A 57,671-nucleotide genomic window follows, 5' to 3' on the forward strand; every position below is an offset into this window, starting at 1 on the left:
GCTGAAGGCCTACACCGACACCGACGAGGAGTAGGCCCCGGCCGAAGAGAAAGGGCAGGACAAACGGTTCCGGCCGACGTGCAGGACAAGCTGCTGAAGGCCTACACCGACACCGACGAGGAGTAGGCCCCGGCCGAAGAGAAAGGGCAGGACAAACGGTTCCGGCCGAAAAGAGCGGGCAGGACCGAGGGGTCCTGCCCTTTTTTCATGGAACGACGCGCCGGGACGGCATTTTCTCCGGCTGTTATCCGAATGCAACGCAGAAACACGGCAGAAAAATCCGGCATGAGGAAAGCACGGCGCCCGCTCATTCATCCGGTTCTGCGTTGGAGCGTCAATTCTACCGCCGCATCCGCGAAACTCCATGTTAAATTAATGTTAATATTCGGCGGCAAAACCGTTTCATCGGGAAAAATGGCGTAAATTTGTTCACAATTTGCACTAAACCCTAACATGAGTGAGATCTACACTGTCATTGTAGGCATTCTGGGCATTCTCGCCATATCCGGTCTTTTTGTCGGCGTCACCAACGACGCAGTCAATTTCCTCAACTCCGCCATCGGCTCCAAAGCCGCACCCATGCGCACCATCCTGCTCGTCGCTTCGATCGGCATCATCATCGGCGTAGTAACGTCGAGCGGCATGATGGAGGTGGCCCGCAGCGGCATGTTCAACCCCGGACTCTTCACCTTTCACGAAGTGATGATGCTCTATCTGGGCGTGATGTTCGCCAACATCATCCTGCTGGACCTCTACAATTCGTGGGGACTGCCTACCTCGACCACCGTATCGCTGATCTTCTGCCTGCTCGGATCGGCCATCGCCGTGTCGATCTACAAAATCTCGAACACCCCCGATCTCGGCGTCGGCGCGCTGGGACAGTTCATCAACACCTCCCGCGCCATGGGCATCGTCTCGGCGATCCTCCTGTCGGTGGTCATCGCCTTCACCTGCGGAACCTTCGTCATGTACGTCTCGCGCACGATCTTCTCGTTCCGCTACACGCTTCCGTTCCGCCGCTTCGGGTCGATGTGGTGCGGCGCCTCGCTGACGGCGATCGTCTACTTTGCCGTCTTCAAAGGGCTTAAATCCATTCTGGCGGGACACGATTTCGTCACGATGGTGGACAATCACCTGCTGCTGTCGCTCCTGATCTGCTGGGTCGTCTGCTCACTGCTGCTCTTCTTCATACAGCGGTTCAAGATCAACATCCTGCGCATCACGATCCTTTCGGGCACCTTCGCCTTGGCGCTGGCCTTCGCGGGCAACGACTTGGTGAACTTCATCGGCGTACCCGTCGCCGGATTCGACGCCTACTCGATCGCCCGGCACAGCGGCGATTCCCAAATGCTGATGGGCGTGCTGAACGACAACGTTCCGGCCAACTTCCTGATCCTGCTGGCCGCGGGCGCCATCATGATACTCACGCTCTGGACCTCGAAAAAGGCCATGCACGTCACCGAAACCGAGCTGTCGCTCTCGGCGCAGGGCGACGAAGGCACCGAGCAGTACGGTTCGTCGGTCCTCTCGCGCACGATCGTCCGCGCGGCGCTCAACATCAACGCCGGCATCGAACGGGTCATCCCGCCGCGCGTGCGGGCCGCCATTTCGCGCCGCTTCGAATACGAGGACATCGAACACAGCGGCGCGCCGTACGACATGATCCGCGCCACGGTAAACCTCACGACCTCGGCCATGCTGATCGCCATCGCCACGTCGCTCAAACTGCCCCTCTCGACGACTTACGTCTGCTTCATGGTGGCCATGGGTTCGTCGCTGGCCGACCGCGCATGGGGCCGCGAAAGCGCCGTATACCGCATTTCGGGTGTCATGACCGTCGTCGCCGGCTGGTTCATCACGGCACTGGGCGGATTCCTGATCGCATTCGTCGTGGGGCTGGCCCTGATCTACGGCGGAACCGTCGCATTCGTCATCGTCACCCTCTTGTGCGGCTACATGCTCATCCACAGCAACTTCCTGAAAAAAGGCAAATCCGCCTCTCCCACGGCGGCCAACGCCGACACGCGCACCAACGAGGACATCATCGCTAACCTGCGCGAAGAGGTCTGCCACACGATGGAGTGCGCCACGAAGATTTACGACCGCACGCTGATCGCCGTCTTCAAGGAGAACCGCAAGGTGCTGCGCGACATGGTCAAGGAGTCGAACGACCTCTTCTACCAGTCGCGCGAACGCAAATACACGCTGCTGCCCACGCTCAAGAAGTTGCAGAGCGGCGACGTGAACACGGCCCACTACTACGTGCAGGTGGTGGATTACCTCAACGAAATGACCAAGGCGCTGATGCACATCACGCGCCCTGCGTTCGAACATATCGACAACAACCACGAAGGACTGTCGAAGGAGCAGGCCAAGGACCTGATGTCGATCAACGACGACGTGGAGTCGATCTACCGTCACATCAACCAGATGCTGCGCGACGGCGACTTCACGGAGATCGAGATGGTGCTGGCGCTGCGCGACCAGCTGTTCGAGTCGATCGCCGAGGCCATCAAATCGGAGCTTGGGCGCATCAACGAAGCCCGGTCCAACACCAAGGCGTCGATGCTCTACCTGACGATCCTGACCGAGACCAAGAACATGGTGCTGCAGTCGCGCAACCTCCTGAAATCGCAGCAGTACTTTCTCAAACACCGTGCGGGCGCGCCGCAGCGGTGGATCAAACCGACCAAATAAGCGCGGATCAGCATGGACATAGCACAAGCCAAACGCCGGGAAAACATCGCCGAATACATCCTCTACCTCTGGCAGCTGGAGGACCTGCTGCGGGCGCTGCAATTCAGCCCCGAAGCGATCTTCTCGACGCTCATAGCCCCCCGCAAGGACATCGCCGACGAGCAGAAGCACGTATTCCTGCTCTGGTACATGGACATCGCCAACCTGCTGCATCAGGAGGGCAAAGACGAAAAAGGGCATCTGGAACATACGCTCCACCTGATCGGCGACCTGCACGATTTGCACCTGCAGCTGATGAAGCTCCCCGTCGGCGAGCACTACCGCAGGACATACGCCCGTCTCGAACCCGAACTGCCGCGCCTGCGCGCCGTGCTGGGCAATCCGGGCATGAACGACACGGAGTTGTGCTTCAGGGCCTTGTACGCCGCCATGCTCTATCGCATCAAGGGCGAGGGCGAAAAGTCGGCCGTCGCCGACACGCTCGAATTCATCTCTCCGGTAATCGCCGAGCTGGCCGACATGCACGGCAAGGTCGAGCGCGGCGAAGTCGATCTGTTCAAGACGGCCGAGGGCAAATAACGGCCGACTTTCCCGCGGCTGCCGTATGTCGCCATGGCGACATACGGCGACCGGGAAACAAGCACCGGCACCGATCTTAAAAAAGGATGTCTTTTCAGACATCCTTTTATATCATCCGGCGAAAAGCCCCCCTCTCCGACACATACGGAGCGGCTATTCGATCTCCAGCCCCATGATGTAATCGTTCATGTAATAGCCGTCGCCGATCGGGAAATCGCCTTCGCGGAGCTTGCGCATGCCCATCTTCTCGTAAAAACGCACTGCACGGTTGCTGCGGTTTACGTTCAGCTCCATCCTGCAGGGCGCGGGATGCACCGAACGAACATATTCCACAGCATGGCGGAACAGGAATTCCCCGACGCCGAGACCCTGAAAACGGGGCAGCACGTAGATTTTCTGCAAATGGAACAACTCTTCGGCCTCCTGCTGCACCGAAAGGTACCCGCACGGTTCGCCGTCGGACGAGGCGATGAACCACGCAACCCCGGTGCGCATCTCACGCCGCAAGACTTCGGGCGCATACATCCACTTCATCATGTAATCCATTTGCGACGAGGTGATAATTTCGCGGTAAGTCGCCGGAAACACCTCGTCGGCCAGACTGCGGATCAGTCCGCAGTCGGTCTCCACAGCTCGTCTGATAGTAAGCATCTTCAACGGTTTTACGGTTTGCGCCGCCCGCAGTTTCCCGCGGAGAGACCCCGCAACGAGTTTCCGGCATCAGGCCGGCGGCCGGCGGTAAAGATAAACAAAAAAAGCCGACTTTGCGTCGGCTTTCACTCTTTCCTAACGGGGAACTAAGCGTACTTGAACGTCGATTCGTCCGATACGGTCAGCTTCTTGCGACCTTTCGCGCGACGTGCAGCCAGCACCTTACGGCCGTTCGCCGTCTCCATACGACTGCGGAAACCGTGCTTGTTGATTCTTTTCCGGCGCGAGGGCTGGTAAGTTCTCTTCATTGCCATAGCTATATACTTTTTATTGTTTCAGACATTTTTACGGATTGCAAAAGTACAACAAAAAAGTTATCCGCAAAAATTTTTCACGAAAATAATTCAAAAAAGCCGGGCAAAAAGCACGAAATCTTTTTAACTTTGTCAAGAAGAGGAGGGACGAAAGCCCGCCGACGGCACATCCTGCGGCTGCGCCGCCGGGAGCGGAATCCGGCGGGAAACACGGTCCCGCAGTTAATTATCACGCATATGGCAATTTTCAAAGTCGAAGGAGGCCACCGCCTTCACGGTAGCATTACGCCCCAAGGCGCCAAAAACGAGGCGTTGCAGATACTCTGCGCCACGCTGCTGACTCCCGAACGGGTCACGGTGCACAATATCCCCCGGATTCTGGACGTCATGCAGCTCATCGAGCTGCTGCGCCGCATGGGCGTCGAGGTCGAACAGCTCGCCGAAGACACCTACAGCTTCTGCGCCAAGGAGATCGACTTCGAATATCTGCGCACGGAGGACTACCGCCGGCGCTGCACGCGCCTGCGGGGTTCGGTGATGCTCATCGGCCCGATGCTGGCCCGCTTCGGCGTGGGCTACATCCCCAAGCCGGGCGGCGACAAGATCGGCCGCCGCAGGCTCGACACCCACTTCATCGGATTCCAGAAGCTCGGCGCGAAATTCAACTTCGACATCGCCGACGAGTTCTTCATGGTCGAAGGCAAAGAGCTGAAGGGCACCTACATGCTGCTGGACGAGGCTTCGGTGACGGGTACCGCCAACATCGTTATGGCCGCAGTCTTGGCCAAAGGCTCGACGACGATCTACAACGCCGCCTGCGAACCCTACCTGCAGCAGTTGTGCAAGATGCTCAACCGCATGGGAGCGCGCATTTCGGGCATAGCGTCGAACCTGCTGACCATCGAGGGCGTCGATTCGCTCGGAGGCACGGAGCACACGCTGCTGCCCGACATGATCGAGGTGGGCAGTTTCATCGGCATGGCCGCCATGAACCAGTCGGAGCTGACCGTCAAGAACGTCTCGTTCGAGAACCTCGGCATCATCCCGGCGCAGTTCGCCCGCATGGGCATCCGCTTCGAACAGCAGGGCGACGACATCCATATTCCCCGGCAGGACCACTACTCGATCGAGACCTTCCTCGACGGCTCGATCATGAACATCGCCGACGCCCCGTGGCCGGGACTCACGCCCGACCTGCTGTCGATCTTCCTCGTGGTGGCGACGCAGGCCAAGGGCGCCGTGCTGATTCACCAGAAGATGTTCGAAAGCCGTCTGTTCTTCGTCGACAAACTGATCGACATGGGGGCGCAGATCATCCTCTGCGACCCGCACCGCGCCACGGTCATCGGCCACGACCACCGCATACGCCTGCGCGCGACGCGCATGACTTCGCCCGACATCCGCGCGGGCGTGGCGCTGCTGATCGCCGCCATGTCGGCCGAGGGGGTCTCGACGATCCAGAACATCGACCAGATCGACCGCGGCTACCGCGACATCGACGGCCGCCTGAACGCCCTCGGCGCCCGCATCACCCGCCTCGACGAGTGCGAATAACAAACCGAAACAAACGATACTCTGATTTATGTTCTTGGAAAACGCCAGCCGCAAAGGCTGGATCGAAGTAATCTGCGGCTCGATGTTCTCAGGCAAGACCGAAGAGCTGATACGCCGTCTCAAACGCGCCAAATTCGCCAACCAGAAGGTTGAAATCTTCAAACCCCGCATCGACGTGCGCTATTCGGAAGAGGAGGTCGTCTCGCACGACGCCAACGCCATCCGCTCCACGCCGGTCGACTCGGCCCGGAACATCCTGCTGATGACCTCCGACGTCGATATCGTGGGCATCGACGAGGCGCAATTCTTCGACGACGGCATCATCGAGGTCTGCCGCGAGCTGGCCGACAGCGGCGTGCGGGTCATCGTCGCGGGACTCGACATGGACTACACCGGCAAGCCCTTCGGCCCGATGCCGGCGCTGATGGCCACGGCCGAATACGTCACCAAGGTCCACGCCATCTGCGTCCGCTGCGGCAACCTCGCGCACCATTCGCACCGCCTTACGCAAGACGAAAAGCTGGTCATGCTGGGCGAAACCGACTCCTACGAGGCGATCTGCCGCCACTGCTTCAAGGAGCTGGTCCGAAACCGGAAAGAGACCGAATAGCCGCACAAGCCCCGCCGGCAAAGAGACACCCGCGCATGGAAGAACTGAAGTTAGCCAACCACAACACCACGCTCGTAGACAGCGTCGAGGAGAGTCTGATCTCCTACTTCAAGGAACAGGGTCTGCGCCCCGGATGCAGCATTCCGAACGAGATGGAACTCGCGGCGTCGCTGGGCGTCGGCCGGGCCGTACTGCGCGAAGCGCTGAGCCGCTTCAAGATGACCGGCATGATCGTCTCGCGCACCAAGAAAGGCATGGTGCTGGGCGAGCCGTCGCTGCTCGGCGGCATGAAGCGGTGCATCAATCCGCTGCTGATGAACGAATCGACGCTCTGCGACATCCTCGAATTCCGCGTGGCGCTCGAAATCGGCATCAGCGACAACATCTTCCGCAACCTCACCGACGCCGACGTCGCCGAACTGAAGGAGATCGTCGAGATGAGTCAGGTCATCGGCAACAATAAATACGCCCCGGTCAGCGAACACCGTTTCCACACCAAACTCTATGAAATCACGGGAAACAAGATCATCACCGAATTTCAGGACATCATCTATCCCGTGCTGGATTTCGTCAAGGAGAAGTACCGCGACTTTCTGGAACCGATCGAAAAGGAGCTGGAGCGGGCCGGTGCGCTGGTGACGCACCGCGACCTGCTGAAATACATCGAAAACCGCGACCTGAAAGGGTACAAAAAGGCGATCGAAGAGCATTTCAGGCTCTATTCGATCTATCTGGAACGCCACAAGAAATAGCGCCGGAGATCATGCGGCCGGAGGGGCGGAGCCTGCGACGTCTCCGTCCCTGCAATGCCGTCACCCGCCGTCACCCCCTGCGACGCCTCAGCTCCTGCCGTTCGTCATCGGGCCGCGCGCAGCGCCCCGATGAATCCGGGCCAGAGACACCATAGGTTTTCGGTCTGCAACCACAATTCGCGGGCCTGCGCCCGAAGCGAAGGGCGTTCGCTCTCGATATCGCGCAGGTAAGTCTCGTCGGCGGGATGCTCCTCGGCCGTAAATTCGGCGAAATAGGGCGCAAAGCGGGTTTTGAAGCGCTGCAACTCCCCTTCGGGCAGCTTCCCGCCGCGGCGGAACGCCGACCATAGCAGCAGGATTTCGCGGCTGGCATACTTGTCCGACACGTCGTTGATCACCTCGTCGAACAACTCCTGCTCGTCCATGGCCAGATAATCGAAAGCCAGCAGTTCACTCCCCTCCAGATGGTCTTCGGGGTCCAGTTCGAGCAGCAATTCGAGCAGTGCCGCCGACATTTCGAAGTCGTTGATCAGAAAATGGTCGATGGCCGACGCCCGAATCAGTTCGAGGGCCGCGCGCGAATTGCGGTGGTTCCATTCGAGATTCACCTCCTCGTCCTCCGGCACCAGCTCGGCAAAACGCTGAAAGGCCTGAAACCGCTCGTTGCAGGCTTCCTCGACATTTCCGGCACGCTCCATTTCGCGGGTACGGGCCAGTACTTTGGCAAAATTATAGGGTCCCTCGCCGATTACCTCGTAGGTCTGGTCGGCAGTCGGGTTAAGGCAGGGATTTTGCATCGCGCCGCATTTTAAAAATTAGAATTATCAACAATACGAGTGTCACCGCCCCGCCCAGCAGGTAGGCCGCCGCACGGTCGCGCATGCCGCACATGAGCGGAGAGACGAAGACATAGGACGAGCATACGTAGGTCATGACCGTCGCCGGAATCAGCCCCACCCAGCGGTTGCGGCCGTGCCGGTTCAGGAAAGCCGTAATCATCCACAGCGTGACCATCGCCAGCGTCTGGTTCATCCACGCGAAATAGCTCCACATTGTCTGAAAAGGCAGACAGAATATGATTACGAGACCTGCAGCGAAGAGCGGAACGCTGATGCAGATGCGTTTGCGCAGGCTCCGCTGCTCGACGCCCATAAAGTCGGCGACGATCAGCCGCGCCGAGCGGAAGGCCGTGTCGCCCGAAGTGATCGCGCAGGCCACGACTCCGAAAATCACGAACCCGGCCAGCACCTCGCCCAGCGTGTCGCGGGCGATCGCGTCGACCATCACGGCCGCCTGTCCGCCGTATTCGGCGATCGCGGCGTTCAGCCCTCCGACGCCGTTCCAGAACGCCATGGCGACAGCCGCCCAGATCAGGGCGATGATGCTCTCGGAGATCATGGCGCCGTAAAACACGGGCCGGGCCTGACGCTCGGAGCCAAGACAGCGGGCCATCAGCGGCGACTGCGTGGCGTGAAATCCCGAAATCGCGCCGCAGGCGATGGTCGTAAAGAGCATCGGCACGATCGGAAACCGCGCCGCATCGGCGATCTGGTTCCGGAAAGAGGTGAATTCGGGAATCGTATATTTCCCGCTGAAAAGCAGTACCGCAAGGATTCCCAGCGCCATGAAAAGCAGCGCACAGCCGAAAACCGGATAGATGCGTCCGATAATCTTATCGACGGGCAGCAGGGTCGCCACGATATAATAAACGAGAATGACGCCCAGAACGATCAGCAGCAGCCACGAGAAATCGCCGAAGACGATTCCCGAAAGCGCCGGAGCGTCGATGCGGTTGGCGATCAGCGAAGCGGGCTGCGAGAGGAACACCGCGCCCACGAGCACCATCAATCCGACAGAAAAGACGCGCATCAGCTGTTTGACGCCGTTGCCCAGATAGGTGCCGACCGTCTCCGGAAGGCTCGCGCCGTTATTGCGCAGGGAGATCATGCCGGCGATAAAGTCATGGGCCGCGCCCATGAAAATCCCGCCGAACGTAATCCAGAGAAACGCCACGGGACCGTAGGCCGCGCCCAGCACGGCGCCGAAAATCGGCCCCAGACCGGCGATATTGAGCAGTTGGACGAGGAAAGTCTTCCACATCGGCATCGGAATATAGTCCACGCCGTCGAACGACACGGCCGAAGGCACGGGACGCCCTGCATCGGCCCCGCAAAGACGCTCCAGATAACGTCCGTATGTAAAATACGCCGCCACCAGCAGCGCAAGGCACACCAGAAAAGTGATCATTATCGGGTTAGTTTTGCACGAATATAGTAAGAAATGTGAGAATTTTTGAAAAATTGTTGTTTGAAAAAAATATTTTTCAGATATTTGCAGTCCCAAAGGGAACTTAATGTTCCCGGCAAGCCGAAATAGCTCAGTTGGTAGAGCGTTTCACTCGTAATGAAGAGGTCCCGGGTTCAAGTCCCGGTTTCGGCTCAAGCCACCGCAAAAGCGGTGGCTTTTTTTTATCGGAGAAGTCCCGCCCAAAGCGCCGAAATGCACCGGCAGCGAAATATCTGCAAATAAATGCAGATATTCCGATTATAATGCCTATCTTTGGCAACCCGGACAATCGAGTTCATATTGTAACTTTCTTGGCAATACACTGTCCCGCTTATCTTTAGCAGGTCTTCTCCATCGCTGATTCAGCCTTCAAAACCGACTTTTTTTGTTCGAATACCGACTCGCTCCAGCAACAGCGCGGCACGGAGCATATCCGGCGGCGTGCGGCAACGGCGGCGAAAGCCTGGAACAAACACATTTTAATCATATAATTAATGGCGATTTCATTCAGCAAAAGAGAATTAGAGAAGAAAAAACAAGGCAAGAAGTTAGAGAAGCAACAGCGCAAAGAGGAACGCAAAGCCAACAGGGGCGGCAGCTCGCTCGACGACATGATCGCGTATGTCGATGCGAACGGCATGATTACCGACACGCCGCCCGACATGAGCAGCAAACCGAAGGTCGATGCGGAGACCATCGCGGTATTCGTCCCCAAAAAGGAGGAGCAGGAGCCGGTCGCACTGCGGGGACGCGTGGAACATTTCAACACAGACAAAGGCTACGGTTTCATCAAGGACCTCGACAGTACGGAGAAATATTTCTTCCACATCAGCAACGCACCGGCCGACATCGCCGAAGGCGCGCTGGTGACCTTCGAGACGGAACGCGGTCAACGGGGACTCAATGCGGTCAACATAGCATACGCAAAATAAACAAGCATCATTTCACATAATCAAAAGACAGATGAACATTTACGTTTCAAAACTGAACTTCCGCACGACAGGCGAGAGTTTGCAGGCACTTTTCGCACAATACGGAGAGGTATCTTCGGCTAACATCATCACAGACCGGGAGACCGGACGTTCGCGCGGTTTCGGCTTTGTCGAGATGCCCGACGAGGGCCAAGGTCAGAGCGCCATCGACGCCCTGAACGGCACCGATTTCGAGGGTATGACGATCATCGTAAACGTAGCCCGCCCCAAGACCGAACACGGCAACGGCGGCGGTTACGGAGGCAACCGCGGCGGCGGTGGCTACAACCGCGACGGTTACGGCAAAAGACGGTTCTAAACCGGGAATATAATTCCACAATCCGGCCGCAGGAGTCTGTTTCGACAGGTTCCTGCGGCTTTTTCGATGCCCAAGGCCGGCGAATCCCGGAGCGTACGGCCAATCGCAGAGTGCATGACCGGCTATGGAGCACATGGCCGATCGCGGGACACGACCGGCTGCAGACCGGGAAACACCGGAGATACGACAGAAAACAGACGAAGGGGCGCAGGTCTATGACTACGCCCCTCGTCCATATCTGTAACGCCAAGTCATTCGGTCCAGCCGCCGCCCAACGCCTTGTAGAGCTGCACCAGCGCCAGATGCTCGTCGCGCACGGAGTTGCTCAGGCCGATCTGGGCGTCGAAATAGCGCCGCTGGGCGTCCAGCACGTCGATGTAATTGGTGCTTCCGGCACGGTATTGCAGGTGCGCCAGCTCGACGTATTTGCTCGCCGCATCGCGCAGATTCAGCTTCAAGGCCGCCGTTTTGCGGGCGCTGCGATAGGTGATCACAGCGTCGTCGGCCTCCTTGAAGACCGTCAGGACTTTCTGCTCGTAGGCCAGACGCGCTTCGTCGTAAGCCGCCAGCGCGGCACGGTAGCGGGCCTGCTTGCGGCCGAAACCGAAGATCGGCGAAGCGAGCGTCCCGGCGACATACGAGAAAGGCGAACGGAAAAATCCGCTCAAGGCGTCGTTTTCGAGACCGCCTGTCAGATTGAACGTCAGGCGCGGAAACCGGTCGGCGTAGGCCATGCCCGCTGCAGCCATCGCCGCACGGAGCCGCTGCTCGGAAGACCGGACGTCGGGACGGCGCTGCAACAGCCCGGAGGGCAGTCCGACGGGCAGGCTGTCAGCGAATTCGGCATCGGTATTCATCTTGCCGCGCACCACCCGCCGGTCGGGATTTTCACCCATGAGCAGCAGGATGCCGTTCTCCATGATCTTGATTTTGCGTTCGAGGTCCGGAATCAGCGCGGCCGTCGAGGCGTACTCCACCTTCGCCTGCTGATAGACCATTTCGGAGGTGAGACCGCCCTCGAACCGCAGCTGCACCTGATAGAGTCCCTCGCTGCGCGTAATGAGCGTACGCCGCACGATCGACAGCTCGTTATCCAGCGCGATGAGGTTGAAGTAGGCCGCGGCGACGGACGCCACCAGCGTCATGCGCATCGCCCGCCGGTCCTCGACCGAAGCGAGGTATTCGGCGCCCCCTTTGCGTTTGGCCCAGCGCAGGTTGCCCCACAAATCCAGCTCCCAGCTGAGCGTGACTTTGGCCCCGAATCCGGGGTCGCGGCTCGATTTTTCACCGGCGTAGTCGTTGGTCTCGTAGTCGCCGTAAGCGGTTCCCGTGACCGACGGCAGGCGTTCGGCCCGGCTCACCCGGTACAGCTCCCGCAGGCGCTCCACGCGCGCGGCGGCGGCGAGCATGTCCCGGTTGTTGTCCAGCGTGCGTTCGATGATTTGGCAGAGGGTCGAATCGCCGTAGAACCGCCACCACTGCACGTCGGCAACGGTCAGGGAGTCGGAATCCTCCCCGGCGATGCGCTCCGGCAGATCGACGTCGGGCGCCTTGCAGTGCCGCACGGCCGAGCAGGAGACCATTCCGGCCGCTGCGGCCAGCAGAATGATTATCGTAAGTCGTTTCATCGTTTCAGTTTTGCTTTGATCCTGTAAATCCACACGAAGAAGAAGGGCACGAAGACAATGCCGACGGTAATGGCGACCAGCATGCCGAAGAAGACGCCCGTGCCGATGCCCTGACGGCTGGCCGAACCCGGTCCCGAAGCGAAGACCAGCGGCAGCAGGCCGAGGATGAAGGCCAGCGAGGTCATCACGATCGGGCGGAAGCGCAGGTGCGCCGCGGTAAGGGCCGCAGAGACGGCGTCGCGTCCCTTCTCGATCTCCTCCTTGGCGAACTCCACGATCAGGATGGCGTTCTTGGCCACCAGCCCCACGAGCATCACCAGTCCGATCTGGAAATAGATGTTGTTCTCCAGCCCGCAGATCCAGATGCCCAGATAGGCGCCGATGCCGGCCACGGGAAGCGACAGGATGACCGCCACGGGCACCGACCAGCTTTCGTACTGTGCGGCGAGGAACAGGAAGACGAAGAGGAAGGCCAGCGCCAGCACCAGCCCGGTCTGTCCGCCCACGTGCTTCTCCTGATAGGAGAGTCCGCTCCACTCGACGCCGACCGATGCCGGGAGGTGCTTGCGGACAATGCTCTCCAGCACGTCCATCGCCTGCCCCGAACTGTAGCCGTGGGCCGCTTCGCCCGAAATGGTCGCCGAGTTGAACATGTTGAAGCGCTTGATGTTGCCCGCACCCGTGGTATAATGCGTCGTGCCGAGCGCCGTGATGGGAATCATCACCCCGCCCGCCCCGCGCACGAAGAAGAGGTTCAGGTTGTCGCGCTGGGCGCGGTAGGGAGCCTCGGCCTGAATGTAAACGCGGTAGATGCGGTTGAACATGTTGAAGTCATTGACGTAGATCGACCCCGTAAAGGCCTTCATCGTCGAGAAAATGTCCGACATCGAGACGCCCAGCAGCTGCGCCTTGTCGCGGTCCACGTCGAAATAGAGCTGCGGGATATCGCCCTGCATCGACGACGAGAGCCCCGTGAGTTCGGGCCGCTGCGCGGCATAGCGCATCAGCGTATCGACGGCGCGCTGCAGCTCGGCGTAGGTCGTATTGCCGCGCGCTTCGAGCACCATCTCGAAACCGCCCGAATTGCCCAGACCGGGAATCACGGCCGGACGCGACAGGTAGACCCGGCTTTCGGGATAGCGCGACATCTCGGCGCGCACGCGCTGCATCACCTCGCTCAGGCCGTCCGAATCGCGGTCGCCCCACGGTTTGAGGATCACGGTCAGCTGGCTGCGCGCCTGATTGGTGCCCACGCGGGGACTCGAACCCGTCACGTTGAGCACGTACTCCACGTCGGGATCGTTCATCAGAAACTCGACGGCCCGGTCGGTCACCTCGCGCGTACGCTCGATAGTCGCCCCTTCGGGGAGCTCCAACTCCACGGTGAAATAGCCCTGATCCTCCTGCGGCATGAAGCTCTGGGGCACCAGACGGTTCATCAGCCAGATGCCGACCAGCACGATGCCGAAGGCGGCCAGCATGCGCCGCGAGTGCTTCAGCGCCCCCCGAATCATCCGGCCGTAGAACCTGTTGCCCGTCGCCAGTCCGAGATTGATGCGGCGGAAAAACCGGTTTTTCTTCTCCCCGCTTTCGGGTTTGAGGAAAAGCGAACACATCACGGGGCTGAGCGTCAGCGCCACGACCGTCGAAATGATCACCGAAACGGCGATCGTAATGGTGAACTGGCGGTAAAGCTGTCCCGTGATTCCCGCAAGGAAGCTCACCGGGACGAACACGGCGCACAACACGAGCGACATGGCGATCAGTGCGCCGCTCAGGCTGCCCATCGCCTTCTTCGTCGCTTCGTAAGGCGAAAGATGCTCCTCGTTCATGATGCGGTCCACGTTCTCGACCACCACGATGGCGTCGTCCACCACGATGCCGATAGCGAGAATCAGTCCCAGCAGCGTCAGCATGTTGAGCGAGAAGCCGAAGACGAGCATCACGCCGAAGGTGCCGATCAGCGAAATGGGGACCGCCACGATCGGGATGAGCGTCGCGCGCCAGCTCTGCAGCGAGAGGAAGACCACCAGAATCACCAGCAGCAGCGCTTCGAAAAGCGTCCGGTAGACGTGGTGGATCGACTCGGAAATATAGGTGGTCATGTCGAACGGAATCTCGTAGCTGATTCCCTCCGGGAAATTCGCACGGATCTCCTCCATGACCTTCTTGACCGAACCGGCGACCTCCATGGCGTTGGCACCGGGAAGCATGTTGATATTCAAGACGGCGGCGTTCCCGCCGTTGATACCGCTCTCGGTGCTGTAGGAGGAGGCTTCGAGCGAAATGCGCGCCACGTCCTTCAGACGGATGATCGAACCGTCGGGATTGGCCCGCACGACGATATCCTCGAATTCGCTGACCGATGACAGGCGGCCCTGCGCCGTGATCGGAATCGTCACGTCGATGCCGTTCATGGGGGCCTGCCCCAGCACGCCGGCCGCCGATTCGCGGTTCTGGTCCTTGAGCGCGTTCTGCAAATCCTTGACCGTCAGGCCGAGGTCGGCCAGCTTGTCGGGCATGACCCATATCTGCATGGCGTAATAGCGGCTGCCGACGTTCGAGACGCTGCCCACGCCGGGCACGCGGCGCAGCATGTCCAGCACGTTGAGCGTGGCGTAGTTGCTCAGGTAGATTTCGTCGAACTTGGGGTCGGATGACAGCAGCGTGATGGTCATCAGCTTGCTGGCCGCCTGCTTCTCGACCGAGATGCCGTTCTGCACCACCTCGGCCGGAAGACGCGCTTCGGCCTTCTTCAGGCGGTTCTGGATGTCCACGGCCGCCAGATCGGGATCGGTCGAGATATCGAAGGTCACCGTGGCGGAAAAACCGCCCGAATTGGAGCTTGACGACTCCATGTAGATCATGCCGGGCGTGCCGTTCAGCTCCTGCTCGATGGGCGTGGCCACGGCCTGCGTCACGGTCTGTGCGTCGGCGCCCGGATAGGAGGCCGAGATGCGGACCACGGGCGGCACGATCTGGGGGTACTGATCGACGGGCAGCAGGGCGAGGCCGATGCCGCCGACGATCACGATGATGATGGACAGCACCGTCGAAAAGACGGGCCTGTCGATAAAAAAGTCCGCTTTCATAGGTTACTGCTGATTTTCGGTCTCCTCCTCGCGCCGCGTAACGACCGGTTCGACTTTCATGCCGTGCTGGAGCTTGTGGTATCCCTCCACGACGATGTCTTCGCCCGACACCAGTCCGCGCTCGACGACGATGTTCTGTCCGATTTCGGGTCCCGTTTCGATAAAACGCTTCTCGACGATGCTGTCGGGACGCACCACGAAGATGTAGGCCCCGCCCTTCTCGATCACCACGGCCTTCGACGGCACGACCACGGCGTCCTCACGCACGTCGAGCAGCAGCCGCACCTTGGTGAACTGGCCCGGCAACAGGATATGGTCGGGATTGGACATCTCGGCACGGACGGAGAAGGTACCCGTCTGGGGATCGACCTGCGGATCGGCGAAATCGACCAGTCCCCGGTAGGGGTATTCGGAGCCGTCGGCCAGCGTCACGGTGATGTAGGGGTCCCATTTACGGGCCGTATCGCGGTGTCCGAGATTGACGTTGCGGGCTTTACTGCGCAGGTAGTCCAGCGCCGTCATGCTGAAATCGACGCGCACCGTATCGCTCTTCACCACCGTCGCCAACAGCGATTTGCCGTTCGGTCCCACGAGCGTCCCGATGTCGGCGTTGCGCTCGGAGATATACCCCGCGATGGGCGACTTGACGTTGGTATAGCCCAGCGTCATTTCGGCCTGCGTGAGGTCGGCCTCGCCCACCACCACGTCGGCCGCGGCGCTCTCGTACGAAGCGATGGCGTTGTCCAGTTCGAGCTGGCTGGCCGCGCTCTGCTGGTAGAGCGGACGGATACGGTCGAGGTCGCGCTTGGCTTTGAGGGCCTGTGCGCGCGCCTTGTTGAGCTGCGCCTTGGCCTTATCGACACGCGCCCGGTAGACGAGCGGGTCGATCACGAAAAGCGTCTGACCTTTTTTAATATAGGTGCCTTCGGCGAAGAGCATCTTTTCGAGGTAGCCCTCGACGCGGGCGCGGATTTCGACGAACTGCTGGGCGCGGATGCGGCCCACGTAATCGCCGTAAATATTGACGTCTTCCGTCGCAACGGGTTCTACGGCCACGACCGGAAGCGTGACCGACGCAGGCCGCGGCCGGAGCAGCACCACAAGCAGTACGCCCGCGACGATCGCGGCGCAGGCTATCGCAATCCACTGCCTGCGGCTCAGCTTCACGCGGACACGGGCCGCACGCGAAGCTGCCTTCTTCACGCCGGCCAGATTCAGATTCTGCAAATCGGGTTTCAACTTATCAAATTTCATAGAGTGTTTATAAAATGAGGGTACAGAGCAATCGTCCAATCCTTGCGCCAAGATGCACCCGTATGTTTAAGACATTTATTAACAGCAAAATACCGTCCAAATGCGGCTCAAAGATATGCAAAATTGTGTAGAATTATTCCACAGCCGTGTGGAATAATTCTACAACGCCCGGCCCGGAGAACGGCCCGAAAAACCCTGCGCAGAAGCCCTGCAGGGCACATTCCGGCCGCGGCGGAACTTCGGCCGCATCTCCGACGACAAAAAAAAGGACCCGCCGGGGGTCCTTTCAGATTACATTTCGGGAGGAAGAGACTGCCGCAGCAGCCCTTTTCACGGCTTACCGACGGGTTCGAACCAGACTGCCGTCATCGGCTACACGGAGGGTTTTGACGCCTCCCGAAGGCTCAAATCCCCCCCCCTCACGGTGCTCCCGATCCTCTGGGAGCCGGAGTCCGATGGGATGGGCGAAGATAAAACGGGCGCCGCCCGTATAAGTCGGATCGACCCAGATGCGGCCGCCGAAGATCATGGCGATCTGACGGCAGATGGCCAGTCCCAGTCCGGTACCCTTCTTCTTGTTGCCGTCGAGTTTCTCGAAGCGGTTGAAGATCATCTCCTGCTTGTCGAGCGGAATGCCGGGACCGGTGTCGGTCACCGAGAAGAGCACCTCGTTCTGTTCGGGACAGATCTCCACGCCGAGTACGATGCTGCCTTCGGAGGTGAACTTGGCCGCATTGGTCAGCAGGTTGATAAGTATCTGCGACAGGCGGTGGACGTCGGTGGTGAGCATGTACGAATCGACGGCGCATTCGAGACGGCCTTCGACCCCCTGCTGACGGGTATGGGCCGTGGTCATGAGGATATGCTGGCATATCTGCACGATCTCCTCCGCAGAGTAGTTGAACCTGATCTTGCCGCATTCGAGCGACGAGATATCGAGGATGTCGTTCAGCAGCGTCAACAGCATTTCGGAATTGTTGACCACGATGGCGCAGTATTCGGCGCGCTCCTCCTGCGAGAGTTCCTCGCCCTGCATGAGCGACGAGAAGCCGACGATGGCGTTCAGCGGAGTACGTATCTCATGGCTCATATTGGCCAGAAAGGCCGATTTGAGCATATCGGACTCCTCGGCTTTCTCGCGGGCGATCACCAGCTGGCCTTCGCGCTCTTCGAGCGTGCGCTTGAGACGCCGCGTACGCAGGAACAGGAACGCCACGAAGATCAGCAGCAGCACCAACAGTACGATTCCGCCCACGAGCAACTCGATATAGTGCGAATATTTCGAGAGTTTGGCAGCCACCGTATCCTCGATAACGCTGCCCTTCGGCAAGGCGTATTCGGCGATCTTCAGCTCCTTGAGCTTGCGCGAGTCGAAGACATATTCGCCGTCCGAGAGGTGGAAGTGCACACCGCCCAAGCTGCCGGTCTTATAGTACTCCTTGATCTGGGCGGCGATGACGTTGGCCCCGTTCTCGTAGTTGGGCACGAAGCCGCCCACAGCCACGTCGCCGATGCCCGTGCGGGTGATCGAGAAGACCGGAAGACGGGGGTTGAGCTGCACCAGATCGTTGAGCGAACGCTGCATGAGGTATTCGCCGTCGCTGCCCACGCGCCACGTGCCCAGCATCACGGCCGACCGGGGAGAAAGCGACGCATAGGCCGCATGCGAAGCCTCGTCGCCGTCGCGGCTGTCCACCAGCACAAGATTCAGGTCGGGATAATTCTCCATCTCCTCACGCACGAGCGCCTGCAGCGAGATGCCGCCGTAGGTGTTGTCCGAGATAAACGCGAGGTTCTCCACCTCAGGATAGAGCGTGCGGATCAGCTCGATGTTGCGGCGCACGTCGTATTTGTTGAGCAGGCCGCCCACGTTGTGCAGGCTGTCCACCATATTCATATAGTTGATCGACGGGGGCATCCAGACGCCGGTGCTGTCGGCCGGCGGCGGCAGCACGATGCCGTTCGAGCTGACAAAGCAGCTGAAGCACATCACCTCCTTGGGAATGCGTCCCAGCGAGACGAACGACGCCCACGCCTCCTGCCCCAGCAGCACGATGGCCCGCAGGCCCCCTTTGGATTCGTAACGGGTTATCAGGTTGTCGGTCTGCGAAATCCAGAGGGGCGCGTCGTTGATGCTCTTGCATTCGAGCGTCTCGACGTAAATATCGCACGGCACGCCCGACGCCACGACCTGACGCTCGAATTCCGTGATGAAACTCGACATGCGGCGCGTGTCGGGATTGTAGGACGAAATGATCAGAATGCTCTCCCGTCCGCGGGCCTCCTCGGCCCGAAGCAGCGAGGGCAGCAGAATGCAGCAACTCAGGAGCAGCAGCGTCCAGTGTTTTATCGCTCGATTACCGGTCATAGTTTTTTCTTTTACCGCGAAAGCAGCGAAGCGATACGGCTGCGAAGCTCGTCCGCGCGCAGCGGCTTAGCAAGGCATTCGTTGAATCCGGCCTGAAACATACGCTGACGATCGGTTTCGAAAGCATAGGCCGTAAGTGCGATGACGGGAATGTCGGGAGCACGCTCGCGGATAAGCCGCAGCGCGTCGTAACCGTCCATAACGGGCATGTTGATATCCATCAATACCAGATCGGGGTGTACTTCGGCGAACATATCGACGGCCTGCCGGCCGTCCCATGCATGCACCAGTTCGTAATCACGACGCAGCAGCACTTCTACCAGTTTGAAATTACTCGGATTATCCTCAGCAACGAGTAACCGGGGACGGCCGTCGTCGGAATTTACGCATTCGTTACACTCCATCGCTTCATCGGTTTAACAAAACCGTCCGGATGCGGAAAGTCCGGACAATTGCACAAAACTACCATTTTTTTTGATTAACACCATAGTATTTCCGAAAAAAATTAATATCATCGCAGTCCGGGAGCATGGAAATCCGGGCGTTTTTGCGTTATAAATTACCTCAAAAGTTCATAATGACAAATATTTTTCCGATATTTGCAACGGGAAAAAGTGACTCATAGCGAATATTTACTACATTTACGTTGAAATTCAGGCCAAAACCTCCGGAACCGGCCTGCATGCCGCCTGCGGTACGCTTCGAAAGCGGTCATAGCTGCGACACACCCACGGTAACGAACCAATTAACATGGACAAGAAAAAAATACTGATCGTAGACGACAAGGAGCAGATCGCCAAAATTCTTTACGCATACCTCCAAGCGGATTACGCCAGCTATTAGGTGCAGAATCCGCTGCACACCATCAAATGGCTGCACGACGGCAACATGCCGGACCTGATCATCTCGGACATCCGCATGCCCGAAATGCGCGGCGACGAATTTCTGGAATACCTCAAACACAACGAATTGTTCAAGCAGATCCCGGTCGTGATGCTTTCGAGCGAGGACAGCACCTCGGAACGCATCCGCCTGCTGGAAGAGGGCGCGGAGGACTACATCGTCAAACCGTTCAACCCGCAGGAGCTCAAAATACGCATTAAAAAGATTCTCGATTGAAATACCCCGTCATCTACATCAAAGGCAAAGGCAGCCACACGGCCCGCTTCTCGGAAATGGTCGAAGGCAGGATGTACGTCGTGGGGGACATCGGCTCGGCGATGCGCACGCTGACGTCGCTCAGGACGGATCATGCGTTCATCCTCTACGAACAGCGCGACCCGGCCGCCGACCTCTCCGATATCCGGCTCCTCAATTCGTGGCCGGGCGGGGGCATCGTGCTCATCACCTCGCGGGAACTGACCGAAAGGGAACGCCGCGAATACCTGCGCGCAGGGGTGAACAGCGCCATTGCGGGAGACATGCCGCGGAAGGATTTCCTGCGCACGCTGCAATTCATGGGCGACTACGCCTTCACGCACAAACCCGCAGCGCAAAACAGCCCCGAAGTGCAGATTTTCCGCATGCCGCTCTGGAAACGGGCCTTCGACATCGCGGCATCGCTCTCGGCGATCCTCCTGCTCTCGCCGCTGCTGATCGTCGTGGCGGCAGCCATCAAACTCGATAGCCCCGGACCGGTGGTCTACAAATCGAAGCGCGTCGGCAGCAACTACCGGATTTTCGACTTCCTGAAATTCCGCTCGATGCGCACCGACGCCGACCGGCGGCTCAAAGAGCTGGAAGAGCTGAACCAGTACGCCGCCCAGCCGCAGGAGGCCGATTCGGGAAAAATGGTCCTCGACGAGGAGGAGATGCGCAGACTGCTGGAAGACACCCAAAACGGGATGCTGTATGCGGACGACTTCGTGATCGCCGAAGAGCCCCACCACCAGGTCGAGACCGAGCAGGAAACGCCTTCGTGAAGATCGAGAACGATCCCCGCATCACCCGTCTGGGCCGTTTCCTGCGCAAATACAGCACCGACGAGCTGCCTCAGCTCTTCAACATCCTGCGGGGCGACATGTCGGTGGTGGGCAACCGCCCACTGCCGCTCTACGAAGCCGAACGCCTCACGAGCGACGAATATATCGAACGTTTCATGTGCCCCTCTGGCCTCACGGGCCTGTGGCAGGTCGAGAAACGCGGACAGGCGGGCAAGCTCTCGCCCGAACAGCGCAAGCAGCTCGACATCGAGTACGCCCGCAAAATGTCGCCGTGGTTCGACCTGAAGATAATTCTGCGCACACTCACGGCGTTCATACAGAAAGAAAACGTATAAAAACAGCAACTATGAAAAGAGCGGTCTTCACACTATGGCTGCTGCTGGCTGCCGTCGCCGCGACGGCACAGGGCAACTCCCCCGACTTCGAATTCGAATACAGCGACCTGCAGCTTTCGCCTGACGACTACATCGGCCTGCAACTGCCGCCGCTGCACCAGCTGCTCGAAAACGCACGCAATACGCCGCAGGTGGAGTATTACAACAAAGCCGTCGAGATACAAGAGCGCGAACTGAAGAACGTGCGCCGCAACTGGCAGCACTACTTCAAGATCAACGCCAACTACAATTACGGCTCGTCGGACATCTACAACCAGAACTATCAGGACAACAGCAACCAGATCTGGACCACGACCACCACGGGCCGCGAGCAGAGCTGGTGGAACGTCGGAGCGTCGTTCTCGCTGCCGATCGACGAGATATTCAACCGCCGCAACAAGATCAAGCAGCAGAAACGGCGCATCGAACAGGTCGAGCTGGACACGGAACGCTGGCTCGAAGAGCAGCGCATCAAGGTCATCCAGCAATACACGCTGGCCGTCCAGCAGCTTTCGGTCCTGCGGAGCGCCGTCGAAGCCATGGTCACGGCGCAGGCGCAGTACCGCCTGAGCGAAGCCGACTTCATCAACGGCAAACTCGACGCCCAGACGCTGAGCCGCCAGAAAAACATCGAAAACGTGGCCATCCGCGAGTATGAAGAGGTCCGCCGGAGCCTGAACAACGCCCTGCTGACGCTCGAAGTGCTCACCCGAACGCCGATCATCAGCAAACCGGCGCCCGCAACCGCCCCCCAAGCCCCTAAAACCGAATAGTCCATGAATTACATCGCTTATACCGCCCGGTTTCTCTACCGCATCAAGTGGTGGATGATCCTCGCTCCGATAATCGTGGCGCTGGCCGTCTTCTTCAAAATGGGCGCCCAGCCCCGCAACTACAAGTCCATGACGACCGTCTACACGGGCATCGTTTCGGGCTACGACATCACCACCACCGAAGGCACGCGTCAGGACTGGAACATCATCAACAACGCGATGGACAACATGATCAACATCATCCTGTCGCAGACCACGCTCAAGAACGTCTCGATGCGCCTTTACGCGCAGGGACTCACGCACCTCGATCCGGACAACGACAACCAGTACCTGACGGCCCGCACCTCCCGGTACCTGCTGAACCGGACCCCCAAAGAGGTCATGGACCTCGTGGACCGCACCTCCGAGGAGAAGACGCTCGAAAACCTGCGCAGATTCGAAGAGGCCGACCACGACAACCACGTATACGGCATGTTCCACTGGAACCCGCCCTACTACAGCTATCAGGCGCTGAGCCAGATCAAGGTCAAGCGCATCACCAGCAGCGACATGCTCGAAATCAGCTACGAGAACGACGACCCGTACATCGTCTACAACACGCTGGTGATCCTCAACGACGAATTCGTCAGGCAGTACCGCGACCTGCGCTTCGGCGAGACGAACAACGTGATCGCCTACTTCGAGTCCGAGCTGGCCCGCGTAGGCAAGAACCTGCGCGAGCTGGAGGATTCGCTGCGCGACTACAACGTCGAGCACAAGGTGATCAACTACGACGAGCAGACCAAGCATATCGCCGCCCTGTCGCGCGACTACGAACTGCGCTACGAGGAGATTCCGCTCAACTTCGAGAGCGCCGAGAAACTGCGCAAGTCGATCGAAGAGCAACTCGAAGGGTTGCAGACCTTCCACAACAATGCGCAGTTCATCGAGAAGCTCCATACGATCGGCAGTCTCTACTCGCACATTTCGGCGGCCGAAGCTTTCCAGCCTACGCCCACCGAGAGCGGCGAGACGCTCTCCGACCGTCCGAGCATAGCGGCCAGTCGCAGCAATACGGGCGACCTGCGCAGGAAACTGGCCGAGGAGACCCGCAACCTGCAGGAGATAACGACCAACATCGCCAGCCGGCAGTACACCAAAGAGGGGCTTTCGACCAACTCGATCGTGGCGGAGTGGCTCGCCGCCGTACTGCTCGCCGAGAAATCGCGGGCCGAGCTGGCGGTCATGAAACTGCGCAAGACCGAACTCGACGACAAGTACACCCACTTCTCGCCCGTGGGTTCGACGCTCAAGCGCAAAGGCCGCGAGATCAACTTCTCGGAGCAGTCGTACCTCTCGATCCTCACGGCCCTCAACACGGCCCGCCTGCGCCAGAAAAACCTGCAGATGACCTCGGCGACGCTCAAGATCATCAACCCGCCGGTGCTCCCGATCAACGCCGAGCCGAACAAGCGCAGGCTTGTCGTGGCCGCGGCGTTCCTCGCCACGTTCCTCTTCGTGCTGGGATTCTTCATCCTGCTGGAACTGCTCGACCGCACGCTGCGCGACAAGGTCCGCGCCGAGCGCATCACCGGCGGCAGGGTCATCGGAGCTTTCCCCGGCAAAGGACGCTTCGGACAGCGGCGCTACGCCAAGCAGTACCGCGAAATCGCGGCGCGCTATATCGGCAACGCGGCGATCAACTATTTCGAGCCGTCGCGCCGACCCAACATACTCAACATACTGAGCACCGAGGCCGGCGACGGCAAGAGCACGATTTCGGAACAGGTGGCCGCCTATCTGCGCGAAGCCGACATGAAAGTCCGCGTGATCTCATGGAACAAGGACTTCGACGTCGAGCAGAAATCCTACCTGTTCGCCGGAAAACTCGAAGATTTCGTGCAGGACAGACCGGGCGACCTTCCGCTCTGCGAAGCCGACGTCGTGCGGGATATCGTTCTCGGCGACGGCGATCAGCGTAGGCGGCAGCCCCCGCAGGCGTTCGGCCGAAGCCCGCACGGGAGACATCAGGTCGCTGCCGCGCTGCGCCGAGTCCGAGACATACTGTTCGAACATCCACTTCATCAGAGGTGCGGTCAGAAACCGCTGACGCCCGTACTCCGCATAGGAATCCCAGTCATATCCGGCGTCGGTCACCGGCCACATCAGCACCAGCGTGCGGATCTGCGGTCCGCCGTGATCCTTGGCCAGAAGAGCCGCCGCCAGCGACATGTTGCCGCCGACGCTGTTGCCGGCCAAAGCCAGCCGGCTGCCGTCCACACCTATCTCTCGGCCGTTTTCGGCCACCCATTTCACGGCAATGTAAATCTCCTCGACGGCCTGCGGAAACCGCGCTTCGGGCGAAGGCGTATAGTTGACGAAAACCGCCGCGCAACCCGACTCCGCGACCAGATCGCGCACCAGCCTGCGGTGGGTCAGATAATCGCCCAGCACCCAGCCGCCGCCGTGGACGAAGACGAAAACCGGCAGCCGTTCCCGGCCGGTTCCCGCCGGCCGCACAAGATTCAGGTGCAGGGTGCGCCCCTCGCTCTCGATGGTCCGTTCGGACTCTTCGACGCCCGACAGATCGACCGGAACGGCCGCCTGCAGATCGGCCAGCACGCGGCGCGCGTCGGGCACGGGCAGCGACTCGACGGCGGGTCCGCCGCCGTTCAACACGTCCAGATAGGTCTTGGTTCCCTGCGACAGCCGTTACTGCGCCATGGCGTGGCGGTAGCCGTCGATTTTGGCCCAGTCGCCGCGGGTGAAATCCGGAACGGCGACGGGCGCGTTGTTATGTTCGAGCGAAGCCGCCGTCAGCGCGCCGATGCAGGACCATTCGGCCGCGTCGTAAACGTCCTGATCGAGCGGAAGACCGTGCTGCAGGCAGTAAACCAGCCGGTAATCCATGATGAAGTCCATGCCACCGTGGCCGCCCACCTGACGGGCCTTGTCCTCGATGTCGCGGACGATCGGGTGCTTGTAACGCTCCATAAGCGTCTTCCGGGCCTCGGCGGGAATGAACGAGTGTCCGCTCAGGTTCTCGTGGTCGGGGACCTCGCCCGCCAGCTGTTCGGGACGGAACGCATAGCCCTGAACCGGATATTTGTTGGCGAACCCTTCGGTGCCGGTAAGCTGATACATGCGGCTGTAGGGACGGGGCGTATAGACGTTGTGTTCCAAAAGGATCGTGCGGCCCTTCTCGGTCTTGATGAGCGTCAGCGTCTGATCGCCGTTGGCGAAGGTTTCGGCGCCCATCTTCTCCTTGGCGGTTTTGAGTCCGTTGATCGACTCGGTGTCCATCGACACCAGACGGGTCATCCTGTCGCCGCGGTGGATGTCCAGCAGCTGGCAGGCCGGACCGAGTCCGTGCGTAGCGTAAACGTCGCCGCGGTGCGACTGGTTGAAGTCGAGACGCCAGTTGCCCTGATAATGCTCCCAGAACGGATCGAGGTCGTGGATGTACGAACCTTCGGTGTGGATGATCTCGCCGAACAGCCCGTGCTGGGCCATGTTGAGCGTCGTCAGCTCGAAAAAGTCGTAAACGCAGTTTTCGAGCATCATGCAGTGACGCTGGGTCTTTTCGGCGGTATCGACCAGCTGCCAGCACTCTTCGAGCGACATGGCGGCGGGAACCTCCACGGCCACGTGCTTGCCGTGCTCCATGGCGTAAACCGCCATCGGCACATGCAGCTGCCACGGGGTGCAGATATAGACGAGGTCGATGTCGTCGCGCCGGCAAAGCTCTTTCCAGCCCTCCTCACCGCTGTAGGCCGCGGCTGCGGGGAGATTCCGGCCGGCGAGGATCTCCTGCGACTTTTCGACCCGGTCGGGATAGAGGTCGCAGAGCGCCTTGATCTCGACGCCGTCGAGGTAGGTGAAACGCTCCACGGCGCCCGGACCGCGCATGCCCAGCCCGATAAATCCGACCCGCACGACGGGCATCGGATCGGTCGTCAGCCGCAGCACCGAATGCTGGCCCTCGGCACGGGCCGGGGCATCGAAAACAATCACGCCGTCCACGACGCTGTAACCCTTCGGCGAAGATCCGCAGGCCGTAAAAAGGAGCGCAGCGACGACCGCCCACGACAAAAAGGCAAATTTCTTCATTTATCAGTAGTTTTTAGATGTTCATGCAAAAATATGAAATATTTTGAAATATGCGGCCATTTGACTACTTTTGCCCACGTAAAAATCACACACCATGTTTCGTAAACTGACGGCGGCAATCCTATCGGTCATTCTGCTCTCTCCGGGATGGCTCGGCGCAACGGGTCTCACGCTGCCGTTCGCACTCGTTCCGCTGCTATGGATCAGCTCGTCGTACGACGCTTCGCGCCGTTCGTGGCGGCGCATGTTCGGCTGGGCCGCGCTGACCTTCGCGCTGTGGAACGTCGCGACGGTGTGGTGGCTATGGAACGCAACTCCCGTGGGTCCCGTCGCCGCGACGCTGGCTTCGACATTCTTCAACATGATCGCCTTCATGTTGTTTCACACGGTGTCGAAAAAAGGCCCCAAGGCCTTGGCCTACACGCTGCTCGTCGCAGGCTGGATCGCCACGGAATACTGGTACACGGTCGGCGAGTTTTCGTGGCCGTGGCTGATTCTGGGCAACGGATTCTCGCACGAGACATGGCTCGTGCAGTGGTACGAATATACGGGCGTCTTCGGCGGTTCGCTGTGGGTGCTGCTCTGCAATATCCTCTTCTTCGAGGCGATCCGCGCACGGCGCAATGCGGCCCGCTGGGCCGCGGCGGCCGGCATGCTGCTCGTCCCGGCCGCCGTATCGCTGGGCATCTGGTGGAGCTGGCAGCAACCCGCCGAAGGGACGGCCGAGGTGAGCGTCGTCCAGCCCAACGTGGACTGTTACGACAAATTCAACGGCCGCGCGGAGTGGCAGGAGCGCAACATCGTCGACCTGCTGACGGAAGTCCCCGCCGGAGCGCAGTTCATCCTGCTCCCCGAAACGGCCGTGCCGAGACATTACTGGGAACCGGGACTCACCGAGACCCGGTTCGACAACGAGCCGGGACCGTTCTGGCAGGAGCTGGCCGACACGCTCCGCAGCAGCCATCCGCAGGCGCTGCTCGTCACCGGCGCCTTCACCAACCGCTATTATGCGGCGGGACTGCAGCCCCGCACGGCCGTGGGCAACCCTTACGGCGACGGCTACTACGACGACTTCAACACGGCCGTGGGACTCGACTCCGCAGGCCGCACGCAGCTGCACCACAAAGGCAAGCTGGTGATCGGCGTGGAAAACACCCCGACGGTCATCTTCGACCTCATGCAGTTTCTGGTCATCGACTTGGGCGGCGTCGTGGGGCAGATCGGCATGGGCCAGCACGGTACGGCCTTCGCGCACGCCGGCATGCGCATGGGCCCGGCCATCTGCTACGAAGGACTTTACGGCGACTTCTACGGCGATTTCGTGCGCCGGGGAGCGCAGTTCATGGCCATCATCTCGAACGACGGCTGGTGGGGCGACACGCCGGGTTACAAGCACCTGTTCACCATCTCGCGGCTGCGGGCCATCGAACACCGCCGCGCCATCGCCCGATCGGCCAATACGGGCATGTCGGGCTTCATATCGGCCCGCGGCGACATCGGGGAGACCCTCGGCTGGGAAAAGCGGGGCGTGATCTCCGCCGCCGTGCCCCTCAACTCCGAACTCACCTTCTACACCCGATACGGCGACTATCTGGGCCGCATTTCCGAGTACCTGACACTGCTCTGCGTGCTTTACTACATCGCCTACCGGGTCAAAAGGAAAAATTACCTCGTAAAATAAAACCCGAAACCCGATATGAATTACACCCAGACCCTCGAATTCCTCTTCTCGTCGCTGCCGGTCTTCGAAGCCAAAGGCGCGACGGCCTACAAGCCGGGATTGGAGCGTATCACCGCGTTCTGCCGCCACATAGGCAATCCCCAGCGTAACTTTTTCACGATCCACGTGGCGGGAACCAACGGCAAAGGTTCCGTGTCGCATATCATCGCATCGGTGCTCCAGCAGGCGGGCTACCGCACGGGGCTTTTCACCTCGCCCCACCTGCAGGATTTCCGCGAACGCATCCGGGTGGACGGAGAGATGATTCCCAAACAGAAAGTGGTGAACTTCGTGGACAAGCACCACGGCAAGATGGTCGAGCTGGAGCTGTCGTTCTTCGAGATGACCGCCGCGCTGGCTTTCGACTACTTCGCGCAGAGCGACGTCGAGGTGGCCGTGATCGAAACGGGACTCGGAGGACGTCTCGACGCCACGAACATCATCGTGCCGCTGGTGAGCGTCATCACCAACGTGGGGCTGGACCACACGGCGCTGCTGGGCGACACGCTGCCGAAAATCGCCGCCGAGAAGGCCGGCATCATCAAAAAGAGCATTCCGGTAGTCATCGGCGAGAGCGATCCCCGCTACAACGAGGTCATCGAGCAGACCGCCGCCGCCAACAAGTCGAAGGTCATCTACGCCGAGCAGGAGTTCTCGTGCGAGCCCTGCCTCTGCGGAACCGACCGCCAACACTTCTGCATGCACCGCACCCGCGACAACCGCAACTTCGAGGTCGATCTCGATCTGGGGGGCAACTACCAGCGCCGCAACATGGTCACGGCAGCCGCAACGGTCGATTTCCTGCACGAGGAGACGCCGCTGACCATCTCCCGCCGCGCCTTCCTCGAAGGTGCGCGCGACACGGCAGCCAACACCTCGCTCATGGGCCGCTGGCAAAAGCTGGGCGAACAGCCGCTTACGGTCTGCGACACAGGCCACAACCCTCACGGCATCGCCTACGTCGCCCGGCAGCTCAAAGCCACGCCCCACAAACAACTCTACTGCGTGATCGGCTTCGTCCGCGACAAGGACCTCGCCCATATCCTCCCCCTGCTGCCGCACGACGCCCACTATATCTTCACGCAGGCGAAGACCGAACGGGCCTTCTCTGCCGCCGAGCTTACCGCCAAAGCCGCGATCTACGGGCTGCACGGCGAGACCGTCGCCGAAGTTCCCGCCGCAGTCGCCCGCGCCAAGGAGCTGGCCGGCGCCGACGACATGATCTTCATCGGCGGCAGCACCTATGTGGTCGCCGAAGCCTTGTAAAACCGTCTGACAGATCGCGACGCATCCGCAGACAACTTATATTATAATCCGGACCGGGAAAAGATACGCCCTATCTTTCCGGTCCGTTTTTTTCGATTTCCGCGCGGCGGGACAAAAATCTTTCCGGCCGGAAAAACAGATTTCGCGGCCCCGCAACAACGATTTGAGGCAGAGCGTTTTCGATTTGGGGGATTTTGATTTTGCAAATAATACTAAAAGTCTTAATTTTGGCATATTAATTACCCCCGATGCACCAGAAACCGACCAAAACCTGCATTACCTCCGCGGAGTTCGGGAGATTGTATTCCGACTACAATCCCCGGTTTACCGAGGTCACCTACCGTTACGTGCGCGACCGGGGAATTGCGGAGGATCTGGTGTCGGACAGTTTCATGGCGTTCTGGGAGGAGCGGGACCGGCTGCCGGAAGATGTGAACGCCCCGGCTTACGTGCTGACCATCGTCAAAAATAAGTGCCTGAACCACCTGAAGGTCAGGTTGCTGCACCTGCAGATCGAGAAAAAGCTGCATTCGACCCAGCAGCGGCTGATCCAGTCCGACATTCAGTCATTGGCGGCCTGCGTTCCCGACACGCTGTTCGTGGAGGAGATGCAGACGATGCTCGACCGCGCCGTCGGCCGGATGCCGGAACTTACACGGCGCATTTTCGAAGGCAGCCGCTACGAGAACAAAAGCTACAAAGAGCTTGCTCAGGAGCTGAACATCGCCTTCACCCACGTCAATTTCGAGATGCGGCGGGCGCTGAAAATACTTAGGGAAGAATTCAAGGACTATATTTTCACGCTGATAATACTACTGGCTGTCAGCAACTTGATTTAATAAAATAAATTATTAAACAAATAAATGCACCGTTTCACTACTAACACGGTGCATTTGTTTGTTATTACTACTAACAGAGAGAAAAAGAGAAGATGGACGATTTATTACTGTACAAGTTTTTGCAGAACGAAGCGTCGGAAGACGAAATCAGGACGGTATTGGACTGGCTCGACGCCGACCCGGCCAACCGGAAATATTTCGACGGGCTGGACAATATGCTCAATGCCGCCCGCGTAAACCGCCCCGCAGGCCGGAAACCCCTGCGTCGTCCGCTCCCGTCGCTGCGCAGTATCGGCGCATGGAGCATGCGCATCGCGGCAGTCCTGTGCTTATGTCTCGGAGTGAGTTATTTCGCAGCTACGAAGATGTTCGACCGCAAGGCTTCCAACAATTCACTGAGCGTGTTCGTACCCAACGGCGAGCGCATCAGCATGACGCTCACCGACGGCACGACCGTATGGCTCAATTCGGGCACGACGCTGGAATATCCGGCGGTTTTTGCACGCGGAGAGCGCCGGGTGAAGGTCACGGGCGAAGCGATGTTCGACGTCAAGAGCGACCCGCAGCATCCGTTCGTCGTCGAGACGTTCGCCTGCGACGTAAGGGTGCTGGGCACCAAATTCAACGTAGAGGCGAACGAAGAGAAGGGGATTTTCAGCGCCGACCTGCTCCGCGGCAAGGTTCAGGTCTGCAACCGGACGGACCGCAGCGACCGGATTACGATGGAGCCGAACCAGACGGTCCATCTGGAAAACGGAAAGTTGCAGCTTCACGCGCAGGAGAACGCCGACAAACTGCTCTGGACGGACGGCATCCTCTGCATAACGGGAATGACGTTCGAGGAGGTCATGGCCAAGTTCGAACGCTGCTACGACATCAACGTGGAAATTCTGCGCGACGACCTGCCCCAGATCGAGTTCCAGCGATGCAAGCTCCGCATCAGCGAAGGGATAGACCACGCCCTCGCGGTGCTGCAGCACGCGGCCGATTTCAGGTACGAACGAGATATTACGACCAATACGCTCTATATCAGATAACGAATGAAGTACGAACCCAACAGCCCGATGCCTATGAGAAAGTAACCGAGAACCCTTTTCTTCCGTATCAAGTCCTGATAAAAAAAGAAAACCTATGAATGTTGGCGCATCCATAGGTACATTCTTCAGGCGTAAAACCTACTTAAACCCTCAGGAGTTTATATTCGCTGCTATTTGCTGTATCTCTATCTTTGTCATCCGTCGCGGCTTTTGCCCAGCCGGCACCGCCCCGGATCACGATCACGATGGCGGACGTTCCGATGGAACGGGTGATTGACGCCATCGAAAAACAATCCAGTTATCTCTTCGCCATCGACACGAACGTGAACATTTCCCAGAAGGTCAGCGTCTCCTGCACGGATGCCTCCGTCGAGACCGCACTGACGCAGATGGTCAAAGGAACCGACGTGGCTTACCGCATCGACGCCTCGAACGTCGTGCTCTCGGCGGTCCGCAAAGAGGTGAGCGCACAACCCCGATTCGTTTCCGGCAAGGTTCTCGACGCACAGGGAAACCCCGTTGTCGGAGCGGCCGTCATCGTCAAAGGGACGACCGTCGGCATGAGCACCGGAGCCGACGGAGACTACTTGCTGCAGATATCCCCCTCGGCTGGAAACGCCGTACTGGTCGTCAATTATCTGGGCTTCCGCCCCGTAGAGGTCACCGTCGGAAATCGCACGCAGATCGATTTCACGCTGCACGAAGAGTCGCAGGCCGTAGACGCCGTGGTCGTAACGGCCCTCGGCATCAAGCGCTCGGAAAAGGCGCTCAGCTACAACGCCCAGCAGGTGAGTTCGGAGGATATCAGCATCGTGAAGGACGTCAATCTGATGAATTCGCTGAACGGTAAAATCGCAGGCGCGGTCATCAATTCGTCGGCGTCGGGCATCGGCGGCGCCACCCGCGTAGTGCTTCGCGGTCTGAAATCCATCAGCAGCAGCAACAACGCCCTCTACGTGGTGGACGGCATTCCCCTCTTCAACAATAACAACGGCGAGATAAAGAGCGAGTTCGAGTCGCAGCCCCGCGGCGAGGGTCTCACGGACCTCAACCCGGACGACATCGAATCCATGACCGTGCTCACCGGCCCCTCGGCGGCGGCGCTTTACGGATCGAGCGCGGCGAACGGCGTGATCGTGATCACCACCAAGAAGGGAAAGACCGGCCGGCCCCAGATTTCGTTCTCCAACCAGACGACCTTCTCCTCGCCGCTCAAAATGCCTGAGTTCCAAACCAAATACGGCAACCAGCCGAGAACCTACTCCAGCTGGGGGGGGGTACTGGCGACCCCTTCGTCCTATAACCCGCAAGATTTCTTCAACACGGCGGCCAACACGCAGACCAACGCCAGCATCTCCGTGGGTAACGAGAAGAATCAGACCTACGCTTCGCTGATGCACGTCTATGCCAACGGTATCCTGCCCAACAACTCATACGACAAATACTCCGTCACGGTCCGCAACACGACCTCGTTCCTGCAGGATCGGATGACGCTGGACGCAGGCTTCAGCTACGTGGAGACCGAAGACCAGAACATGCTCTCGGCAGGACGCTATTTCAACCCGCTGACCTCGCTCTACACCTACCCGCGCGGCGAAAGCGTCGAGGATCTGATGATGTTCGAGATCTATGATTCGAACAAAAAACGCTACGTGCAGAACTGGGCGTGGGGCCGCGGCGCGCTCGACATGCAGAACCCCTTGTGGATGATGCACCGCAACGTCCAGAACAACAAGCGGCGGCGCTCCATGATGAACGCGAGCCTCACCTACAAGGTGACCGACTGGCTCACCCTCGCCGGCCGCGCCAAGGCCGACCTGAGCGTCGGCGAATCGTCGCGCAAGCTCTACGCATCGACCGACCCGCTGTTCGCCGGCGGCGACAACGGATTCTTCGAATTCACCAAAGAGGAGGACACCCACCGCTACGGCGACTTCATCGCCACCGTAAACAAGCACTGGGAGCAGTTCTCGCTCTTCGCCAATGTCGGCGCCAGCATCTCCGACCAGCTCTCCAGCATCGCCGGAGCGCGCGGTCCGCTCGAACTGCCCAACTTCTTCTCGCTGACCAACACCAACCCCTACGGCGCATCGGGCCAACGGCTTCAGGAGCGCAAACGCGAGCAGGAGCAGGCCGTATTCGCCAGCGTGGAGGCCGGATGGAGGGGCATGCTCTACCTCACGGCCACGGTCCGCAACGAATGGCATTCGAACCTCGCCTATACGGACAACCTGTCGTACTGCTTCCCCTCGGTCGGCCTTTCGGGCCTGATTCACGAAATGGTGAAGCTCCCCTCGTTCATCGACTATCTCAAGGTGCGGGCTTCGTGGGCCGAAGTGGGCAGCCCGATTCCTTGGGGCATCTCCTACCTGACCTACAAATGGAAGCAGGGTTCGTGGTCCACGAGCGCCACCAGACCGATCCAGAATCTCCGCCCGAAGAACACGACCTCGTGGGAGGTGGGTCTGAACGCCTGACTGTTCGCCAATTCGCTCTCGCTGGACTTCACCTACTACAAGTCCAACACCAAACACCAGACCTTCCTCGTGCCCCTGTCTGGTTCGGCCGGCTACGAAAACATGTACGCGCAGACGGGCAACGTCGAAAACAAGGGTTTCGAGCTTTCGATCGGATACGACAAGACATGGAGGGACTTCGCGTGGAGCTCCAGCCTCACGCTCAGCCACAACAAGAACAAGGTCGTCGAGCTGATGAACAACTACTACGACCCGCAGACGGACAAATACTATACGCTCAAGGAGTATGAGGTCGCCAGCATGGGCGGCGCCAACTTCATCATGACCGAAGGCGGCACCATGGGCGACCTGTACGCCTACGGAGACCTGTGGCTCGACGAGAACGGCTACATCTACATCAACCCCAACGACCCGAAGCTGATGGTCACCGACGAGCGCATCAAGCTCGGCTCGGTGCTGCCCGACTACAACGCCGGTTTCCGCAACGATTTCTCCTACAAGGGCATCAACCTCTCGCTGCTCTTCTCCGCACGCTTCGGCGGCATCGTGGTATCGCCCACCCAAGGTTTTCTCGACGGACTCGGAGTATCGAAGGCGAGCGCCGATGCGCGCGACGCCGGCGGCGTGCCCATCAACAACGGCAGGATCGACGCGCAGCACTACTACGAGACCGTCGGTCTGGGACAGCTGCTCTCCCACTACACCTACAGCGCCACGAACGTCCGCCTTCAGGAGACGAGCATCGGATATACCTTCCCGAAGAAATGGATGGGCGACCGGGTCAAGCTGACCGCATCGCTCGTAGGGCGCAACCTCTGGATGATCTACTGCAAGGCCCCGTTCGACCCCGAACTCACGGCCTCCACCGGTTCCTACCTCCAAGGTATCGACTACTTCATGCAGCCGAGCCTGCGAAGCCTCGGTTTCAATGTCCAACTTAAGTTCTAACCAAGCCTTAAGACCGTTATGAGAAAATACATGAACATCATAAACAGACTGTTGTTCGGCGCCGTCGCCTTGGCGGCATTGTCCTGCACGGGCAATTTCGAAACCTACAACCGGAACCCCGACCAGCCGAGCACGATAGACCGCGACGTCTGGAACTACATCAAAAGCATGCAGTACAACGTGATTCCCACCGTCAAGAACCAATATCAGATCGTGGAAAACGTGTCGGGAGGCGCCTACGGCCGCTACTTCGCCTACGCCAAATCGACCGATGCGGGATGGAACACCGGCATGTTCGCCTTTTACCGAATCGCCAACGACTGGGCCAATCCTCCCTACGAGGTGCCCATGACCAACATTTACAGCAACTGGCGGGCCATCAAGGCCGAACTCGAAGAGCCGGAAGACGACTACCGCATGGCGCTCGCCCAGATCATCCGCGTGGCGGCCATGCAGCGCGTCACCGACATTCAGGGGCCCATTCCCTACCGCACGATGGAGAACAACGACGACCTGACCGCTCCCTACCAGTCGCAGGAGGCCGTCTACGGCTTCATGCTCGAAGACCTCGACCATGCGGTGAACGTGCTGGAGACCTACATCACCCTCGCCGGAACGGACGTGGTCGCAGAAGCCGCATCGGCGGATTACGTCTACAACGGCAACCTCGCCAAATGGATCCGGTTCGCCAATTCGCTCAAGCTCCGTCTGGCCATGCGCATCTCGAACGTGTCGCCCGATGCCGAACGCTATGCCGAAGAGGCCGTCGCGCACCCCTACGGCGTGATCGAATCGAACGCGGACAACGCCTCGCTCGACGTCTCCCAGACCAACGACCAGAATCCGCTCCGCTGGCTGGTCGAGGATTACAGCGACGTGCATGCGGCGGCCGAGATCGTCACCTACATGAAGAGCTTCGACGACCCGCGCCTCTCCAAATATTTCAACCCTGCGGTCCGGGACAGCGAGTACCACGGCTCGCGCGTAGGCGCCTACTCCTCCAGCCAGTGGAAGGACTACTATTCGCTTCCGAAAACCAACGCCCTCGACCGGCTCATGTGGATGAACGCCGCCGAAGTGGCCTTCCTGAAGGCCGAAATGGCCGTCAACGGATGGGACGTGACGGGCGACGCCAAGACGCTCTACGAAGAGGGCATCCGCCTTTCGTTCGAGCAGTATCAGGCCGAAAACTACACGTCCTACATCGCCGGCACGGCCGCGCCGACCGCCTATTCCGATCCGCGCAGGGCCAACAACTATACGCCGGGCACGGCCTACAGCGTCACCGTCGCATGGGACGGCGCCCTTTCGGCGGAAAAGCAGCGCGAGAAGATCATCACCCAGAAATGGATCGCCCTCTATCCGCTCGGAACGGAGGCGTGGGCCGAGCAGCGCCGCACGGGATACCCGCGGTTCTACCCCACGCCCACCAGCACCAACGCCTCGAACGAGCCTAACCTGCCGACCGAAGGCGCTTCGCGAATCCCCTTCGCCCCGAACGAACAGACGCGCAACGCCGACAACTACGACGCGGCGGTGGCCCTGCTGGGCGCCGGCGGCGACAAGTTCGGAACCCGGCTGTGGTGGGACGTCAAAACAGACAAACCCGCTTGGTAGAAGGTTTCTGCCGACCGGCAATTTTTCAATGTAACCCGAAAAAAACGACAAGTATGAAAAAGATATTATTGATGTGTCTGTCCCTGCTGCTGTTCGCGTCAGCTCTGGTCTCCTGCGAGGATTGGACGGAGCCCGAAAGCAAGGTGTTCCTCAAGGGCGACGGGCACGACGACGCCTATTACGCCGCCCTGCGCAAATGGAAGGCGGAGACCGATTACGACATGGCATGGGGATGGTTCGGCGGTTGGGGCGCCAACGCCACCAACCTCAAGAACTCGCTCCGGGGCCTTCCCGACAGCCTCTATCTGGCGGCCATCTGGGGCCGGTGGCGTCCCAGCGTCCTGACCGACGCCATGAAGGCCGACATGGAGTATGTCCAGCGGGTAAAAGGCACCAAAGTGGTGTGCACCACCATTACCGGCTGGGTGGGAGTCGACGTGATCGGAGGCGATTACCAGAACAACCCCCAGAAAGAGGAGTATTTCGGCTGGAAGCCCGAATGGGACACTCCGTCGGGCTGGCGGGCCGCCGACGGCACCGACGAACGGGCCGCTCAGGAAGCCTCCATCCGCAAATACGCCCGCATGCTCGCCGACAGCGTTTATACGGGCGGCTACAGCGGCATCGACTTGGACTACGAGCCGAACGTCGGCGGAGCCGGCTGCAAACGCGAGCTATCCAACCGCGACAACTTCTACATCTTCGTGGACGAGCTGGGCAAATACCTCGGACCGAAATCGGGCACGGACAAACTGCTGGTCATCGACGGAGAGATCAACGCCGTCGAAGGCCGCTGCATGCCCTATTTCGACTACTTCATCTGGCAGGCGTACAGCACCTCCTCCGATTCGGGACTCAACACCTACATCAGCACGGTGATCCGGAACGGTTCGGGATACATGGAGCCGGAAGAGCTGATCCGCAAGCTCTACACCACGGTCAACTTCGAACAATACGCCGCCGAGGGCGGCGGCTCCTACACGGGCGGCATCAACCGGCTTCTGGGGCAGGCTCTCTGGAAACCCACATGGGAGGGCAAGACCTACCGCAAGGGCGGATTAGGCTCCTACCACATCGAATACGAATATTATCTGTCCGGCAAATCGGGCTTCTATCCGTGGACCCGGCAAGCCATCAACGCCGTACATCGGTCCGAGAACGAAGAAGAGGTTCCGAACGAATAACCGAATAAAACCACTGCAATGAAAATCAAGGCATTTTATTTATCGGCCGTCGCAGCGATCGTGACGGGACTCGTGTCCTGCGACAACGCCGAACTCAAATACGACGACGTAACGGGCCCCGGCAGACTCTTCCTGAACGAAGCGGTCGGAACGGCCAAATCGGTCTCGTTCGTCATTCCCGACGACGGCAGCGTCTACACGGTCACGCCCCGCATCTCGAAACCGCTGGGCAGGGACCTGAAACTCACCGTATACGTGGACGAGAAGGCCCTCGACGAGTACAACAAACAGAACAACACCTCCTACACACTGCTTCCCAACACCAACTACGAATTCGAAAGCAGCGCGGTGATCCCCGCAGGCAAGGTCGTCTCCAATCCGGTGACAATCACCCTGCATCCGCTCACCACGGAGCAGAACAAGACGGGATTCGTCCATGCGCTGCCCATCGCCGTAAAGGCCGAAGGGGAAGCCATGCAGGTGCTCGAAGGCGCCGACGCATTCGTCTTGGCCGCAACGCCGGTTCCCTATTCGAACGTAGTCGAGATCACGGGCAACAGCTATCTGCAAACACGTTTCGCCGAAGATTACAAACTCTCGTCGTGGACCTTCGAAACGCTGTTCAACCCCAGTCAGATCTACACCGGCAACACGACGACATGGCTCGCGTCGGCCATCGGCTACTACGAGCAGGGCGGCACGAAGATCATTCAGGACGGCTTCATGCTCCGTCTGGGCGACAGCGGCGGCGGCACGAAGAACAGCCTGATCAACGGCATGGTCAGCCGCTCCGGCAAACAGATCTCCTCCATCCCGCTCCAGTCGAACATCTGGCACCATATCGCCATCGTGTGCGACGAAGGTGACATCACGCTCTACGTGAACGGCAACGTCGGCTACACGGCCAAATCGGGCTATGCCGCGACGCAGTTCTACGCCCTGAACGGCATCCGCTTCGGCAACGAATCCGCTTCCGGCAACCTCGGAAGCCTGCGTTACCGCTACTGTCAGGTCCGGTTCTGGTCCGTAGCGCGCAGCGTCGAGGAGCTGAACAACAACCGCTATGCGGTTCCGGCCGACACGCCGGGTCTGCTGGGCTACTGGAAACTCAACGAGTACACCGAAGGCAAGGCGATGGTTCCGGGCTCCAGCGTAAAATGTATCGAAGAGGACACTCCGATGACGGAAACGGAGACCTACCTCTTCAAAGACGCCACGGGCAAACAGCCCGACGCCCTCATCCACCGGGCGTCCGCAAACACCCCCTACATCTTCACCCCGGACAAACGCATCGAGGTGGGGTATACATGGGACGGCGTTCTCGCCCAATAACCGTCCGAACGAAACGAGCCTCCCCGTAAAACCGAATTTACGGGGAGGCGGTTTCTAATGACCACTTTCCTGAAAAACCGTGACATGAAATTTTCATTCCACCTGCTGCTGACCTGCATCGCGCTCACGGCCTGCGGCGAGAGCGGCAAAACGACCGCCGATTACCGGATCGTGCCGCGCCCCGGCGAAATCGCGCCCGGCGACGGCGGCGATTTCGAACTGGACGCCCGCACCCGGATCGTATGCACCGGCGACGGCGACGGCATGCGCGCCAATGCGGAGTTTCTCGCCGGATATGTCGAATCGGTCGTCGGCTCGGCCCCCGAAATCACCGGTCCGGACGGCCTTTGCGACGACGGCAGGGCAGTCATCCTGCGGGCCGACGCGCCGGGCAAAGGCGGCGAAGCGTACGAAATAGAGGTTTCCGAGAACCGCATCACCGTCAGCGGGGAGTCCGACGCCGGCGTGTTCTACGGCATCCAGACGCTCCGCAAGGCGATGGGCGCCGCAAAAGCAGCCAAAGTGCTTTTCCCGGCGGTCCGCATCGCCGACGAACCGTATCTGGGCTACCGGGGCGTGATGCTCGACGTGGGGCGCACGTTCTATCCCGTCGAAGAGGTGAAGCGGATCATCGATCTGGCAGCGCTGCACAACCTCAACGTCTTCCACTGGCACCTGACCGACGATCAGGGGTGGCGGATCGAGATCGACGCCTATCCCCGCCTGACGGAAACCGGGGCTTTCCGCCGCGACACGACGCTCGCGGGCGAGCCGGGCACCTTCGGCGGCTACTACACCAAACGGCAGATCCGCGACATCGTCGAGTATGCCGCACGCCGGTATATCGAAGTCGTTCCGGAGATCGACATGCCGGGCCACATGACGGCGGCGCTCGCCTCCTACCCCGAACTCGGATGCACGGGCGGGCCGTACGTCATCACCTCGCAGCCGGGCGTGCGCCGCGACATCCTCTGCGCGGGCAATCCCGCGGTCTTCGATTTCGTGGAAAAGGTCCTCGAAGAGGTGATCGGACTCTTCCCCTCGAAGTACATCCACATCGGGGGCGACGAATCGCCGCGCACGCGGTGGCGGGAGTGTCCCGAATGCCAGTCGCTGATCCGCAGGGCGGGGCTGAAAGCCGACGCCCGCCACAGCGCCGAAGACAAGCTTCAGGGCTACTTCAACACCCGGATCGAGGAGTTCCTCGCACGCCACGGGCGACGGCTGATCGGCTGGGACGAAATCGTGGACGGCGGCATGTCGCCCGACGCTACGGTCATGTCGTGGCGCGGAACGGCAGGCGGCATCCGGGCCGCCGACGAGGGTTTCGACGTCATCATGTCGCCCAACTCGTCGCTTTACTTCGACTATTACCAGTCGGCGAACATCGACACCGAACCGCCGACCATCGGCGGTTATATTCCACTGAAAAAGGTCTACGACACCGAACCCGTTCCCGAAGAGCTGACGCCGGAGCAGGCCCGTCACATTATCGGCGTGCAGGCCAACGTGTGGACGACCTACATGCGGACCGATACGATTCTGGAACACATGCTGCTGCCCCGGCTGGCGGCGCTCGCGGAAAGGGCGTGGTCGGACAGGGAGAAGGATTTCACGGACTTCATGATGCGGCTCGACCGGCTCGTCGGGTTCTACGACCGCGACGGTTACAGCCACTTCCCCCATTTCTACGACATAACCGGCGCCTTCACCGCGGATTACGCCCGCAAGGCGGTGGGGATGACCCTTTCGTCGCTGCCCGGAGCGGACATCCGCTACACGCTGGACGGCAGCGAGCCGACGGAAGAGTCGCCCCTCTGCACCGACACGGTGTGGATCGGATCGCCGGCGGCGGTCCGGGCGGTCGCCGTCCTGCCCGACGGACGGCGCAGCGAACCCTTCCGCGAGGAGGTGACCTTCAACAAGGCCACCATGAAGCCGATCCGGCTGCTGACCGCTCCGCACCCCAAATACGCGGCCGCCGCGCTCAACGACGGCCTGCGGGGCAAGCGGGTCTTCACCTACGGCAACTGGGCGGGCTGGCAGGACGACGACATGGAGGCCGTGATCGACCTCGGACGGCAGGAGGAGATCGCGCAGGTGGCGTTCAACGCCCTGCTGGACTACGGGTCGCACATCATGGACGCCGCAGGAGCGAAGGTATGGGTTTCGGACGACGGCGAAACATTCCGCGAGGTATACGGCGAGCACTATCCGGAAATTCCTTACGGCGCCGTCAAACGCATTTTGCGCCACGAAGCGAACTTCTCCCCGGCGCTCCGGGCCCGCTACGTGAAACTGCGGGTCATACGCTCCGAACAGCTTCCCGAAGCTTATTTCGACCGGAATCTGCGTCCGTTTCTGTTTATCGACGAAATTTACGTATATTAGCAGTATGGATACACGCGGATTCAAATTATGCGCGGCCGCCGTCGGAATTCTCCCCGTGACCGCAGGATGCACGGACCGAGCGCCGCAGGAGCATCCCAATATTCTCTTCATTCTCTCGGACGACCACACCTCGCAGAGCTGGGGCATTTACGGCGGCATTCTGGCGCCGTACGCCGCCAACGACAACATCGCCCGCCTTGCCGCCGAAGGGTGCGTGCTGGACAACGCGTTCTGCACCAACTCGATCTCGGTGCCGAGCCAGGCCGCGATCCTCACCGGGCAGTACAGCCACCTGAACGGCGTCTACACGCTCGACGACGCACTGCGTCCCGAACAGGACAACATCGCCAAGCGGCTGCAGCAGGCCGGCTACCGGACGGCGCTGATCGGCAAATGGCATCTGAAAAAGGAACCAGCGGGATTCGACTATTACAGCGTTTTCCACGATCAGGGCACCTACCGCGACCCGGTATTCAAGACGGCCGAAAACTGGATGGACGACGACAAGGGCGTAGGCGGCGCGGTGGAAAAGGGATTCTCGACCGATCTGGTGACCGACAAGGCGATCCGCTGGATCAAAGAGCGGGACCGGACGAAGCCCTTTTCTATGTTCTGCCACTTCAAGGCCACGCACGAACCGTGCGATTTCCCGGAGCGGTTCGCGCACCTTTACGACGGCGTGAGGTTCCCCGAACCGGAAAACCTGCTCGAATTCGGCCCCGCGAAGTCGGGCCGCACGTTCGCGGGCCAGCCGCTCGAAACGATGGCATGGCGCTGGAACAAGGCCTACACCGATCCGGAGAACTGGTGGACCTACTACCCCGAACTGCCTTTCTGCGGCGTCGAGGGCGATTCGGTCGCCAACCGCCGGGCCATCTATCAGAAGCTCGTCCGCGACTACCTGCGCTGCGCCGCGGCGATCGACGACAACATCGGCCGTCTGCTCCGCACGCTCGACGAAGAGGGGCTGGCGGAGAATACGGTCGTGATCTACGTCTCGGATCAGGGTTACTTCCTCGGAGAGCACGGATTCTTCGACAAGCGGATCATGTACGAGGAACCGCTGCGCATGCCCTTCGTGATCCGCTACCCGAAGGAGATTCCGGCCGGAACCCGCAACGGGGACATCGTCACCAACGTCGATTTCGCATCGCTGCTGGCCGACTATGCCGGAGCCGAACCGCCGCAGCAGGCGCAGGGCCGCAGTTTCCGGAGCAACCTCGCGGGCGACACGCCGCAGGAGTGGCCCCGCAGCATGTATTACCGTTACTGGACCCAGCACGAAATACGCCCGGCGCACATGGGCATCCGCAACGACCGTTACAAGCTGATCTTCTTCTACGGCGACCGGCTCGGCATGACCGGCTCGGACGACTGCGTCTCGACGCCCTCGTGGGAGTTCTACGACCTCCGGACCGATCCGCACGAGAACCGGAACCAGTACGGCAACCCGGCCTATGCGGAGGTGATCGGAGCGATGAAGCGCGAGATGCTCGAACTGCGCCGACAATACAAGGACACCGACGAAGGGTCGGCGCGCATGCGGGAGATCATGGAGACCCATTACGCCCCCGAAAGCGCAAAACACTAACCGTCAGGATTAAAAAACAAAACCGAACATGAAATACCTACCCATTCTGCCGGCGGCCGCGGCCGCCGCAGGGATCGTCTCGTGCGACACGGAGCCGAAACGACCCGATCACGTCAATTTCATCCTCATCAACCTCGACGACGCCGGAAACGGAGACTTCTCCTTCTCCGGAGCCTTGGGCTACAAAACCCCGAACATCGACCGGCTGGCCCTCGAAGGGATGCGGTACACCAACTTCTACGCCGCGCAGCCCATCAGCGGCGCATCCCGCGCAGGACTGCTCACGGGGTGCTACCCCAACCGCATCGGCTTCGCCCATGCGCCCAATCCGGGCTGCCCCTACGGCATCAGCGACGAGGAGGAGACCATCGCCGAAGTGCTCAAAAAACGCGACTACGCCACGGCGATCTTCGGCAAATGGCACCTCGGCGACGCCAAGAAGTTCCTGCCTCTGCAGCACGGGTTCGACGAGTGGTACGGACTGCCCTACTCGAACGACATGTGGCCCTACCACCCCAAATGGAAGTTCCCCGACCTGCCGACCTACGAAGGCAACGAGATACTGGGCTACAACCTCGACCAGACCACGCTCACCACGGACTACACCGAGCGGAGCGTGAAGTTCATCCGCGAGAACAGGGAGCGCCCCTTCTTCCTCTATCTGGCCCACTCGATGCCGCACGTGCCGCTGGCCGTCTCGGACAAATTCAAGGGCAAAAGCGAACAGGGGCTTTACGGCGACGTGATGATGGAGCTGGACTGGAGCGTCGGCGAGGTGCTCCGGACGCTCGAAGAGCTGGGGCTGGAGCGCAATACGCTGGTGATCTTCACCTCGGACAACGGTCCGTGGATCGCCTACGGCAACCATGCCGGATCGACCGGAGGCCTGCGCGAAGCCAAGGCCACGACCTTCAACGGAGGACTCCGCGTGCCGCTTATCGCCCGCTGGAAAGGGACGATACCCGCGGGTACGGTCTGCGAACGGCTGGCCTCGAACATCGACCTGCTGCCGACCTTCGCCCAGATCGCCCAAGCGCCGCTGCCCGCACACAAGATCGACGGCGTGAGCATGCTGCCGCTGCTCGAAGACCCCGACGCGGCGCCGGTCCGCGACGCGCTCTGTCTCTATTATCAGGACAACAGTCTCGAAGCCGTGACCGACGGCACCTATAAATTGATTTTCCCGCACGACTACCTCGCCTACGGGACGCCCGGCGACGACGGCATGCCCGGCGAGATGATCCCACGCCGTGTCGAGGAAAAGGAGCTGTACGACATGCGGCGCGATCCGGGCGAACGCTGCAACGTGCTGTCGCAGCACCCCGAAATCGCTGAAAAACTGGAAGCGGTCGCCGAACGGTACCGTGCGGAGCTGGGCGACGACCTGACGGGCTGCGAAGGCACCGGACGGCGCAAGCCGGGATACAGATAATCCCGGCAACGACGGCCGGCAGAAACCGTCCCGGAGAGAGGCCGGGCAACGCGAATCCCGCGAAACAGCCCGACTTGCCGGCAACGCCCGGACGGTTTTTACCGGACCGGAGCGCCCTCCGCACCATCATCCATCCCGAACCGCCCCGGACTGAACGGCAATCCGGACCGCACGGACAACCGGATTGCACCCCGGCCGGACCGGAACACGCCTTCGAACAAAACAAAGGGCGCTGCATGTCAGCGCCCTCATTTATCTTTTAAGCCTCGCCCATCTTCGGCCCCGCCTCGGAGGCCGGCGAAGGGGTCGGAATCTCGATCTTGCCCACGTTGCTCTCGTAGCGGACGATGTTCTCCTGCAGCGAACGCAACAGCCGTTTGGCATGTTCTGGCGTAAGGATGATGCGGCTTTTGACGCGCGCCTTCTGCACGCCGGGCAGCACCGCGGCGAAGTCGATGATGAACTCCGAGGTGGAGTGGGAAATGATCGCCAGATTCGAATAGTTGCCCTGAGCGATCGTATCGTCGAGTTCGAGGTCGATCCCGAATTGTTTCATTTCTGCCATAGGCCCGATTGTTGTTTATGCAAAAATACTGACTAACAAGTACCGATATACAACTATGCGGCCAAAGTTTTCGATATTTTATCAACATATCGGCCATTTCAGACAACCCGTCGCGCCCTTTTTTTGCCTCCCTTTGGCGGATATCGGAGGTTTTTAGTATCTTTGCTCACTGAAAACTCCGCAACAAGCGAAAATGGGATTTGAATTTCTGGACGTTATGTTCCGCGGCATCTGCGTGGGTGTCGCCGCATCGATCACCGTCGGCCCCGTGGCCGTGCTCTGCATCCAGCGCACGCTGTCGAAAAGCCGCCGTTCGGGGATCGTATCGGGCTTGGGCGTCGCCTGCGCCGACACCTTCATGGCCATGGCGGCGCTGTTCTTCTATTCGATGCTCCAAACCCAGATCGAGCAGTACAACACGCTGCTACGCGTAATCGGCGGCATCTTCGTGGTGATCGTCGGCGTCTACATCTTCGCCCAGAATCCCGTTCCCCAGATCCGCCGCAACCGCGCGGGCAAAACCTCGCTGTGGCAGGACTTCGCCTCGATTTTCGGACTTACGATCGCCAACTTCATCATGGTAATTCCCTACATTCTCGCCTTCTTCGCCGTCTTCAAGATTTCGGGCGGCGACATCACGCACGAAGGAGTGGGAGGATTCATCCGCGCGGTGTTCATCATCGCGGGATTCTTCGGCGGCGCCGCGGCATGGTGGACGATGCTGGCTTTCGTCATCAACCTCTTCCGCCGCCGTTTCCGCCCCCGCCACATGCTGACGATCAACCACGTCGCGGGTCTCATCATCGGCATACTGGGTATTTACACGATACTTTCAACATTCCTTGATATATTCCCCAATGTCGGATACTAAACACAAAATCATAATCGCCGTAGACGGATTTTCGTCGTGCGGGAAAAGCACGTTCGCCAAAGCCATCGCCCGGCGTCTGGGCTACATTTTCATCGACACGGGCGCCATGTACCGCGCCGTGACGCTCTATGCGCTCGAACACGGAGCGATCCGTTCGGGCATCGTCGATGAAGACGCGGTCGTCAGGCTGCTCGATCAGATTACGATCACGTTCCGGTTCAATCCCGAACGCGGCGCCAGCGACATCTACGTGAACGGCGATCTGGCGGAGGGCAAAATCCGGACGATCGAGGTCAGTAACTGCGTGAGCCGCGTGAGCGCCATTCCGGCCGTGCGCCGCAAGCTGGTGGCCATGCAGCAGGAGATGGGACGCCGCCGCGGCGTGGTGATGGACGGCCGCGACATCGGCACGGTGGTATTCCCCGACGCCGAACTGAAGATTTTCATGACGGCCGACCCCAAGGTGCGGGCCTGCCGCCGCTACGACGAACTGCGCGCCAAGGGAGACAATGTGTCGCTGGAGGAGATCGAGCGCAATGTCCGCGAGCGCGACAAGGCCGACATGAGCCGTGCCATATCGCCCCTGCGGCAGGCCGACGACGCCGTCGTGCTGGACAACAGCTGCATGACGGTCGAGCAGCAGATGGCGTGGTTTATGACGGAATTGGAACGTATAAACAAATAAACGAGCCGGGCGAACGGCACAGTGAAGGATTTGCGAATAGAAATCGACGATAAATCGGGCTTCTGCTTCGGCGTGGTCCGGGCCATTTCGGAGGCCGAGAAGGCCCTCGCAGGGGGAGAAACGGTCTATTCGCTGGGCGACATCGTCCACAACCGGATCGAAGTGCAGCGGCTCGAAAAGCTGGGGCTGAGCACCGTGACCCATGCCGACATGCCCCGCCTGACGGGCCGCCGGCTCTTCATCAGGGCGCACGGGGAGCCACCGACGACCTATGCACGGGCTGCGGAACTGGGCATCGAAGTGATCGACGCCACCTGCCCGGTGGTCGCCCGCCTGCAGGCCCGCGTCGTCAAGGCCCACGAACGGATGCGCCCGGCCGGAGGGCAGGTCGTGATTCTCGGAAAACGGGGCCACGCCGAAGTGGTCGGACTCACGGGGCAGGTCCCCGACCGGACGATCGTGGTCGAAGGGGAGGAGGACCTCAGTCAGATCGACTTCACGCGACCGGTGTACTTCCTCTCGCAGACAACCCAGAGTATCGCCCTGTTCGAAGCGCTGGGGGCCGAAATGCGCCGCCGGGCGGCGAATCCCGCCGACGTGCATATCGACGACACGATCTGCCGGCAGGTCTCCAGCCGCGAACAGCATCTGCAGGAGTTCGCACGGCGGTTCGACGCGGTGGTGTTCGTCTGTGGACGCAAATCGTCGAACGGCAGGGTGCTCTTCGAAGTGTGCCGCACGGCCAATCCCCGGACCTGCAACATCGAGGAAGCCGCGGAGATCGACCCCGCATGGTTCGAAGGCGCGGAATCGGTCGGCATATGCGGCGCCACCTCCACGCCCAAATGGCTCATGCAGGAGGTCGCCGACCGCATCGGGAAGATCGGAAAGGGGAAATAGATGACAGGAACAGCCGCCTGCGGCAAGGCCCTCCCCAAAGAGGGGAAGGGAGAAATTACAAACGGCGTCAACGGCGGCGGCGACCGACCAAAGGCATTGCAACGATACGAATCCAACAAAAACTACTGTTATGAAATACTTCATCCGCTCGTTAAAATATTTCGTCGCCTTGTGCGTTCTATGTGCAGCGATCATGGCGCTGAACCGGCTGTCGGGCTTCGCGACGCTGACGCTCGAAGAGACCTTCTACGTGATGTTCCACACCACGCGCGGCATGATGCTGCCCGCGGTGATCGTCCTGCTCGCAGCCTTCTACCCCAAATTCGGCTTCGTACAGCGCAAGGTCGAGGGCGACGTCGGGGAGAACCGCGAACAGATCGTAAACGCCTTCAAATCGGCAGGCTTTTCGCTTCGCACCGACGAGGACGGCGTAATGACGTTCCGCGCCGACGGCCTGCTGCTCAAGCTGACGCTGCTGGGAGAAGACGAGATAAAAGTTTCACAGTACGGACAGTGGATCCTGATCGACGGCATACGCCGCGGCGTGGCCAGAGCCGGATACAAGCTGGATTCGTACATACAAATGACAAAACATGATTAGAAAAGGATACCGTTATCTGCTCACGGCCGCCGCTGCCGCTTCGGCGGCAGCCCTGCTGACCTTCGCCGCCCGCAACGACTTCGGACTGGGGCGCAACATGGAGATCATGGTCAACATGATGCGCGAACTGTCGCTGAGCTATGTAGACCCGGTGGACCCCGACAAACTCATGGAAGGGGCCGCCGAAGGCATGGTCCGCGACCTCGATCCGTACACCGAATTCATCCCTGAGGAGCAGATGTCCGACTTCGAGCTGCTCACCACGGGCAAATACGGCGGCGTGGGATCGCTCATCCGCCAAAAGGGCGACTGGGTGAAGATCGCCCAGCCCTACAAGGGTTCGCCCGCCGACCGGGCCGGGCTGAAGATCGGCGACAAGATCCTCGCCATCGACGGCAAGGATGCCAAGGGCTTTACGACCGAGCAGGTCAGCTCCCGGCTCAAGGGGGAACCGGGCAGCAAGGTCAAGGTGACCGTCGAGCACCTCGACGGCAGCACCGAGACCGTCACCCTGCAGCGCGAGCGCATCTCCATTCCGGGCGTGCCTTACACGGGCTGGGTGGCCGACGGCATCGGTTACATCCGTCACAGCGACTTCACCGAAGGGTGTTACGAAGACATGCGCGCAGCCGTCGAAAAGCTGCGCACCGAGGGAGAGCTGAAGGGTCTGATCCTCGATTACCGCAGCAACGGAGGCGGCATCATGCAGGAGGCGATCAAGATTCTGGGCATGTTCGTTCCCAAAGGCACCGAAGTGGTAAGCACCAAAGGCCGCACGGAAGATTCGCGGCAGGTTTACCGCACCTCGTCGGAGCCGATCCTCCCCGACCTGCCGCTGGCGGTGCTCATCAACGGCAATTCGGCATCGGCATCGGAGATCGTGACCGGCGCCTTGCAGGACCTCGACCGCGCGGTGGTCATCGGCCAGCGCAGCTACGGCAAGGGACTCGTGCAATCGCCGCGGCCGCTGGGCTACAACGCCATGCTGAAGCTCACCACGGCCAAATACTACATCCCTTCGGGCCGCTGCATTCAGGCCATCGACTACTCCCACTCGCAGGAGGGTTCGGTAAAGGCCATACCCGACTCGCTCATCACCGAGTACCGGACCCGCGCCGGGCGCAAGGTCTACGACGGCGGCGGCATCACGCCCGACATCCGCACCGAACCCGAATACATCAGCCGCTTCGCGATGACGCTCTATGCACTGGGATTCATCGAGGACTTCGGCGACGACTACATGCGGCGTCATCCGGATCAGCGGATCGACATCCGCAACTTCTCGATCACGGACCGGGATTACGCCGAATTCGCCGAATTCATGAAGGACAAGAAGGTGCCCTACGAATCGGACACCCGCCGCGCCCTCAAAGCACTGAAAAAGGCCGCCGAGGAGGACCGGTTCGCAGACCTCAAGGAGAAGTTCGACCGTGTCGAGGCCGAGCTAAAGGACGATACGCAGACCAATCTGGAGACCTACCGCAAGGAGATCGTCGAGACGATCAACAACGACATCGTCATGCGCCACGGGTACTCCGAAGGGGTCATCGAACACTCGCTCAAAGACGATCCGGAGGTACTGCGCGCCACGGAGATACTCGGCGACGGCGCGGAATACACCCGCATCGTCACCGAGCAGGACACGCCGCGCAAATAACCGACAGCCATGAAGATCCGCCGCGACATATTCTCGTTCCGCAACCGCGTGGTGGTCATCATCGTGGGCATAGTCCTCGGCATGGTCTCGCTGCTCTACACCAACAACATGGCCAAGCGGCTCAAGGAGAAGGAGCAGCATGACGTGGCGTTGTGGGCGCACGCCATGGAGCGGGTCAACCGCGACGTGATGGGCGGTTCGATGGAGGACCCGCTCATTCAGGACATCGTCTCCAACGGCAACAACATCCCGTTCATCATCACCAACGAGAACCTCGAAGTGTTCCGGTCGCACCTGATTCCGGACAAGATCATCGACCACCCCGACCGTCTGCGCAGGATGATCGACAAACTGACGGAGGAGAATCCGCCGCGCACGGTGCGGTTCTGGTGGTCGAACGACCATTACCACATCATCTTTTACGGCCGCTCGGCGCTGCTCAAATCGCTCTACTATTTCCCGTACGTGCAGATTCTGGTCATCACGGCCTTCATCATGCTGGGATTCATCGCCTTCCGCTCATCGAAACACGACGAGCAGAACCGCGTATGGATCGGTCTGGCCAAAGAGACGGCCCACCAGCTGGGCACGCCGACCTCGTCGCTTCTGGGCTGGATCGAATACCTGCGTTCGCAGAACGTGGATCAGGGAGCCGTCGAGGAGATGAACAAGGACCTCACGCACCTGATGAAGATCGTGGACCGGTTCTCGAAAATCGGCTCCGAGACGCCCCTCACGCCGGCCAATATCAACGAGATCGTGGGCGAATCGGTCATGTATTTCCGCAAGCGCATCCCGCGCAACGTTACGCTCGACTACAACGGACTGGCCATCGCTCCCGTGCAAGCCAACATCAACGCCGCACTGTTCGAATGGGTCGTCGAAAACCTGATGAAAAACTCGCTCGACGCCCTGCAGGGCCACGGCTCGATCAACGTGCATATCTCGTCGGACGACAAAAACGTGATGATCGACGTCAAAGACACGGGCAAAGGCATTCCCAAGGGCAACTGGAAACGCATCTTCGAACCGGGATTCACCACCAAGACCCGCGGCTGGGGTCTGGGACTTTCGCTCTCGCGCCGCATCGTCGAGGACTACCATCAGGGTAAAATCGCCGTCATCGAATCGGAAATCGGCAAAGGCACCACGATCCGCATCACGCTCAAACGCATCTTCGAAGGATGACCGCTCTGCTGACACATACCGCGCCGGTCCCGCTCCCCGCCATGCAGGAACCCGGCCCCGCGTCCGTACGCGAAGCCGCCGCTCCCGCTGCGCAGCAGGCTCCGGCCGACACATCGGCATCGGCACATGGCCGCGGCACGGACCGTTCTGCGGCCTATCCGTCCGCAGAAACCGCGGCGAATACCCCCGATACGGCCCAAGAGACGACACACGGCCTGTCCGGCACGGGCGATTCAGCCCGGAACATCACACCCCGAACCGCACTGCCGGCCGCCCCCGCCCCGGCGCAAGGCGCGGACTCGCTGGCGGCGGATACGCTGTATTCCGGGCCGCAGGCGGCTGACTCGCTGCCGTTCTTTTCGCTGGAAGGCCCGCTGCGGGGCACGGCCGACACGCTTTGGCGCGACGCGCCGGCTGAAGCGGTATTCGGTCCGGCATCGACCCTCGTTCCGGCCCGCGTCCTGCCGGCGGCCCCGGCTCCGTCCCTCACCGAAAACCCCGTCTTTCAGGGCTTCGTCCTGCTGCTCGCCGCAACCTACGCCATCCTGCTCTACCGCAATCTGGGCGACATACGGCTGCTGCTGACGCGCGTATCGCACGACACCGCCACGGGCAAACGCCTTATGGAGGATCCGGGCGGCAGCGGTTTTTCGCACTTCCTGAACACCGCAACCGCCATCGGCGTCCTCTTCGTGGGCGTCATGACCGTCAAATACGGCGATTCGCTGATTCCGGACAGCCTGATCGAAACGATTCCGCAGGGCGCCGTACTGGCCCTCAGCCTGCTGGCGACGTTTGCCTGTCTGTGCGTGGGGCTTTTCCAGCGGGGAGTCGTCCGGCTGGCCGGAGCCGTAACGCTCTCGCAGCCCTTCGTCTCGCAGCTGATACTGCTCAAACGCACCTATTTCACGCTGGGCGTCATCGTCACGATTCCCGCCCTGCTGCTCTTCGCATTGTGCCCGCGGGGCACGGGAGACGTGTGGTTCTGCATCATTGTCATCGAGTTGCTCGCAACGGTCTTCTTATATCTCAGAGAGACACTGAATCTGTTTCTTTCCAAAAAAATTTCGATTTTGCATTGGATTTTGTACCTTTGCATCGTGGAAATATTCCCAATCAGCCTCCTAGGGCTGCTTGCGGCAAGATGATTCAGTGATTGAAGAACAACATAAATTAGGTTAGAATTGAAAGTAAAAAAAGTATTGGTTTCGCAGCCGAGGCCTGCAATTATCGAGAAGTCCCCGTTCTACGAATTATCCGAGAAATACAAAGTAGAGATCGCCTATAAACCGTTTATCCGCGTAGTAGGCGTTTCGCTGAAAGAGTTCCGCGCACAACGGGTCGAAATACTGACGCACACGGCCGTAATTTTCACTTCGCGCACGACGGTAGACAGTTTCTTCCACATCTGCGAAGAGGCCCGCATCACGGTGCCCGAAACCATGAAATACATTTGCCAGACGGAAGCCGTTGCGCTCTATCTGCAAAAATACATCGTCTACCGCAAACGCAAGATTTCGTTTGCCGACGGCTCGTTCACCTCGTTCATCGAGCTGATCATCAAGCACAAGGACGAGAAGTTCCTGCTGGCGCTGAGCGAACCTCACAAACCTGAGCTTCCCGAAACGCTCGCCAAGCTCAAAATGTCGTTCGATCCGGCTATTCTGGCCCGTACGGTCGCTGCGGACATGGACGACATCGCGCTGACCGATTACGGCCTGCTGGCGCTCTACTCCCCGTCGGACGTCAAGACGCTGGTCGAGAAATTCAGCACGGAGAACCTGCCCGCCGTGGCTGTCTTCGGCGAAGGCACGCTGCGCGCCGCACTCGACGCCGGAATCACCGTACTGGCCAACGCCCCCACGCCCGAAGCCCCGTCGATGGTCAAGGCGATCGACATCTACCTGAACAAGGTGCAGAAAGGCGAGGAGATAGCCCCCGTCGAGTTGATTACCGACACGCAGAAAGAGGAGTTCATCCGCAGCCAACAGCACAAGCTGGCCAAGAAGAGCCGCGCACGCCGTCCTGCCGACCCCCGCAAATAATACGCTTATGCCCGACTGCTCGCTCCCCCGTACGGAACGGCTCCGCTCGCTCGGCGCCGTACGTCGGATGTTCGAGAGCGGCGAGAGCGGTTTTATCTTCCCGTTCCGGTACGTATGGTTCGCCGAAGCCGACGAAATACCTTCGGCCGAGGTGTTGTTCTCCGTACCCAAGAAGTTCCATAAAAGGGCCAATAAACGCAACCTGCTGCGCCGCCGCACCAAGGAGGCCTACCGGCTGCAAAAGCTGCTGCTGCACAACGGCCGGCCGGTCAATCTCGATCTGGCGCTGATCTACTCTTCGAAGGAGGAGTTGTCCTATAAAACGATCTCAAATGCAGTCCGGCGAATTCTGGAAACGGTCGCGGAGCATCTTTAAGCGTATCTGCGCCCTGCCGCTGATCGCACTGGTGAAGTTCTACCAGCTCTGCATCTCGCCTTTCACACCCCCGTCGTGCCGGTTTACGCCGACCTGCTCGCAGTACGCGCTGGAAGCCCTGCGCAAACACGGTCCGCTGAAAGGCTCGTGGCTCACCCTGCGACGGCTGTCGCGCTGTCACCCGTGGGGCGGCAGCGGATACGATCCGGTGCCCTGAAATGGTCCGGCGCCCAAAAATGATCCGGCAACCAGAAACGGACCGTTACTCTGAAATGGCCCTGCACCCTGAAGCATAACCTTTCGGCGGATGACGTTCCGGCACCTCGAAGCTCACATGAAAAATCCGGCCCTTTTCGGGCCGGATTTTATTTTGAGAATGCGAAGCCGGGGATTTGAAAGGCAGAGCCGTCTGCGAATCCGTCAGTCGCTGAAATCGCAGCAGTTCTCGGCGACCGATTCGAATTCGAGCGTCGCATGGTGCACGCCGGCCCCGTCGAGCCGGGTTTTAAGCTCCCGTTTCACCGCTTCCAGCCGGGGCAGGTCCGTGAGCACGACATGCGCCGTAAGGGCGTTTTCGGTCGTGCTGATGGCCCAGACATGGATATGATGCACGGCTTCGACGCCCGGCACGGCGGTCATCGTCCGTTCCAGCTCGTCCACCCGGATTCCGTCGGGCACGCCGTCGAGCGAAAGCCGCAGGCTGGCGCGCGTAAGCGACCAGACCGAAGCCACGATCACCGCGGCAACGACCAGCCCCACAATCGGGTCCACGATCGTCCAGCCCGTCCACGAGATCACGAGTCCCGACACCAGCACTCCGACCGACACCAACGCATCGGCGGCCATATGGAGATATGCACCCTTGACGTTCAGGTCTTTGTCCTTGTCCTTCATGAAGAGCCACGCCGTGAATCCGTTTATCGCCACGCCGACGCCCGCCGTCCATGCGATCGCGCCGCCCTCGATGGGCGCCGGGTGCATCATCCGGCCGATACTCTCGGCGACGATCACCCCCACGGCAATCAGCAGGATCACCGAATTGAGCAGCGAGATAAGCACCGTACTCTTCTTGTAGCCATAGGTATAGCGCGGCGTGGCATGCGCCTGCGCGAGACGGAAAGCGAGCATCGCCAGCAGCAGGCTCGCCACATCCGAAAGGTTGTGCCCGGCGTCGGACAGCAGTCCCATCGACCCGTAATAGAGTCCGACGGCGAATTCGACGACGACGAACGCCACGTTGAGCGTGATGCCGAGGATAAAAGCCTTGTTGAGCGACGAGACCGTATGGTCGTGATGGTGGTCGTGTCCCATGATCGTTTATATTTCGGTGATCGTATCCCGGATTTCCGAGAGATCGACCAGTTTGTTGACAATGGCGTAGATCGTCAGGCCCGCCGGGGAGTGGATCTGCAGTTTGGCCACGATATTGCGGCGGTGCGTGATGACCGTATGGGTCGAAATGCAGAGCGTATCGGCGATCTGCTTGTTGCTCATGCCCTTGACGATGCAGACGACGATTTCGCGCTCGCGGACGCTCAGCGGCTCCTGACGCTCCTCGCGGGGCGACTCATCGGCCGGCTGTACGATTTTGCGGCGCACGCAGTCCTCTGAATCGTAGATCGAAAGGACTTCGTCGTAGGCGCCGAGCGTCGCGGCGTCGGTCATCGCCAGCTGCAGGGCGACGCACCGCATGCCCTCGCATCCGGTCTGCGCCCGCAGCTGCGGCGGCGTACAGAGTCCCAGCGATGCGGGATTGACGATCAGCACGTCGGGCCGGTGGCGCGAAAGCTGCGCGGCAAGCTGCGAGATATCCCCGATTTCGAGAATATCGACGTTCGCCGCAGGCATCCGGTGCAGCAGGGCGATAATGCCGCAGCGCAGTATAGCCGAAGATTCGGCGACGGCGAGTTTCAGCGCCTTCATCGGACGCCTCCTTTCGCACCGGACGACCGTTTCCGCGCCCCGTCCCCGGACCGGACGTCGGCCGGAGTCTCCCCGGCCTCCTCCAGCCGTTTGATGGCCGGAATAAACAGACGGTCTTCGATGTCGTTGTGCGAAGCCAGATCGCGCTCGCAGGTGAAGATGTCAAAAAGCACGCCGTTCAGCTCGTTGGTGCTTCCCGAAGGATAATAACGGATGATGATGCGCTTCAGTTCGGCGAGCTTGGCCTCGACCTGATCGTGATGACGGCGGAAAACGTCGATCGAATACCCTTCGGGACGCTCTCCGGCAAGCAGGGCTTCGACATAGGGGAAAACCTTGTGCTCCTCGTAATCCATATGCTTGTGCACCTCGGCGACATACTCGTCGAAGAAGCGCAGGATGGCGAAGGCCACGTCGTTGCGGCTGCAGTCGATGGCCTCGATCAGCTTGCGGCGAATGCCCGGCAGCCGGAAATCGAGGAAATAGTCGTGGGAATTGCGCAGATAGCCCACCAGCGCTCCGACCGAAACAGCGCCGGGATCGGGAGCTTCTCCGTCGATATGCGTATTGACCACGGTCAGGAACGTCCCGGTATCGACCCCGCTGTCGCGGCAGACTTCGCCGATCGTCTTGTCGCCGAAGCCCAGCGCGATGCCGAAACGGCTCATGACAAGCAGTACGGGGTAGCTGTCGCAGACCAGATCGCACATGCGGTCGTCAGCATCGTATCGTCCAATTCTATACATAAGATTCTCAATATCTGCAAAATTAACGATTCATGTCAGGTCCCGCAATACCTAATTTCAGGTATTTTACCGGTCGTCAGCGGTTTCCGATGTCGGTATAGGTGGTCTGCAGCATCGTACGGCCCACGTCCATCAGGGCGGGAGATGTCTCTGAAACCGCTTTCCCGCTCGTGGCGTCCCAGACGGCTTCGCCCGAAGCATCGACCACGCCGAAGCCGTCGTTGAAGGTGTAGTACGCGAACTTGCGGGGGGGGGTCGGGGCGAAAATATCCTTGCTGTAGTCGAAATCGTCGTGCGCGACCTCCAGCTGACCGAGGATCGTGGCGCAGATGTCGATCTGCGAAGCGTACTCCTCGACCACACGCGGTCCGGCGACGGCGCCGCCCGTCCAGATCATCGGGATGCGGTGGCGCAGCGGCTCGTTGTAGGACAGACTGCGCGGCCACGGGTAGCCGTGGTCGGCGACCAGCACGACGAGCAGGTCGTCCCATGCGGGCGAAGCCTTGAGTTTGTCGATCATGCGGCCGACGCAGTCGTCGGCGAAGGCGAAGGCGTTCAGCTCCCTGTCGTCGAACCTACTGAACGGCACGTCGAACGGCCGGTGGCTGCTCAGAGTCAGCAGTCCCGCCAGAAACGGCTCTCCCGTCCCGCTCTGCGCGATCACGCGGTCGGCGAACCAGTCGCACATCACCGCATCGTCGTACCCCCAGTCGGAGGGCGGCGTATCGAACCGCAGGTCCCTCTGCCAGACGAGCTGCTGCCAGCCCGTGGCATACATGTAGGAGGCCTGATTGGTGAAATTGAGATCGCCGCCGTAGACGAAACTCGTGGCGTAGCCCTCGCGGGCCAGCGACCGGGCCAGCGACGGCAGGCTGCGGCTCTTGGCCGGAAGCTTCATGATCGACATGCGCGTCTGGGCCGGAAATCCGCTCAGCACCGCCACTTCACCGCGGTCGGTGCGGAACGAATTGGCGAAAAAGTTCTCGAACCAGATGCCTTCGTCCCGCAACCGCCGCATATTGGGCATGACGGGCCGGCCGTCGACGTCGGCATCCATGATCGTGCGGGCGAAACTCTCCAGAATAACGACCACGACATTGGGACGGGTCTTCGTGAGCACGCGTTCCGAAGGTCCGGACGCAGGGCCGTTGCCGCGCAGGGCGTCGAACTTCGCCGTGCGCGTTGTCTCATCGAAGAAAGGGTATTCCGAAGCATAGTCGGTATGGTCGCCGAGCGTCGTCAGAAACGAAAAGACGGGATTCGTCGCCGCATGATTCAGGAACATGTTCGAGCTGAAATAGACTTTCGAGACATTGGCGACCGATGCCCCCGTACCGCCGCGGATCGCCAGAAAATCGCAGCCCGCAAGCAGCAGCAGGCCGAAGGTCCACGGCAATGCGGCACGCCGGCGCAGGGGTTCGCCATCGAAAAGCCCCACCACACGGCGGTAGGTCCAGATCATCAACGCGACATAGGCGGCGGCCAGAAGCGTCTGCCGCACGCCGAGCCAGAAATCGACGCTCGCCATGGCCTCCTTCGGATCAGCAAGGTAGATCAGGACCGTCGAATCGAGCCGGAATCCCCAATGCCGGTACAGTTCGACGTCCACGGCGAAGATCGCGGCCGTCAGGACAGCGATCAGCACGAAGTAAACGTTCAGCACGCGCCGCCATATCCGTTCGGGAAGCCGCACCCAGAGCGACGCGAGCGTCAGCAGCAGCGGCAGGGCGGTAACATATCCCGCGACGGTGCTGTCGAGCGTCAGGCCGTGCCACACCACGCCGAGCCACTCCCCCGCGGAAGCCTGCGCCGCATCCGCGGCATAGTAGGCCAGAAAAACGGGTTTCTGCACCGCCATCAGCAGGACGGTCGCGCAGAACACCCCGAAAACAAAAGCCAGTTTCTTCTTTACCATACGAGCAAAATAATGCACATATACGCCGGGAGCGATACCGCTCCGCAGCCGGGCAGGACGTCGCGGCGCATCCTGCAACCGCAATCCCCCGTCCTAAGGAGATTCCGCCGC

47 protein-coding genes, 1 tRNA gene and 2 pseudogenes are annotated in these 57,671 nt (G+C 60.2%); 33 read left to right on the forward strand and 17 right to left on the reverse strand.

Going from position 1 to position 57,671, the window contains the following annotated elements; all coding sequences use genetic code 11:
• The first annotated feature begins 453 nt into the window (after positions 1 to 453).
• Positions 454 to 2,697: an inorganic phosphate transporter gene (locus ACESTR_RS09845; RefSeq protein WP_014775202.1), complete on the forward strand. Its 2,244-nt coding sequence runs from the start codon at positions 454 to 456 to the stop codon at positions 2,695 to 2,697.
• Between the two features lie 12 nt (positions 2,698 to 2,709).
• Positions 2,710 to 3,276, forward strand: coding sequence for a DUF4924 family protein (locus ACESTR_RS09850; RefSeq protein WP_009596837.1), 567 nt, complete (start codon positions 2,710 to 2,712; stop codon positions 3,274 to 3,276).
• Between the two features lie 153 nt (positions 3,277 to 3,429).
• On the opposite strand, the gene ACESTR_RS09855 is transcribed toward ACESTR_RS09850, so the two are convergent.
• Positions 3,430 to 3,927, reverse strand: a complete 498-nt coding sequence (locus ACESTR_RS09855; RefSeq protein WP_009596925.1) for a GNAT family N-acetyltransferase — start codon at positions 3,925 to 3,927, stop codon at positions 3,430 to 3,432.
• A gap of 146 nt (positions 3,928 to 4,073) precedes the next feature.
• Positions 4,074 to 4,235, reverse strand: a complete 162-nt coding sequence (rpmH, locus tag ACESTR_RS09860) for a 50S ribosomal protein L34 (protein ID WP_009596923.1) — start codon at positions 4,233 to 4,235, stop codon at positions 4,074 to 4,076.
• A gap of 243 nt (positions 4,236 to 4,478) precedes the next feature.
• Here rpmH and murA point away from each other — a divergent pair, with 243 nt between their 5' ends.
• Genes murA through ACESTR_RS09875 form a run of 3 tightly spaced genes read left to right on the forward strand, consistent with a single transcriptional unit; the run spans position 4,479 to position 7,157 of the window.
• Positions 4,479 to 5,795, forward strand: a complete 1,317-nt coding sequence (gene murA / locus ACESTR_RS09865; RefSeq protein WP_039939764.1) for a UDP-N-acetylglucosamine 1-carboxyvinyltransferase — start codon at positions 4,479 to 4,481, stop codon at positions 5,793 to 5,795.
• A gap of 28 nt (positions 5,796 to 5,823) precedes the next feature.
• Positions 5,824 to 6,405 (forward strand): thymidine kinase, encoded by a 582-nt coding sequence (locus tag ACESTR_RS09870; protein ID WP_009596798.1) that lies wholly within the window; start codon positions 5,824 to 5,826, stop codon positions 6,403 to 6,405.
• A gap of 35 nt (positions 6,406 to 6,440) precedes the next feature.
• Positions 6,441 to 7,157: a FadR/GntR family transcriptional regulator gene (locus ACESTR_RS09875; protein WP_009596814.1), complete on the forward strand. Its 717-nt coding sequence runs from the start codon at positions 6,441 to 6,443 to the stop codon at positions 7,155 to 7,157.
• Positions 7,158 to 7,261: 104 nt separating this feature from the next.
• Here ACESTR_RS09875 and ACESTR_RS09880 read toward each other — a convergent pair whose 3' ends face one another.
• Entirely contained in the window at positions 7,262 to 7,954 is a 693-nt protein-coding gene (locus ACESTR_RS09880; RefSeq protein ID WP_009596908.1) for a hypothetical protein, read from the reverse strand.
• Complete coding sequence (locus ACESTR_RS09885) at positions 7,935 to 9,404, reverse strand: carbon starvation protein A (RefSeq protein ID WP_014775205.1); 1,470 nt, start codon at positions 9,402 to 9,404, stop codon at positions 7,935 to 7,937. Before ACESTR_RS09885 ends, ACESTR_RS09880 begins: the two co-directional genes overlap by 20 nt.
• A gap of 119 nt (positions 9,405 to 9,523) precedes the next feature.
• Here ACESTR_RS09885 and ACESTR_RS09890 point away from each other — a divergent pair.
• The 3 genes from ACESTR_RS09890 (at position 9,524) to ACESTR_RS09900 (ending at position 10,733) form a co-directional block, all read left to right on the forward strand.
• A tRNA-Thr gene (locus tag ACESTR_RS09890) sits at positions 9,524 to 9,596 on the forward strand.
• Positions 9,597 to 9,937: 341 nt separating this feature from the next.
• Positions 9,938 to 10,375, forward strand: a complete 438-nt coding sequence (locus ACESTR_RS09895; protein WP_009596899.1) for a cold-shock protein — start codon at positions 9,938 to 9,940, stop codon at positions 10,373 to 10,375.
• Between the two features lie 31 nt (positions 10,376 to 10,406).
• Positions 10,407 to 10,733, forward strand: coding sequence for an RNA recognition motif domain-containing protein (locus ACESTR_RS09900; RefSeq protein ID WP_009596802.1), 327 nt, complete (start codon positions 10,407 to 10,409; stop codon positions 10,731 to 10,733).
• 251 nt (positions 10,734 to 10,984) lie between these two features.
• Here the strand turns inward: ACESTR_RS09900 and ACESTR_RS09905 are convergent, their stop codons facing one another.
• The 5 genes from ACESTR_RS09905 to ACESTR_RS09925 form a co-directional block, all read right to left on the reverse strand.
• Positions 10,985 to 12,361, reverse strand: a complete 1,377-nt coding sequence (locus tag ACESTR_RS09905; RefSeq protein WP_014775206.1) for an efflux transporter outer membrane subunit — start codon at positions 12,359 to 12,361, stop codon at positions 10,985 to 10,987.
• Positions 12,358 to 15,453 (reverse strand): efflux RND transporter permease subunit, encoded by a 3,096-nt coding sequence (locus ACESTR_RS09910; RefSeq protein WP_022044265.1) that lies wholly within the window; start codon positions 15,451 to 15,453, stop codon positions 12,358 to 12,360. The genes ACESTR_RS09905 and ACESTR_RS09910 overlap by 4 nt, the downstream gene beginning before the upstream one ends.
• 3 nt (positions 15,454 to 15,456) lie before the next feature.
• The gene (locus ACESTR_RS09915) at positions 15,457 to 16,707 is read right to left on the reverse strand and encodes an efflux RND transporter periplasmic adaptor subunit (protein WP_279183103.1); all 1,251 of its coding nucleotides are present in this window, start codon (positions 16,705 to 16,707) and stop codon (positions 15,457 to 15,459) included.
• A 337-nt stretch (positions 16,708 to 17,044) separates the two neighbouring features.
• Entirely contained in the window at positions 17,045 to 19,075 is a 2,031-nt protein-coding gene (locus ACESTR_RS09920) for an ATP-binding protein (protein ID WP_373179211.1), read from the reverse strand.
• An 11-nt stretch (positions 19,076 to 19,086) separates the two neighbouring features.
• The gene (locus tag ACESTR_RS09925) at positions 19,087 to 19,479 is read right to left on the reverse strand and encodes a response regulator (RefSeq protein WP_009596922.1); all 393 of its coding nucleotides are present in this window, start codon (positions 19,477 to 19,479) and stop codon (positions 19,087 to 19,089) included.
• Positions 19,480 to 19,936: 457 nt separating this feature from the next.
• Here ACESTR_RS09925 and ACESTR_RS09930 point away from each other — a divergent pair.
• The 3 genes and pseudogenes from ACESTR_RS09930 to ACESTR_RS09940 all read left to right on the forward strand — a co-directional run.
• A pseudogene (locus ACESTR_RS09930) lies at positions 19,937 to 20,194 on the forward strand (response regulator); the annotation flags it as partial.
• Positions 20,191 to 21,353 (forward strand): annotated as a pseudogene (locus tag ACESTR_RS09935) (sugar transferase). The pseudogenes ACESTR_RS09930 and ACESTR_RS09935, both read left to right, overlap by 4 nt.
• 11 nt (positions 21,354 to 21,364) lie before the next feature.
• A complete protein-coding gene (locus tag ACESTR_RS09940) occupies positions 21,365 to 22,165 on the forward strand; it encodes a TolC family protein (RefSeq protein ID WP_009596895.1) in 801 nt (266 codons plus the stop codon).
• A gap of 953 nt (positions 22,166 to 23,118) precedes the next feature.
• On the opposite strand, the gene ACESTR_RS09945 is transcribed toward ACESTR_RS09940, so the two are convergent.
• The 3 genes from ACESTR_RS09945 to ACESTR_RS09955 form a co-directional block, all read right to left on the reverse strand.
• Positions 23,119 to 23,751 (reverse strand): hypothetical protein, encoded by a 633-nt coding sequence (locus ACESTR_RS09945; RefSeq protein ID WP_373179213.1) that lies wholly within the window; start codon positions 23,749 to 23,751, stop codon positions 23,119 to 23,121.
• 226 nt (positions 23,752 to 23,977) lie between these two features.
• Positions 23,978 to 24,823, reverse strand: a complete 846-nt coding sequence (locus ACESTR_RS09950; protein WP_367400712.1) for an alpha/beta hydrolase — start codon at positions 24,821 to 24,823, stop codon at positions 23,978 to 23,980.
• Between the two features lie 33 nt (positions 24,824 to 24,856).
• The gene (locus tag ACESTR_RS09955; RefSeq protein WP_217729521.1) at positions 24,857 to 26,254 is read right to left on the reverse strand and encodes a Gfo/Idh/MocA family protein; all 1,398 of its coding nucleotides are present in this window, start codon (positions 26,252 to 26,254) and stop codon (positions 24,857 to 24,859) included.
• A gap of 94 nt (positions 26,255 to 26,348) precedes the next feature.
• On the opposite strand from ACESTR_RS09955, the gene lnt reads away from it, so the two are divergent.
• The 12 genes from lnt to ACESTR_RS10015 all read left to right on the forward strand — a co-directional run bounded on the left by lnt (position 26,349) and on the right by ACESTR_RS10015 (position 44,088).
• Positions 26,349 to 27,935 (forward strand): apolipoprotein N-acyltransferase, encoded by a 1,587-nt coding sequence (lnt, locus tag ACESTR_RS09960; protein ID WP_217729520.1) that lies wholly within the window; start codon positions 26,349 to 26,351, stop codon positions 27,933 to 27,935.
• Between the two features lie 15 nt (positions 27,936 to 27,950).
• The gene (locus ACESTR_RS09965; RefSeq protein ID WP_237958655.1) at positions 27,951 to 29,240 is read left to right on the forward strand and encodes a bifunctional folylpolyglutamate synthase/dihydrofolate synthase; all 1,290 of its coding nucleotides are present in this window, start codon (positions 27,951 to 27,953) and stop codon (positions 29,238 to 29,240) included.
• Positions 29,241 to 29,488: 248 nt separating this feature from the next.
• Entirely contained in the window at positions 29,489 to 30,079 is a 591-nt protein-coding gene (locus tag ACESTR_RS09970) for an RNA polymerase sigma-70 factor (RefSeq protein ID WP_227042072.1), read from the forward strand.
• A gap of 92 nt (positions 30,080 to 30,171) precedes the next feature.
• Positions 30,172 to 31,116, forward strand: a complete 945-nt coding sequence (locus ACESTR_RS09975; protein ID WP_014775224.1) for a FecR family protein — start codon at positions 30,172 to 30,174, stop codon at positions 31,114 to 31,116.
• 245 nt (positions 31,117 to 31,361) lie between these two features.
• Positions 31,362 to 33,593 carry a SusC/RagA family TonB-linked outer membrane protein gene (locus ACESTR_RS09980; protein WP_373179217.1) on the forward strand — a complete coding sequence of 744 codons (2,232 nt, stop codon included), beginning with the start codon at positions 31,362 to 31,364 and terminating at the stop codon, positions 33,591 to 33,593.
• Between the two features lie 102 nt (positions 33,594 to 33,695).
• Positions 33,696 to 34,541 carry a hypothetical protein gene (locus tag ACESTR_RS09985; RefSeq protein ID WP_373179219.1) on the forward strand — a complete coding sequence of 282 codons (846 nt, stop codon included), beginning with the start codon at positions 33,696 to 33,698 and terminating at the stop codon, positions 34,539 to 34,541.
• 30 nt (positions 34,542 to 34,571) lie between these two features.
• Complete coding sequence (locus ACESTR_RS09990; RefSeq protein WP_022044247.1) at positions 34,572 to 36,158, forward strand: SusD/RagB family nutrient-binding outer membrane lipoprotein; 1,587 nt, start codon at positions 34,572 to 34,574, stop codon at positions 36,156 to 36,158.
• A 53-nt stretch (positions 36,159 to 36,211) separates the two neighbouring features.
• Positions 36,212 to 37,342, forward strand: coding sequence for a glycoside hydrolase family 18 (locus ACESTR_RS09995; RefSeq protein WP_009596918.1), 1,131 nt, complete (start codon positions 36,212 to 36,214; stop codon positions 37,340 to 37,342).
• An 18-nt stretch (positions 37,343 to 37,360) separates the two neighbouring features.
• Positions 37,361 to 38,674 carry a BT_3987 domain-containing protein gene (locus ACESTR_RS10000; RefSeq protein ID WP_009596916.1) on the forward strand — a complete coding sequence of 438 codons (1,314 nt, stop codon included), beginning with the start codon at positions 37,361 to 37,363 and terminating at the stop codon, positions 38,672 to 38,674.
• 84 nt (positions 38,675 to 38,758) lie between these two features.
• Positions 38,759 to 41,065 (forward strand): family 20 glycosylhydrolase, encoded by a 2,307-nt coding sequence (locus tag ACESTR_RS10005; RefSeq protein WP_009596835.1) that lies wholly within the window; start codon positions 38,759 to 38,761, stop codon positions 41,063 to 41,065.
• 4 nt (positions 41,066 to 41,069) lie between these two features.
• Entirely contained in the window at positions 41,070 to 42,656 is a 1,587-nt protein-coding gene (locus ACESTR_RS10010) for a sulfatase (RefSeq protein WP_227042070.1), read from the forward strand.
• Positions 42,657 to 42,684: 28 nt separating this feature from the next.
• Entirely contained in the window at positions 42,685 to 44,088 is a 1,404-nt protein-coding gene (locus tag ACESTR_RS10015; protein WP_009596795.1) for a sulfatase, read from the forward strand.
• A gap of 259 nt (positions 44,089 to 44,347) precedes the next feature.
• Here ACESTR_RS10015 and ACESTR_RS10020 read toward each other — a convergent pair whose 3' ends face one another.
• Complete coding sequence (locus ACESTR_RS10020; protein ID WP_009596931.1) at positions 44,348 to 44,653, reverse strand: DUF3467 domain-containing protein; 306 nt, start codon at positions 44,651 to 44,653, stop codon at positions 44,348 to 44,350.
• A gap of 193 nt (positions 44,654 to 44,846) precedes the next feature.
• Here ACESTR_RS10020 and ACESTR_RS10025 point away from each other — a divergent pair, with 193 nt between their 5' ends.
• The 10 genes from ACESTR_RS10025 to yidD all read left to right on the forward strand — a co-directional run bounded on the left by ACESTR_RS10025 (position 44,847) and on the right by yidD (position 53,193).
• Positions 44,847 to 45,524, forward strand: a complete 678-nt coding sequence (locus tag ACESTR_RS10025; protein ID WP_039939759.1) for a LysE family translocator — start codon at positions 44,847 to 44,849, stop codon at positions 45,522 to 45,524.
• Positions 45,511 to 46,209 (forward strand): (d)CMP kinase, encoded by a 699-nt coding sequence (gene cmk, locus ACESTR_RS10030; protein ID WP_009596886.1) that lies wholly within the window; start codon positions 45,511 to 45,513, stop codon positions 46,207 to 46,209. The genes ACESTR_RS10025 and cmk overlap by 14 nt, the downstream gene beginning before the upstream one ends.
• 30 nt (positions 46,210 to 46,239) lie before the next feature.
• Positions 46,240 to 47,109, forward strand: a complete 870-nt coding sequence (locus ACESTR_RS10035) for a 4-hydroxy-3-methylbut-2-enyl diphosphate reductase (protein ID WP_175282388.1) — start codon at positions 46,240 to 46,242, stop codon at positions 47,107 to 47,109.
• A 130-nt stretch (positions 47,110 to 47,239) separates the two neighbouring features.
• Positions 47,240 to 47,710 carry a hypothetical protein gene (locus ACESTR_RS10040; RefSeq protein ID WP_009596827.1) on the forward strand — a complete coding sequence of 157 codons (471 nt, stop codon included), beginning with the start codon at positions 47,240 to 47,242 and terminating at the stop codon, positions 47,708 to 47,710.
• Positions 47,703 to 49,367: a S41 family peptidase gene (locus ACESTR_RS10045; protein WP_009596920.1), complete on the forward strand. Its 1,665-nt coding sequence runs from the start codon at positions 47,703 to 47,705 to the stop codon at positions 49,365 to 49,367. Before ACESTR_RS10040 ends, ACESTR_RS10045 begins: the two co-directional genes overlap by 8 nt.
• A 9-nt stretch (positions 49,368 to 49,376) precedes the next feature.
• Positions 49,377 to 50,555, forward strand: a complete 1,179-nt coding sequence (locus tag ACESTR_RS10050; protein ID WP_009596805.1) for a sensor histidine kinase — start codon at positions 49,377 to 49,379, stop codon at positions 50,553 to 50,555.
• The gene (locus ACESTR_RS10055; RefSeq protein WP_227042068.1) at positions 50,552 to 51,703 is read left to right on the forward strand and encodes a DUF4271 domain-containing protein; all 1,152 of its coding nucleotides are present in this window, start codon (positions 50,552 to 50,554) and stop codon (positions 51,701 to 51,703) included. Before ACESTR_RS10050 ends, ACESTR_RS10055 begins: the two co-directional genes overlap by 4 nt.
• A gap of 36 nt (positions 51,704 to 51,739) precedes the next feature.
• Entirely contained in the window at positions 51,740 to 52,600 is an 861-nt protein-coding gene (locus ACESTR_RS10060; RefSeq protein ID WP_014775238.1) for a uroporphyrinogen-III synthase, read from the forward strand.
• A 7-nt stretch (positions 52,601 to 52,607) separates the two neighbouring features.
• Positions 52,608 to 52,976 (forward strand): ribonuclease P protein component, encoded by a 369-nt coding sequence (locus ACESTR_RS10065; RefSeq protein ID WP_009596868.1) that lies wholly within the window; start codon positions 52,608 to 52,610, stop codon positions 52,974 to 52,976.
• On the forward strand, positions 52,933 to 53,193 hold the full coding sequence (gene yidD / locus ACESTR_RS10070; protein WP_009596801.1) for a membrane protein insertion efficiency factor YidD: 261 nt from the start codon (positions 52,933 to 52,935) through the stop codon (positions 53,191 to 53,193). The genes ACESTR_RS10065 and yidD overlap by 44 nt, the downstream gene beginning before the upstream one ends.
• A gap of 203 nt (positions 53,194 to 53,396) precedes the next feature.
• Here the strand turns inward: yidD and ACESTR_RS10075 are convergent, their stop codons facing one another.
• The 4 genes from ACESTR_RS10075 to ACESTR_RS10090 form a co-directional block, all read right to left on the reverse strand.
• Positions 53,397 to 54,287: a cation diffusion facilitator family transporter gene (locus ACESTR_RS10075; RefSeq protein WP_014775240.1), complete on the reverse strand. Its 891-nt coding sequence runs from the start codon at positions 54,285 to 54,287 to the stop codon at positions 53,397 to 53,399.
• Positions 54,288 to 54,293: 6 nt separating this feature from the next.
• A complete protein-coding gene (locus tag ACESTR_RS10080) occupies positions 54,294 to 54,899 on the reverse strand; it encodes a response regulator transcription factor (RefSeq protein WP_009596839.1) in 606 nt (201 codons plus the stop codon).
• On the reverse strand, positions 54,896 to 55,645 hold the full coding sequence (locus tag ACESTR_RS10085) for a hemerythrin domain-containing protein (protein ID WP_009596806.1): 750 nt from the start codon (positions 55,643 to 55,645) through the stop codon (positions 54,896 to 54,898). The genes ACESTR_RS10080 and ACESTR_RS10085 overlap by 4 nt, the downstream gene beginning before the upstream one ends.
• Positions 55,646 to 55,721: 76 nt before the next feature.
• Positions 55,722 to 57,560, reverse strand: coding sequence for an LTA synthase family protein (locus tag ACESTR_RS10090; protein ID WP_237958646.1), 1,839 nt, complete (start codon positions 57,558 to 57,560; stop codon positions 55,722 to 55,724).
• Positions 57,561 to 57,671: the final 111 nt, after the last annotated feature.

Source organism: Alistipes sp. DJF_B185 (assembly GCF_964250025.1).
In the GTDB taxonomy this organism is placed as follows: Bacteria; Bacteroidota; Bacteroidia; order Bacteroidales; family Rikenellaceae; genus Alistipes; species Alistipes finegoldii.

Coding starts and splice junctions, on each gene's coding strand:
- lnt (WP_217729520.1), top strand. CDS start 26,349: ATGTTTCGTAAACTGACGGCGGCAATCCTATCGGTCATTCTGCTCTCT.
- ACESTR_RS10075 (WP_014775240.1), bottom strand. CDS start 54,287: ATGGGACACGACCACCATCACGACCATACGGTCTCGTCGCTCAACAAG.
- ACESTR_RS10085 (WP_009596806.1), bottom strand. CDS start 55,645: ATGTATAGAATTGGACGATACGATGCTGACGACCGCATGTGCGATCTG.
- ACESTR_RS09875 (WP_009596814.1), top strand. CDS start 6,441: ATGGAAGAACTGAAGTTAGCCAACCACAACACCACGCTCGTAGACAGC.
- ACESTR_RS09975 (WP_014775224.1), top strand. CDS start 30,172: ATGGACGATTTATTACTGTACAAGTTTTTGCAGAACGAAGCGTCGGAA.
- yidD (WP_009596801.1), top strand. CDS start 52,933: ATGCAGTCCGGCGAATTCTGGAAACGGTCGCGGAGCATCTTTAAGCGT.
- ACESTR_RS09845 (WP_014775202.1), top strand. CDS start 454: ATGAGTGAGATCTACACTGTCATTGTAGGCATTCTGGGCATTCTCGCC.
- ACESTR_RS09855 (WP_009596925.1), bottom strand. CDS start 3,927: ATGCTTACTATCAGACGAGCTGTGGAGACCGACTGCGGACTGATCCGC.
- ACESTR_RS09850 (WP_009596837.1), top strand. CDS start 2,710: ATGGACATAGCACAAGCCAAACGCCGGGAAAACATCGCCGAATACATC.
- ACESTR_RS09885 (WP_014775205.1), bottom strand. CDS start 9,404: ATGATCACTTTTCTGGTGTGCCTTGCGCTGCTGGTGGCGGCGTATTTT.
- ACESTR_RS09910 (WP_022044265.1), bottom strand. CDS start 15,453: ATGAAAGCGGACTTTTTTATCGACAGGCCCGTCTTTTCGACGGTGCTG.
- ACESTR_RS10080 (WP_009596839.1), bottom strand. CDS start 54,899: ATGAAGGCGCTGAAACTCGCCGTCGCCGAATCTTCGGCTATACTGCGC.
- ACESTR_RS09945 (WP_373179213.1), bottom strand. CDS start 23,751: ATGACCCTGCCGCCGGTGATGCGCTCGGCGCGGACCTTGTCGCGCAGC.
- ACESTR_RS09990 (WP_022044247.1), top strand. CDS start 34,572: ATGAACATCATAAACAGACTGTTGTTCGGCGCCGTCGCCTTGGCGGCA.
- ACESTR_RS10090 (WP_237958646.1), bottom strand. CDS start 57,560: ATGGTAAAGAAGAAACTGGCTTTTGTTTTCGGGGTGTTCTGCGCGACC.
- ACESTR_RS09895 (WP_009596899.1), top strand. CDS start 9,938: ATGGCGATTTCATTCAGCAAAAGAGAATTAGAGAAGAAAAAACAAGGC.
- ACESTR_RS10015 (WP_009596795.1), top strand. CDS start 42,685: ATGAAATACCTACCCATTCTGCCGGCGGCCGCGGCCGCCGCAGGGATC.
- ACESTR_RS10050 (WP_009596805.1), top strand. CDS start 49,377: ATGAAGATCCGCCGCGACATATTCTCGTTCCGCAACCGCGTGGTGGTC.
- ACESTR_RS10000 (WP_009596916.1), top strand. CDS start 37,361: ATGAAAATCAAGGCATTTTATTTATCGGCCGTCGCAGCGATCGTGACG.
- murA (WP_039939764.1), top strand. CDS start 4,479: ATGGCAATTTTCAAAGTCGAAGGAGGCCACCGCCTTCACGGTAGCATT.
- ACESTR_RS10005 (WP_009596835.1), top strand. CDS start 38,759: ATGAAATTTTCATTCCACCTGCTGCTGACCTGCATCGCGCTCACGGCC.
- ACESTR_RS09920 (WP_373179211.1), bottom strand. CDS start 19,075: ATGACCGGTAATCGAGCGATAAAACACTGGACGCTGCTGCTCCTGAGT.
- ACESTR_RS09955 (WP_217729521.1), bottom strand. CDS start 26,254: ATGAAGAAATTTGCCTTTTTGTCGTGGGCGGTCGTCGCTGCGCTCCTT.
- ACESTR_RS09940 (WP_009596895.1), top strand. CDS start 21,365: ATGAAAAGAGCGGTCTTCACACTATGGCTGCTGCTGGCTGCCGTCGCC.
- ACESTR_RS09965 (WP_237958655.1), top strand. CDS start 27,951: ATGAATTACACCCAGACCCTCGAATTCCTCTTCTCGTCGCTGCCGGTC.
- cmk (WP_009596886.1), top strand. CDS start 45,511: ATGTCGGATACTAAACACAAAATCATAATCGCCGTAGACGGATTTTCG.
- ACESTR_RS10040 (WP_009596827.1), top strand. CDS start 47,240: ATGAAATACTTCATCCGCTCGTTAAAATATTTCGTCGCCTTGTGCGTT.
- ACESTR_RS09925 (WP_009596922.1), bottom strand. CDS start 19,479: ATGGAGTGTAACGAATGCGTAAATTCCGACGACGGCCGTCCCCGGTTA.
- ACESTR_RS09900 (WP_009596802.1), top strand. CDS start 10,407: ATGAACATTTACGTTTCAAAACTGAACTTCCGCACGACAGGCGAGAGT.
- ACESTR_RS09870 (WP_009596798.1), top strand. CDS start 5,824: ATGTTCTTGGAAAACGCCAGCCGCAAAGGCTGGATCGAAGTAATCTGC.
- ACESTR_RS10020 (WP_009596931.1), bottom strand. CDS start 44,653: ATGGCAGAAATGAAACAATTCGGGATCGACCTCGAACTCGACGATACG.
- ACESTR_RS10010 (WP_227042070.1), top strand. CDS start 41,070: ATGGATACACGCGGATTCAAATTATGCGCGGCCGCCGTCGGAATTCTC.
- ACESTR_RS09970 (WP_227042072.1), top strand. CDS start 29,489: ATGCACCAGAAACCGACCAAAACCTGCATTACCTCCGCGGAGTTCGGG.
- ACESTR_RS09995 (WP_009596918.1), top strand. CDS start 36,212: ATGAAAAAGATATTATTGATGTGTCTGTCCCTGCTGCTGTTCGCGTCA.
- ACESTR_RS10025 (WP_039939759.1), top strand. CDS start 44,847: ATGGGATTTGAATTTCTGGACGTTATGTTCCGCGGCATCTGCGTGGGT.
- ACESTR_RS10045 (WP_009596920.1), top strand. CDS start 47,703: ATGATTAGAAAAGGATACCGTTATCTGCTCACGGCCGCCGCTGCCGCT.
- ACESTR_RS10065 (WP_009596868.1), top strand. CDS start 52,608: ATGCCCGACTGCTCGCTCCCCCGTACGGAACGGCTCCGCTCGCTCGGC.
- rpmH (WP_009596923.1), bottom strand. CDS start 4,235: ATGAAGAGAACTTACCAGCCCTCGCGCCGGAAAAGAATCAACAAGCAC.
- ACESTR_RS09915 (WP_279183103.1), bottom strand. CDS start 16,707: ATGAAATTTGATAAGTTGAAACCCGATTTGCAGAATCTGAATCTGGCC.
- ACESTR_RS09980 (WP_373179217.1), top strand. CDS start 31,362: ATGGCGGACGTTCCGATGGAACGGGTGATTGACGCCATCGAAAAACAA.
- ACESTR_RS09985 (WP_373179219.1), top strand. CDS start 33,696: ATGTACGCGCAGACGGGCAACGTCGAAAACAAGGGTTTCGAGCTTTCG.
- ACESTR_RS09880 (WP_009596908.1), bottom strand. CDS start 7,954: ATGCAAAATCCCTGCCTTAACCCGACTGCCGACCAGACCTACGAGGTA.
- ACESTR_RS10055 (WP_227042068.1), top strand. CDS start 50,552: ATGACCGCTCTGCTGACACATACCGCGCCGGTCCCGCTCCCCGCCATG.
- ACESTR_RS09905 (WP_014775206.1), bottom strand. CDS start 12,361: ATGAAACGACTTACGATAATCATTCTGCTGGCCGCAGCGGCCGGAATG.